At 54.8% G+C, this 53,178-nt stretch carries 46 protein-coding genes, 1 tRNA gene and 2 rRNA genes (1 of these 49 cut by a window edge); 24 read left to right on the top strand and 25 right to left on the bottom strand.

Translation table 11 applies throughout. From position 1 onward, the window contains the following. The first annotated feature begins 4 nt into the window (after positions 1-4). From rrf (WFK85_RS17320) to rrf (WFK85_RS17310), 3 genes are all read left to right on the top strand, one after another. Positions 5-120: ribosomal RNA gene (gene rrf, locus WFK85_RS17320) — 5S ribosomal RNA — on the top strand. Positions 121-134: 14 nt separating this feature from the next. Beyond that, positions 135-210: transfer RNA gene (locus WFK85_RS17315), tRNA-Thr, on the top strand. Positions 211-248: 38 nt separating this feature from the next. Next, positions 249-364: ribosomal RNA gene (rrf, locus tag WFK85_RS17310) — 5S ribosomal RNA — on the top strand. A gap of 99 nt (positions 365-463) precedes the next feature. Here rrf (WFK85_RS17310) and WFK85_RS17305 read toward each other — a convergent pair. The 16 genes from WFK85_RS17305 to acuI all read right to left on the bottom strand — a co-directional run bounded on the left by WFK85_RS17305 (position 464) and on the right by acuI (position 15,021). Next, positions 464-1,222, bottom strand: a complete 759-nt coding sequence (locus WFK85_RS17305; RefSeq protein ID WP_039298264.1) for an amino acid ABC transporter ATP-binding protein — start codon at positions 1,220-1,222, stop codon at positions 464-466. Positions 1,223-1,230: 8 nt separating this feature from the next. Continuing rightward, entirely contained in the window at positions 1,231-2,334 is a 1,104-nt protein-coding gene (locus tag WFK85_RS17300; RefSeq protein WP_336708942.1) for an amino acid ABC transporter permease, read from the bottom strand. Positions 2,335-2,343: 9 nt separating this feature from the next. Next, positions 2,344-3,525, bottom strand: coding sequence for an ABC transporter permease subunit (locus tag WFK85_RS17295; RefSeq protein WP_166994975.1), 1,182 nt, complete (start codon positions 3,523-3,525; stop codon positions 2,344-2,346). Positions 3,526-3,596: 71 nt separating this feature from the next. Beyond that, positions 3,597-4,622 carry an amino acid ABC transporter substrate-binding protein gene (locus tag WFK85_RS17290; RefSeq protein WP_336708943.1) on the bottom strand — a complete coding sequence of 342 codons (1,026 nt, stop codon included), beginning with the start codon at positions 4,620-4,622 and terminating at the stop codon, positions 3,597-3,599. Between the two features lie 297 nt (positions 4,623-4,919). Next, a complete protein-coding gene (locus WFK85_RS17285) occupies positions 4,920-5,141 on the bottom strand; it encodes a hypothetical protein (RefSeq protein ID WP_039288243.1) in 222 nt (73 codons plus the stop codon). Positions 5,142-5,432: 291 nt separating this feature from the next. Next, positions 5,433-5,729, bottom strand: a complete 297-nt coding sequence (gene fis / locus WFK85_RS17280; RefSeq protein ID WP_000462905.1) for a DNA-binding transcriptional regulator Fis — start codon at positions 5,727-5,729, stop codon at positions 5,433-5,435. A gap of 23 nt (positions 5,730-5,752) precedes the next feature. Then, positions 5,753-6,718, bottom strand: a complete 966-nt coding sequence (gene dusB, locus WFK85_RS17275; RefSeq protein WP_008454922.1) for a tRNA dihydrouridine synthase DusB — start codon at positions 6,716-6,718, stop codon at positions 5,753-5,755. Positions 6,719-7,089: 371 nt separating this feature from the next. Next, positions 7,090-7,974, bottom strand: coding sequence for a 50S ribosomal protein L11 methyltransferase (prmA, locus tag WFK85_RS17270; RefSeq protein ID WP_166994977.1), 885 nt, complete (start codon positions 7,972-7,974; stop codon positions 7,090-7,092). An 11-nt stretch (positions 7,975-7,985) separates the two neighbouring features. Beyond that, positions 7,986-9,440 carry a sodium/pantothenate symporter gene (gene panF / locus WFK85_RS17265; RefSeq protein ID WP_166994979.1) on the bottom strand — a complete coding sequence of 485 codons (1,455 nt, stop codon included), beginning with the start codon at positions 9,438-9,440 and terminating at the stop codon, positions 7,986-7,988. After that, the gene (locus WFK85_RS17260) at positions 9,430-9,672 is read right to left on the bottom strand and encodes a YhdT family protein (protein WP_008454917.1); all 243 of its coding nucleotides are present in this window, start codon (positions 9,670-9,672) and stop codon (positions 9,430-9,432) included. Before WFK85_RS17260 ends, panF begins: the two co-directional genes overlap by 11 nt. Before the next feature lie 113 nt (positions 9,673-9,785). After that, positions 9,786-11,132 (bottom strand): acetyl-CoA carboxylase biotin carboxylase subunit, encoded by a 1,347-nt coding sequence (gene accC, locus WFK85_RS17255; RefSeq protein ID WP_008454915.1) that lies wholly within the window; start codon positions 11,130-11,132, stop codon positions 9,786-9,788. Positions 11,133-11,142: 10 nt separating this feature from the next. Next, positions 11,143-11,622 carry an acetyl-CoA carboxylase biotin carboxyl carrier protein gene (gene accB / locus WFK85_RS17250; RefSeq protein WP_008454913.1) on the bottom strand — a complete coding sequence of 160 codons (480 nt, stop codon included), beginning with the start codon at positions 11,620-11,622 and terminating at the stop codon, positions 11,143-11,145. Positions 11,623-11,644: 22 nt separating this feature from the next. Beyond that, a complete protein-coding gene (aroQ, locus tag WFK85_RS17245) occupies positions 11,645-12,097 on the bottom strand; it encodes a type II 3-dehydroquinate dehydratase (RefSeq protein ID WP_008454912.1) in 453 nt (150 codons plus the stop codon). A 231-nt stretch (positions 12,098-12,328) separates the two neighbouring features. Then, positions 12,329-12,928, bottom strand: a complete 600-nt coding sequence (gene msrQ, locus WFK85_RS17240; protein ID WP_336708945.1) for a protein-methionine-sulfoxide reductase heme-binding subunit MsrQ — start codon at positions 12,926-12,928, stop codon at positions 12,329-12,331. Further along, positions 12,929-13,933 carry a protein-methionine-sulfoxide reductase catalytic subunit MsrP gene (msrP, locus tag WFK85_RS17235; RefSeq protein ID WP_336708946.1) on the bottom strand — a complete coding sequence of 335 codons (1,005 nt, stop codon included), beginning with the start codon at positions 13,931-13,933 and terminating at the stop codon, positions 12,929-12,931. Between the two features lie 113 nt (positions 13,934-14,046). Continuing rightward, positions 14,047-15,021, bottom strand: a complete 975-nt coding sequence (gene acuI, locus WFK85_RS17230; RefSeq protein ID WP_336708947.1) for an acrylyl-CoA reductase (NADPH) — start codon at positions 15,019-15,021, stop codon at positions 14,047-14,049. Between the two features lie 207 nt (positions 15,022-15,228). Here acuI and csrD point away from each other — a divergent pair, with 207 nt between their 5' ends. The 8 genes from csrD to tldD all read left to right on the top strand — a co-directional run bounded on the left by csrD (position 15,229) and on the right by tldD (position 27,663). Further along, positions 15,229-17,169 (top strand): RNase E specificity factor CsrD, encoded by a 1,941-nt coding sequence (gene csrD, locus WFK85_RS17225; protein WP_336708948.1) that lies wholly within the window; start codon positions 15,229-15,231, stop codon positions 17,167-17,169. Positions 17,170-17,475: 306 nt separating this feature from the next. After that, on the top strand, positions 17,476-18,519 hold the full coding sequence (gene mreB, locus WFK85_RS17220) for a rod shape-determining protein MreB (RefSeq protein ID WP_000913396.1): 1,044 nt from the start codon (positions 17,476-17,478) through the stop codon (positions 18,517-18,519). A 64-nt stretch (positions 18,520-18,583) separates the two neighbouring features. After that, complete coding sequence (gene mreC / locus WFK85_RS17215) at positions 18,584-19,570, top strand: rod shape-determining protein MreC (RefSeq protein ID WP_008454901.1); 987 nt, start codon at positions 18,584-18,586, stop codon at positions 19,568-19,570. Continuing rightward, entirely contained in the window at positions 19,570-20,058 is a 489-nt protein-coding gene (gene mreD, locus WFK85_RS17210) for a rod shape-determining protein MreD (RefSeq protein WP_008454899.1), read from the top strand. Before mreC ends, mreD begins: the two co-directional genes overlap by 1 nt. A gap of 9 nt (positions 20,059-20,067) precedes the next feature. Continuing rightward, a complete protein-coding gene (locus tag WFK85_RS17205; protein WP_336708949.1) occupies positions 20,068-20,661 on the top strand; it encodes a Maf family protein in 594 nt (197 codons plus the stop codon). Further along, positions 20,651-22,120, top strand: a complete 1,470-nt coding sequence (gene rng, locus WFK85_RS17200) for a ribonuclease G (protein WP_008454897.1) — start codon at positions 20,651-20,653, stop codon at positions 22,118-22,120. Before WFK85_RS17205 ends, rng begins: the two co-directional genes overlap by 11 nt. Before the next feature lie 198 nt (positions 22,121-22,318). Then, positions 22,319-26,131: an AsmA2 domain-containing protein YhdP gene (gene yhdP / locus WFK85_RS17195; RefSeq protein ID WP_336708950.1), complete on the top strand. Its 3,813-nt coding sequence runs from the start codon at positions 22,319-22,321 to the stop codon at positions 26,129-26,131. Positions 26,132-26,217: 86 nt separating this feature from the next. Further along, a complete protein-coding gene (gene tldD, locus WFK85_RS17190) occupies positions 26,218-27,663 on the top strand; it encodes a metalloprotease TldD (RefSeq protein ID WP_336708951.1) in 1,446 nt (481 codons plus the stop codon). A gap of 17 nt (positions 27,664-27,680) precedes the next feature. Here the strand turns inward: tldD and aaeR are convergent, their stop codons facing one another. After that, positions 27,681-28,628, bottom strand: a complete 948-nt coding sequence (aaeR, locus tag WFK85_RS17185) for an HTH-type transcriptional activator AaeR (protein WP_034807694.1) — start codon at positions 28,626-28,628, stop codon at positions 27,681-27,683. A gap of 177 nt (positions 28,629-28,805) precedes the next feature. On the opposite strand from aaeR, the gene aaeX reads away from it, so the two are divergent. The 5 genes from aaeX to WFK85_RS17160 all read left to right on the top strand — a co-directional run bounded on the left by aaeX (position 28,806) and on the right by WFK85_RS17160 (position 33,782). Then, positions 28,806-29,009 (top strand): p-hydroxybenzoic acid efflux pump operon protein AaeX, encoded by a 204-nt coding sequence (aaeX, locus tag WFK85_RS17180; protein ID WP_008454892.1) that lies wholly within the window; start codon positions 28,806-28,808, stop codon positions 29,007-29,009. A gap of 7 nt (positions 29,010-29,016) precedes the next feature. Beyond that, complete coding sequence (gene aaeA, locus WFK85_RS17175) at positions 29,017-29,949, top strand: p-hydroxybenzoic acid efflux pump subunit AaeA (protein ID WP_008454891.1); 933 nt, start codon at positions 29,017-29,019, stop codon at positions 29,947-29,949. A gap of 10 nt (positions 29,950-29,959) precedes the next feature. Further along, complete coding sequence (aaeB, locus tag WFK85_RS17170; RefSeq protein ID WP_166994992.1) at positions 29,960-31,921, top strand: p-hydroxybenzoic acid efflux pump subunit AaeB; 1,962 nt, start codon at positions 29,960-29,962, stop codon at positions 31,919-31,921. Between the two features lie 98 nt (positions 31,922-32,019). Continuing rightward, the gene (locus WFK85_RS17165; protein WP_008454889.1) at positions 32,020-33,474 is read left to right on the top strand and encodes an NAD-dependent succinate-semialdehyde dehydrogenase; all 1,455 of its coding nucleotides are present in this window, start codon (positions 32,020-32,022) and stop codon (positions 33,472-33,474) included. A 35-nt stretch (positions 33,475-33,509) separates the two neighbouring features. Beyond that, positions 33,510-33,782, top strand: coding sequence for a barstar family protein (locus tag WFK85_RS17160; protein ID WP_008454888.1), 273 nt, complete (start codon positions 33,510-33,512; stop codon positions 33,780-33,782). Between the two features lie 71 nt (positions 33,783-33,853). Here the strand turns inward: WFK85_RS17160 and yhcN (WFK85_RS17155) are convergent, their stop codons facing one another. The 3 genes from yhcN (WFK85_RS17155) to argR form a co-directional block, all read right to left on the bottom strand. Beyond that, positions 33,854-34,120: a peroxide/acid stress response protein YhcN gene (gene yhcN, locus WFK85_RS17155; RefSeq protein ID WP_166868822.1), complete on the bottom strand. Its 267-nt coding sequence runs from the start codon at positions 34,118-34,120 to the stop codon at positions 33,854-33,856. Positions 34,121-34,244: 124 nt separating this feature from the next. Further along, positions 34,245-34,508, bottom strand: coding sequence for a peroxide/acid stress response protein YhcN (yhcN, locus tag WFK85_RS17150; RefSeq protein WP_008454886.1), 264 nt, complete (start codon positions 34,506-34,508; stop codon positions 34,245-34,247). Positions 34,509-34,877: 369 nt separating this feature from the next. Beyond that, a complete protein-coding gene (argR, locus tag WFK85_RS17145; protein WP_008454885.1) occupies positions 34,878-35,348 on the bottom strand; it encodes a transcriptional regulator ArgR in 471 nt (156 codons plus the stop codon). Positions 35,349-35,836: 488 nt separating this feature from the next. Here argR and mdh point away from each other — a divergent pair, with 488 nt between their 5' ends. After that, positions 35,837-36,772: a malate dehydrogenase gene (gene mdh, locus WFK85_RS17140; protein ID WP_008454883.1), complete on the top strand. Its 936-nt coding sequence runs from the start codon at positions 35,837-35,839 to the stop codon at positions 36,770-36,772. A 56-nt stretch (positions 36,773-36,828) separates the two neighbouring features. Here the strand turns inward: mdh and degS are convergent, their stop codons facing one another. The 3 genes from degS to zapG all read right to left on the bottom strand — a co-directional run bounded on the left by degS (position 36,829) and on the right by zapG (position 39,928). Then, positions 36,829-37,896 (bottom strand): outer membrane-stress sensor serine endopeptidase DegS, encoded by a 1,068-nt coding sequence (gene degS / locus WFK85_RS17135; RefSeq protein ID WP_008454882.1) that lies wholly within the window; start codon positions 37,894-37,896, stop codon positions 36,829-36,831. Between the two features lie 88 nt (positions 37,897-37,984). Beyond that, positions 37,985-39,355, bottom strand: a complete 1,371-nt coding sequence (degQ, locus tag WFK85_RS17130) for a serine endoprotease DegQ (protein ID WP_166877728.1) — start codon at positions 39,353-39,355, stop codon at positions 37,985-37,987. Between the two features lie 174 nt (positions 39,356-39,529). Further along, complete coding sequence (gene zapG / locus WFK85_RS17125) at positions 39,530-39,928, bottom strand: Z-ring associated protein ZapG (RefSeq protein WP_008454880.1); 399 nt, start codon at positions 39,926-39,928, stop codon at positions 39,530-39,532. Between the two features lie 176 nt (positions 39,929-40,104). Between zapG and zapE the strand changes: the two genes are divergently transcribed. The 5 genes from zapE (at position 40,105) to sspB (ending at position 43,765) form a co-directional block, all read left to right on the top strand. Next, positions 40,105-41,229: a cell division protein ZapE gene (gene zapE / locus WFK85_RS17120; protein ID WP_336708952.1), complete on the top strand. Its 1,125-nt coding sequence runs from the start codon at positions 40,105-40,107 to the stop codon at positions 41,227-41,229. 227 nt (positions 41,230-41,456) lie between these two features. Beyond that, entirely contained in the window at positions 41,457-41,885 is a 429-nt protein-coding gene (rplM, locus tag WFK85_RS17115) for a 50S ribosomal protein L13 (RefSeq protein ID WP_008454874.1), read from the top strand. 15 nt (positions 41,886-41,900) lie between these two features. Further along, positions 41,901-42,293 (top strand): 30S ribosomal protein S9, encoded by a 393-nt coding sequence (gene rpsI, locus WFK85_RS17110; RefSeq protein ID WP_000829818.1) that lies wholly within the window; start codon positions 41,901-41,903, stop codon positions 42,291-42,293. 323 nt (positions 42,294-42,616) lie between these two features. Further along, entirely contained in the window at positions 42,617-43,258 is a 642-nt protein-coding gene (sspA, locus tag WFK85_RS17105; protein WP_008454872.1) for a stringent starvation protein SspA, read from the top strand. 3 nt (positions 43,259-43,261) lie between these two features. After that, complete coding sequence (sspB, locus tag WFK85_RS17100) at positions 43,262-43,765, top strand: ClpXP protease specificity-enhancing factor (protein WP_213715433.1); 504 nt, start codon at positions 43,262-43,264, stop codon at positions 43,763-43,765. An 80-nt stretch (positions 43,766-43,845) separates the two neighbouring features. Here sspB and WFK85_RS17095 read toward each other — a convergent pair whose 3' ends face one another. Beyond that, positions 43,846-45,264 (bottom strand): glutamate synthase small subunit, encoded by a 1,419-nt coding sequence (locus tag WFK85_RS17095; RefSeq protein ID WP_008454857.1) that lies wholly within the window; start codon positions 45,262-45,264, stop codon positions 43,846-43,848. 9 nt (positions 45,265-45,273) lie between these two features. Next, positions 45,274-49,734, bottom strand: a complete 4,461-nt coding sequence (gene gltB, locus WFK85_RS17090) for a glutamate synthase large subunit (RefSeq protein WP_336708953.1) — start codon at positions 49,732-49,734, stop codon at positions 45,274-45,276. 679 nt (positions 49,735-50,413) lie between these two features. Between gltB and WFK85_RS17085 the strand changes: the two genes are divergently transcribed. Then, complete coding sequence (locus tag WFK85_RS17085; RefSeq protein WP_034807687.1) at positions 50,414-51,346, top strand: TIGR01212 family radical SAM protein; 933 nt, start codon at positions 50,414-50,416, stop codon at positions 51,344-51,346. A 61-nt stretch (positions 51,347-51,407) separates the two neighbouring features. Further along, positions 51,408-53,178 carry the 5' portion of an aerobic respiration two-component sensor histidine kinase ArcB gene (gene arcB, locus WFK85_RS17080; RefSeq protein WP_336708954.1) on the top strand. The gene runs 572 nt beyond the window's last position, so only the first 1,771 of its 2,343 coding nucleotides appear in the window; the start codon lies at positions 51,408-51,410; the stop codon falls past the right edge of the window.

The raw sequence follows: 53,178 nt of genomic DNA, 5'->3' as shown, positions 1-53,178 counted from the left end.
TTTGCCTGGCGGCCGTAGCGCGGTGGTCCCACCTGACCCCATGCCGAACTCAGAAGTGAAACGCCGTAGCGCCGATGGTAGTGTGGGGTCTCCCCATGCGAGAGTAGGGAACTGCCAGGCATCAAATTAAGCGTGCTGATATGGCTCAGTTGGTAGAGCGCACCCTTGGTAAGGGTGAGGTCCCCAGTTCGACTCTGGGTATCAGCACCACTTTTTAGGTTAAAGTTCGGCACGTAGAAAAGAATTTGCCTGACGGCCGTAGCGCGGTGGTCCCACCTGACCCCATGCCGAACTCAGAAGTGAAACGCCGTAGCGCCAATGGTAGTGTGGGGTCTCCCCATGCGAGAGTAGGGAACTGTCAGGCATCAAATAAAGCATTAACCCCGACCGAAAGGCCGGGGTTTTTTGCTTTCAGAGATGTGCAAAACAGCATAAAAAAGGCCGCGTCCGCGGCCTTTGTCGTTTAATGGATAACCTGAGACAAGAAAGCTCGCGTTCTTTCCGATTTCGGATGGGCAAAAAACTCTTCAGGCGGTGCCTGCTCTACGATCTCTCCACGGTCCATAAAGATAACCCTGTCGGCAACGGTACGCGCAAACCCCATTTCGTGAGTCACGCACAGCATCGTCATCCCGGATTCGGCCAGGCCAATCATGGTATCCAGCACTTCCTTCACCATTTCCGGGTCAAGTGCAGACGTCGGTTCATCGAAGAGCATGATTTTAGGCTTCATGCATAACGAGCGAGCAATGGCCACACGCTGCTGCTGGCCACCGGATATTTGCCCCGGGAATTTATGCGCATGTTCAGCGATTCGTACTCGTTCGAGATAATGCATCGCCAGCGCTTCCGCTTCTTTCTTCGGCATCTTACGCACCCAAATCGGAGCCAGGGTGCAGTTCTGCAAGACCGTTAAATGTGGGAACAGGTTAAAGTGCTGAAAGACCATGCCGACTTCGGTACGGACTTTTTCTATATTGCGGAGATCGTCATTCAACTCTGTGCCGTCAACGACAATACGCCCCTGCTGATGCTCTTCAAGATGGTTAATACAGCGAATAGTCGTTGATTTCCCGGAGCCCGATGGCCCACACAGCACGATACGCTCACCCTGCTTCACATTGAGATTAATATCTTTTAAAACATGGAATTGCCCGTACCATTTGTTCACATTTTCCAATGTGATCATCGTGTCGGCAGCCTGCAGTGTCATTTTACTCATCATAATCCTTAGTGCGGCGTGCGGCCGGTGTGGAAGCGCTTCTCCAGATGCTGGCTATAGCGCGACATACTGAAACAGAAAATCCAATAGACGATAGCGGCAAAGACATAGCCTTCTGTCGACATCCCCAGCCAGGCCGGATCGACAGTGGCTTGCTGTACGCTACTAAACAGATCGAACAGGCCGATGATGATCACCAGACTGGTGTCTTTAAACAGCGCAATAATCGTGTTCACCAGCCCCGGGATCACCAACTTCAGGGCCTGAGGTAAAATCACCAATCCTTGCATTCTCCAGTAACCAAGCGCCAATGACTCTGCTGCCTCATATTGCCCTTTGGGCAGAGCCTGCAGCCCGCCACGAACCACCTCGGCCACATAGGCTGACTGGAATAAAATCACCCCGACCAATGCCCGAATCAGTTTATCGATGGTGGTGCCTTCCGGTAGAAACAGCGGCAGCATCACGGAAGACATGAACAGCACCGTGATCAGCGGTACACCTCGCCAAAATTCGATAAACATTATTGAAAGGATTCTCACAACCGGCATGCGCGATCGTCTGCCTAGTGCCAGCACAATACCCAGCGGCAGGGCGCCTGCGATGCCGACGGAAGCAATGATTAGCGTGAGGGTTAATCCGCCCCAAAGACGAGTCTCCACGCGGTCCAGCCCCAGGAATCCACCGTACATCAAGAGCCAAACGAGGAGCGGATAGGTCACGGCCCAGGCGGCGATATAGCGACCACGGTGAGGAAGCGACTTCCAGAACATTGCGGCTACGGAAAGTAACCCAATGATCAGTGCAAGGTTGATGCGCCAGCGCAATTCGTGAGGATAAAGTCCATACATAAACTGCCCGAAGCGGTCGTGGATAAAGACCCAACACGCCCCTCCCTGAGTACAGTCGGCTCTTGTCTCACCTACCCAATTCGCCTGGAAAACCGCCCAGTTCAGAAGCGGAGGGATAAGCGTCCACATCAGCCCGAGACAAAGCAGTGTGAGCAGAGTATTCAGCCAGCTGGAGAAGAGATTTTTACGCATCCAGCGCCAGATTCGTTCCGGGTGGTTAGCTGCCTGGCGGGCGTCGTGCGCCGTTAAAACTTTAGTCATCGACATTCCTTAACGCTCGACGAGGGCGATACGGCGGTTATAGACGTTCATCAGCAGCGAAATAACCAGGCTGATAAGCAAATAAACGGACATCGTGATAGCGATGGTTTCGATAGCCTGGCCCGTTTGGTTAAGCACGCTGCCGGCAAACAAAGACACCATATCCGGATAACCAATGGCTGCTGCCAGGGAAGAGTTTTTGACGATGTTCAAGTACTGGCTGGTCAACGGCGGAATGATGACTCTCAGCGCCTGGGGCACAATCACCTGGCGAAGCGTCACCTGCTTAGGCAGACCCAGGGACAAAGCCGCCTCATGCTGGCCAAAGGGGACGGACTGAATACCTGAGCGAATGATTTCCGCGATAAAGACCGAGGTGTAAACCGACAGCGCCAGCGTTAAAGCCGCCAGTTCAGGGATAAGTACAATCCCACCGCTGAAGTTGAAACCGTGCAGAGCTGGAATATCCCAGTGAAGGGCTGCCCCGAAGATCAAATGCGCCAGCAGCGGAAGCACAACGATCAACGCGATCGTCACGGGCCAGGTGCGACGAATCTGCCCGGTTCTCATTTGGTGCATTTTGTTATAGCGATATAGGCCAGCAGAAACGATCAGTGCGCACAGAATGGCAACCGCAAATGCCAGCAGACCTTCCCCCATAATCGGAGCCGGAAGAGACAGCCCGCGATTGCTCAGGTACATCAGGCCAAAGGCATCCAGAGCCTGGCGTGGGCCCGGCAGATTACGCAGCACGGCAAAGTACCAGAAGAAAATTTGCAGCAGTGGGGGGATGTTGCGAAACGTCTCTATATAAAAGGTAGAGAGTTTACGCACCAGCCAGTTATCAGAGAGGCGTGCCAGGCCCACAAAGAAGCCGATAAATGTCGCGAATACAATACAGAGAACAGACACCAGCAGGGTATTCAGCAGCCCAACAACAAAGACTTTGCCGTAGGTATCTCCCTGATCGTAGTCGACAAGATGCTGGACAATGCCGAACCCGGCGGCGCGATCGAGAAAGGCAAAACCGGAGGTAATACCGCGGCTGTCCAGGTTGGTAATGGTGTTGTGAATCAAATAAACCGCCACGCCAATAACCAAGGCGATGGCGATGATTTGATACAGCCAGGCGCGAACCGAGGGGTTAGAAAAAGATAAGTCGGCCTTCACGGCTGGGCGGTGATGACGCATAAGCAAACCTCAGTAACAGGAACATAAATCTGGGGCACCGCAATGGGCAGTGCCCTGTTCTGGTATGTCGCTTAGCGAACTGGTGGGGCGTACTGGATCCCGCCGTTGTTCCACAGGTTGTTCTGGCCGCGTTTGATTTTCAGCGGGCTTTGGGCACCGACGTTATTCTCGAAAATCTCAGCGTAGTTACCGACCTGCTTCACGATGTTGTAGGCCCACTTGTTGTCCAGCTTCAGGTCTTTGCCGAAATCACCCTCTTTCCCTAACAGGTGCGCCATATCCGGCGTGGTCGGGTTGGCGGCCATCTGGTCGACGTTTTTAGAATTAATGCCCATCTCTTCGGCATTCAGCATGGCGAACAGCGTCCAGCGCACGATGGAGAACCAGTCATCGTCCCCGCGGCGTACAACGGGTCCCAGGGGTTCTTTAGAGATGACTTCTGGCAGCACAAGCCATTCTGCCGGATTGCTGAGCTTGATGCGCAGGGCGTACAACTGAGACTGATCTGAGGCCAGAGTATCGCAGCGCCCGGACTCCAGCGCTTTGGCCGACTCGTCTGAACGGTCAAAGGTGACCGGCGTGTACTTCATCTTATTGGCTTTGAAGTAGTCGGCGACGTTCAGCTCGGTGTCGGTTCCGGCCTGAATACAAACCGTGGCACCGTCGAGCTCTTTCGCGCTTTTGAGGCCGGCTTTATTGTGGGTCAGGAAGCCGATACCGTCATAGTAAGTGACGCCGGTGAACACCATCCCCATGCCCGCGTCGCGGGAAGAAGTCCAGGTGGTGTTACGGGAAAGAATATCTACCTCGCCGGACTGCAGCGCCGTAAAGCGCTCTTTTGCTGTCAGAGGCGTGTATTTGACTTTAGAAGCATCGCCGAAGACTGCCGCCGCCACGCCACGGCAAACATCCACATCGATACCGGTAAACTTGCCGCTGCCGTCAGCGTAAGAAAAGCCCGGCAGACCATCGCTGATTCCACATTGCACGAAGCCTTTCTTTTTGACGGCATCCAGCGTGGTGCCTGCATGAGCCTGATTAGCCATCGCAAACAGCGTGCCGGTAGCGACCAGAGTGGCGATCATCATCTTCTTCATAAATGCATCCTGAGTGGCAAAATTATCATTATTGGCGAAATGGCATCCGGGAGGTGCCAGATCCGTATTCGTGGCAAATGCCCGAGTCATAGTCTTTAAAGCAAAGGGGATGCCAGGTTTTTGCGGGGGCGTCTTATGAAGAAGAAGGCAGGTAGCCATGAAGGTATGGGCAAGAAAATGCGCCGAAATAGTGCAGGCCTGCAACTAACGGCGCATTTCAGAGCAAAATGATTCAGGTGTTGCAGGAAGAAGAAACAAAAAAGCGCGAGAGCCTCGCGCTTTGGTCGAGGGGGGAACTTATTTGGTGAGTGCCACGATACCCAGGGCTACGCCTGCCACTGCAGCGGTACCGGCGGCAATCGCGCCAGCGGTTTCCCAGTTATCCTGAGTGGTGCCTTTCATACAGGTATTGGTGTGCACCAGGCGCCCCTGGTCATCATAGACCGGTACGCAAGGGGAATCGGTCGCACAGCCAGCCAGAAAAGTAGTGAGCAACGCGACAGCGATGAATTTAGTCATTTTGAACCTCGGTTTTACCAAACGCCGGAACAGGGATTGCTCTCGTAGGTGCCCATAAAGGTACGAAGCTTTCACGGATGCTGCACCGGTGTGAATGTGGCTATTTTACCACTGCGACTCAGACCACAGGATCGAGGAATAATTGCAAAGCGTGTGAAGTGTAAACAAAGTGAAGGAAAGGGCGATGCAGCGATGAATGATGAGGAAAAACGTCAGATTCGGGGTGTAGAAAAGAGAAAAGGCGCTTTCCCATGCCGAGTCGCGCCTTTTCACAACACTAACTGATTAGTATCAGTTCATGCCGTATTTTTTCAGTTTCTTACGCAGCGTACCGCGGTTGATACCCATCATCAGGGCAGCGCGGGTCTGGTTGCCGCGGGTGTATTGCATCACCATGTCCAACAGTGGCTGTTCAACTTCAGCCAGTACCAGCTCATACAGGTCATTCACATCCTGACCATTCAGTTGAGCAAAATAGTTCTTCAGTGCCTGTTTAACCGAGTCACGCAGGGGCTTTTGAGTTACCTGATCCTGAGAGTTAACGGTGGAAACGGTCAGTACGTCAGAATTTACGCGTTGTTCGAACATAGTTCTGTCAGCTCTTTATTTCATTACGCAAGATTTTCGAAGTATGCCTCCAACGCCTCCAGCTGTTCGCTGGTATCCTCAATGGCGTTGAATGTGCGCCGAAACTGGTCATCTGGAGCGTGCTCCTGGAGATACCAGGAGACGTGTTTACGAGCAATTCGGTAACCTTTTACATCGCCATAAAAGCTATGCAGTTCCCGAACGTGCGAGCAAAGTAAGCGCTTCACCTCTGCCAGAGGCAAGGGGGGCAGCAGCTCTCCAGTGTCCAGATAATGCTGGATTTCCCGAAAGATCCAGGGTCTTCCCTGAGCCGCACGGCCTATCATCAGGGCATCAGCCCCCGTATAGTCAAGTACAGCTCTGGCTTTAAGCGGGTCAGTAATGTCACCATTCGCGATAATCGGAATGGAAACTTTCTGCTTAACTGCCCGAATGCTGTCGTATTCAGCATCGCCCTGGAATAAACAGGCGCGTGTGCGTCCATGAATTGTCAGAGCCTGAATCCCACAGTCTTCAGCCAGTTGGGCAATCTCTACACAGTTACGGTGCGCGGGCTCCCAGCCGGTACGAATTTTCAACGTCACAGGAACATCCACTGCCTTCACTACCGTCGTCACGATGTCCTTTACCAGACTCGGGTACTGTAGAAGCGCTGAACCTGCCAGCTTACGATTCACCTTTTTTGCCGGACAACCCATATTGATATCAATAATCTGGGCGCCATTAGCCACGTTAATTCGCGCGGCTTCTGCCATCTCTTCCGGTACGCTGCCGGCAATTTGCACGGTGCGAATACCCGGTTCATCCACATGAACCATGCGTAAACGAGACTTATCGCTCGCCCAAACTTCTGGGTTAGAGGACATCATCTCGGAAACGGTTAACCCGGCTCCCATCTCGTAGCACAGCGTCCTGAATGGTCTGTCAGTGATGCCAGCCATAGGTGCTGCGATCAGGCGATTTCTGAGCTGGTGGTGTCCGATGCGCATGAGTTAAGAAATGACCATACTGTGCCTGCAAGGCGGCGTATATTACGCATTTTTCACACGAGATGAAAGGCCAAACTTTGAACAATCCTCTGTCACAGATCAATGAAGCGGCAACAAATGCGGCGAGAATACGTAATTCATTCAATTAATCAGATGGTTAGGATTTTTCGTTTATTTCATGCTGTTTTAAATTTTCCTGAAAGTTAGCAGAAATATGCTGTCCAACAGGCTATTTTTACCAGATAAACCGCTGTTTTTGTGGTCGGTTTTGGGGTTTTTATGCGAACAAGCTCTCATTTTTACATGTGGCTTGTTCACTAAAACTGGCTGAAAACGGCACACGGCGCGATGTCCGTATGCCGTTATTTTGATCAGCCTTGCTTGCGGCCGGTGATACGGCACCACTCTTCTTTTTCCGCAACCGGGTCAAGCGTGAACTTATCGACATAAGCTTCACACACCCCTTCGGCTTGGCTTGCCAGAACGCCGGAAAGGCCAAGTAAACCGCCCTCAACAGGCAGCACGCTGATTAACGGCGCTAACTCACGCAAAGGGCCTGCCAGGATGTTAGCGACCACCACGTCGGCGCTCATGACTTCTGGCTGATCTTTCGGCAGGTAAAGCTCAAGCCGGTCAGAAACACCGTTACGCTCAGCGTTATCGCGGCTCGCCTGAATTGCCTGCGGATCGATATCGATGCCGATAGCTTTTGCGGCCCCCAGTTTAAGAGCGGCAATCGCCAGGATCCCGGAGCCGCAACCAAAGTCGATCACAGTTTTGCCCGCCAGGTCCAGGCCGTCGAGCCATTCGAGGCACAGCGAGGTGGTTGGATGGGTTCCGGTGCCAAACGCCAGACCCGGGTCGAGCATCACGTTCACGGCAGTTGCATCCGGCACATCGCGCCAGCTTGGGCAGATCCACAGGCGGTTGCCGAAGCGCATTGGGTGGAAGTTGTCCATCCATTCGCGCTCCCAGTCTTTATCTTCCAGCTGTTCCACTTTGTGGTGGAAACCCTGGCCTAACAAAGGGCAGTGCTCGAGGATAGCGACAACTTCTTCCATGTCGGTTTCCGCGTCATACAGGCCGATAACGTCGGTATCGCCCCAAAGGCGAGTTTCACCCGGCAGCGGTTCAAAGACCGGCGTATCGTGGGTGTCCTGGAAGGTGACGGAAACCGCCCCGCTTTCAATCAGCGCATCGCCTAAGCTTTCAGCGTTGCCGCCGGTGGTGTTAATTTTCAGTTGGATCCATGGCATGGCGAAACTCTTTATTTATCAGTAGTGGAAACAAGAAGGGGCTCCGGAACGGCACGACCAAAACGGTTACCTATCAGGAACGCCAGCAAGCTGAACAGGAGCGAAGGCACAATCGGGTGGAAGCCCAGAAGCTGCAGGCCAAAACTGGCGAGCACCGCGTATAGTCCGCCGCCGACAATCATGCCGCTCAGCGCGCCTGCTGCGTTCGCTTTCTCCCAATAGAGGCCCAGCACCAGCGGCCACAGGAAAACGGCCTCAAGGCCCCCGAAGGCCAGCAGATTAAGCCAGATAATCATCTCAGGTGGTCGCCAGGCGGCCAGCATCATCAGAATGCCCAGCACCAGCGTCGTGGTGGTGGAAATACGCTTCAGACGGCGCTCCTGATGAATTTTAGTCGGACTTGCGCTAAGCCACAGGTCTTTCACGATCGTCGCGGAGGCCTGCAGCAAGTGGGCGTTCACGTTGGACATAATGGCGGCCATTGGCGCGGCCAGGAATAACCCAGCGGCCCAGGGCGGCAGAACCTGCATCATCAGCGTAGGGATAACCAGATCCGGCACCGTCAGGCCCGGGAGTACCGCTCTGCCCAGCGCGCCAGCAAGGTGCATGCCCAGCATCAGGATTGCGACCACAATGGTGCCTATGATGATGCCGCGGTGCACGGCTTTGCTGTCTTTATAAGAGATGCAGCGTACCGCCGTGTGGGGCAGGCCGATCACGCCAAAACAGACCAGTACCCAGAAGGAAGCCATAAACGTTGGCGTCAGAATGTCACCCGCGCCCTGAGGGCTGACGAGTTTCGGATCGATGTGTTCTAACGTTTGTACCGCGTTGCCCAGCCCGCCAGCGGCATGAACCACGCCGACCAGCAGCACGATGGTGCCTATGAGCATTACCATGCCCTGCATGGTGTCGTTGAGCACGCTGGCGCGGAAGCCGCCGAAGGACGTATAGAGCGCGATGGTGATCCCGAAAATCAGCAGGCCAGTTTCATACTTTATCCCTGCGGCGGTTTCCAGCAGACGCGCGCCACCGATGAACTGGACGGCAATCGCGCCAACAAACGCGACCAACAGGCTAATGCTGGCAATCCAGACGACGGCCCGATTCTGGTAGCGAGCCTGGAGCATGTCATTCAGCGTGATGGCGTTATAGCGGCGTGCCAGGATAGCGAATTTCTTCCCGAGGATCCCCAGAGAAAGCCAGATCGTTGGGATCTGAATCATGGCCAGCAGCACCCAGCCCAGGCCGAACTTATAGGCTGCACCCGGGCCGCCGATAAACGAACTGGCGCTGATGTAGGTGGTGGTGAGCGTCATGGCCAGGACGAAGCCGCCCATCGAACGACTGCCGAGGAAATATTCACTCAGGAAGGTGCCGGATGTGCGCTGGCGCATGGCATAAACGGAAAGACCAAAGACCGCGATCAGGTAGATAACCAGCACGGCAATCACTTCATTTTGCATGGTCATCCCCCAGAGGAATGTCGCGGAATAAGTATTTCACCATCAGCCAGCAAAGCAGGATAAAAAGTAGCGGCACCAGCAGGCAGGCCATCTCGAACCAGTGCGGCAAGCCGGTGATCCCCTGTGTATTGTCAGGTAAGTAAGCAGCCACTAACCATGCGGCAAGATAGAGCAAGGTCAGCCAGAGCGCCCAGCGCGCTTCTTTATGGGCCTGAACAAAACGGTTGTCCATTTTTGTCCCTTGAGTTCGCAGAAAGCGGGGATTGTAACGCATCCATCCTGTCGGAGGATAAAAAAAGAAAAAGGCCGGAAATCCGGCCTTTTGTCGACATGTTCAACGGAAACTTAGTGCTGAAGACCGAGTTTCTTCTCCAGATAGTGGATGTTGGTTCCACCGTGCTGGAAGTTTTCGTCGTTCATGATTTTGGTCTGCAGATCGATATTGGTTTTGATGCCATCGATAATCAGTTCTGCCAGGGCGTTTTTCATGCGGGCAATAGCCACTTCACGCGTTTCGCCGTAGCAGATGAGCTTCCCAATCATTGAATCGTAGTACGGCGGTACTGTGTAACCGGCGTAGATATGCGATTCCCAACGCACGCCAAAACCACCAGGCGCGTGGAAGCGCGTGATTTTGCCCGGGCTTGGCAGGAAGGTGTTCGGGTCTTCGGCGTTGATACGGCATTCCACCGCGTGGCCGGTAACGTGAACGTCTTCCTGTTTGATGGACAGCGGCTGACCGGCTGCGATACGCAGCTGCTCTTTGATCAGGTCAACGCCGGTGATCATTTCGGTAACCGGGTGTTCTACCTGAATACGGGTGTTCATTTCGATGAAATAGAACTCGCCGTTTTCGAACAGGAACTCAAAGGTACCTGCGCCGCGATAGTTAATGTCGATACAGGCTTTGGCGCAGCGGTCGCCGATGAATTTACGCAGCTCAGGCGTGATGCCCGGGGCAGGTGCTTCTTCAACGACTTTCTGGTGGCGGCGCTGCATGGAGCAGTCACGTTCAGCCAGATAGATAGCGTGCCCCTGGCCGTCGGCCAGAACCTGAATCTCGATATGGCGTGGGTTCTCGAGGTATTTCTCCATGTAAACCATGTCGTTGTTGAAAGCCGCTTTGGCTTCCGCACGGGTCATGTTGATGGATTGCTCGAGCTCCGCGTCGCTGCGCACTACGCGCATACCACGACCGCCGCCGCCGCCGGAGGCTTTGATAATCACCGGGTAGCCGATGCGTTTTGCATGGGCACGGTTTTTATCCATGTCGCCGTCCAGTGGGCCGTCAGAACCTGGTACCGTCGGTACGCCCGCTTTTTTCATCGCGGTGATCGCGGAAACTTTGTCGCCCATCAGGCGGATAGTTTCAGCTTTCGGGCCGATGAAGATAAAGCCGGAACGCTCAACCTGCTCGGCAAAGTTGGCGTTTTCTGACAGGAAGCCGTAACCCGGGTGAATCGCTACCGCGCCGGTGATTTCCGCCGCAGAGATGATTGCCGGGATGTTCAGGTAGCTTTTTACGGACGGAGCCGGGCCGATACAGACCGTCTCATCCGCCAGTAATACGTGTTTCAGATCGCGGTCCGCACTTGAGTGCACAGCGACAGTCTTGATGCCCAGTTCTTTACAGGCACGAAGAATACGCAGTGCAATCTCGCCGCGGTTGGCGATGACAATTTTATCCAGCATGTTCGCCTCGTTACTCGATGACGACCAGCGGCTCGTCAAATTCTACCGGCTGACCATTCTCAATCAGAATTGCTTTCACCACACCGGCTTTATCTGATTCGATCTGGTTCATCATTTTCATTGCTTCAACGATGCACAGGGTGTCGCCCACGTTAACTTTCTGGCCCACTTCCACAAACGCTTTGGCATCCGGGCTAGGGGTACGGTAGAAGGTACCGACCATTGGGGAACGTACGATGTGACCACTGACTTCAGCAGCAGCAGGGGCTTCCATTGCTGGGGTTGCGGCTGGTGCAACGGCCTGAGCCAGACCCGGCTGTGGCTGCGGCTGGTACATTGGCGCAGCGTAAGCCTGTTGCATCATTGGGAAACCAGCGTTTGCCGGGGAGCGGCTGATGCGTACAGACTCTTCGCCTTCAGAAATTTCCAGTTCAGCGATGCCTGATTCTTCAACCAGCTCGATCAGTTTTTTAATCTTACGAATATCCATGAGTGGGTTCCGTACTCTTTGTTTAGATGGATTTTGACAGGCGTTTTACCGCCGTCTGTAAAGCATATGAATAGCCGTCAGCGCCTAATCCGCAGATCACGCCGATGGCCTTATCTGATAGATAGGAATGATGGCGGAACGGTTCACGCGCGTGCACATTGCTGAGGTGAATCTCGATAAACGGGATATCCACCGCCAGTAACGCATCGCGCAGCGCGACGCTGGTATGCGTGAACGCGGCCGGATTAATCAGGATAAAGTCGACAGTGTCTTTGGCCTGATGAATTCGGTCAATCAACGCATATTCGGCGTTAGATTGCAGGTGACTGAGCGTCACGCCAAGGCTGGTTGCCTCCGCCTCAAGCGTGTTAACAATTTCTGCTAACGTCTGGTGGCCGTACTTCTCCGGCTCCCGCGTGCCCAGCATGTTTAGATTAGGGCCATTCAAAAGCAAAATGTGAAATTCACCCGACATCGTGCTGCCATCTCCTGCGATTAGTAGGCAATTTACAAAATATACCTAAGTTTTCCGGTTGTCACCTTTTCGAACCGAAAATGGTCGTCAGAAAAAACCGAAGTCGCACATTATAACGATTTCGTAGCATTTGGCAGCTAAATACTGGTCTTATCAGGGAAGATGATCAACCGATATCCAGTTAAGGATACCGATCGATGTTTATTCTGCGGAGAAGCACACGCTTTTTGGCTAGCGCCACCACTGGCGAAACTTCTTGTAGCGAAGTGCAAGAAGAATGATCGCGCCCAGCGCATAAAGCAAGGGTTGAGGGGACAAAATCTTAACCGACCAGAGGAAATGAATCGGTGCGAGGATCGCGACCAGATAGACGAAGTTATGCAATTTCTGCCAGCGGGCACCCAAAAAACGCTGCGCTCGCTGGGTCGACGTCACGGCCAGGGTCAGCAGGATAATCCAGCAAATGATACCCAGCGTAAGATAAGGGCGGGAAACCAGTTCCTGGCCAAGCAGGCCAAGATTGCTGATCCCTAGCTCAAGCAGGGAATAGCTGGTGAGGTGCAGCGTCGCCCAGACGAAGCACCATACGCCCAACAGGCGGCGGGTACGAATCAATAGCGGCTGTTTAGCGTAACGCGCGAGTGGCGTGACAAGTAACGTCGCCAGCAGCAGTTTGAGCGCCATTCTGCCGGTAAAATGCTGAATGTCTTTTGCCGGGTCGGCGCTAAAAAGTCCCTGGCTTGCCGCGTAAAACAGCCAGACGAAGGGCAGGAAAGCGGCCAGATGAAGCCCCACTTTCAGCCAGGTAATCTGTTTTACCGTCAGGCGCACTCAGAAGTTCTCCTTCAGGTTCAGGCCGCGATACAGCGAGGCGACCTGGTCTGCGTAGCCGTTGAACAGCAGGGTGGGTTGGCGCTTAACGTCCAGCACGCCGCCCGAGCCAATAAAGCGTTCTGAAGCCTGTGACCAGCGAGGGTGATCAACGTGCGGGTTTACGTTGGCGTAGAAACCATATTCATTCGGTGCGGCAAGGTTCCATGTCGTAGGCGGCAGCTCGCGCACCAGTTTTATGCTGACAATCGATTTAATGCCTTTAAAACCATATTTCCACGGCACCGTAAGGCGAATCGGTGCGCCGTTTTGCGGCGGCAGAGCTTTACCATAAACGCCCACGGTTAACAGCGTGAGCGGATGCATCGCTTCATCCAGCCGCAATCCTTCTACATAAGGGTATTGCAGCCCGCCCCCGATAAACCGGTCCTTTTGGCCCGGCATCTGCTCCGGGTCATAAAGCGTTTCAAAGGCAACGTATTTTGCGTTGCTGGTGGGCTCAACCATATCGAGCAGCTTGTGAAGCGGGAAGCCAATCCAGGGGACGGCCATCGACCATGCCTCAACGCAGCGCATACGGTAAATGCGCTCTTCCAGCGGGAAGCGCTTATAAAGGTCATCGTGATCGAGCGTCATGGGTTTAGCCACTTCGCCGCTGATTTTAATCTGCCAGGGATCGGTTTTCAGCCCGCCGGCGTTAGCGGCAGGGTCGGCCTTATCCAGGCCAAATTCATAGAAGTTGTTGTAGCCCGTGACTTTGTCTTCCGGGGTCAGGGCCAGTTTGGCCTGGTACTCTTCTGGCTTAGTGAACGTCAGCGGTTTGCCGGCAGGTGCCGGGGGGCGATCGTGACCTTTGAACCAGGACAGAATATCGGCGTTGGCTGTCTGAGGGAGTGACAGGGCGGCCGCGCTGATGCCCAGCGCTTTCAGTACCTGGCGGCGCTTCATCATAAACACGGATTCTGGCGTAACGTCGGCTTCGGTGAGCCGGGTGACCTTTTTCATGACGTTCTCCTCGTAGCGATAGCCTAAGCATGACCGAGAGAAAGCGTTCCGGCGAATATGTCACGAAAAATTGAAATTTGAGGAGCGACAGGGCGTCGCTCCTCGGGCAAGGTTTAACGCACTTTTACCAGGGTTCTGCCCTGAGCGGCGTTGTTAATGATATCGCTGGCGTACTTTGGCGCTTCTGCCAGGCCGATTTCGGTCGTTGCTTGCTGGTAGAAGGCATCCGGCAAGTCTTTCACGAGGCGTGCCCAGGCGGCCGCGCGGCGATCCGGCGGCGTCATGACGGAATCCACACCCTGCAGGCGAACATTACGCAGAATAAACGGCATGACGGTGGTTGGTAGCGCGAAGCCACCGGCTAAGCCACAGGCCGCCACGCAGCCGCCGTAGTTCATTTGCGCCAGAACTTTCGCCAGCACTTTATCGCCGACGGTATCAATGGCGCCGGCCCAGAGCTGTTTTTCCAGCGGACGGGTTTCGGCGAACTCATCGCGGCCAAGAATACGGTCGACACCGAGGCTGCGAAGGTAATCATGCGTACTTTCGCGGCCGGATACGGCGGCCACCTTATAGCCCAGTTTGTGCAGCAGCGCGATGGCAGTGCTGCCTACGCCGCCGCTTGCGCCAGTGACGACGATTTCGCCGCTTTCTGGCGTCACACCTGCGTCTTCAAGTGCCATCACGCAGAGCATCGCGGTAAAACCGGCCGTGCCGATAATCATCGCCTTGCGCGCATCTAAACCTTCGGGCATTGCAACCAGCCAGTCACCTTTTACCCGTGCGGCTTCTGCCAGGCCACCCCAGTGGTTTTCTCCAACGCCCCAGCCGGTGAGCAGCACCGCCTGGCCCGGCTGAAAACGAGTGTCCTCACTGGTGAGCACTTTGCCAGCAAAGTCGATGCCCGGCACCATCGGGAAATTACGGATGATTTTGCCTTTGCCGGTGATGGCCAGCGCGTCTTTGTAATTCAGGCTGGAGTAATCAATCTCCACGGTGACGTTGCCTTCTGGCAACGCGTCGTGGTCGATCGTTTTTACCGCGGCCAGGGTTTGGCCTTCGGACTGTTCCAGGATTAATGCCTGCATGGGCGTTCCTCGGTCGGTAGCAATGGGAAAAAAATCTTAGCAGACTATACTCCGATACTGATGTGAAGAGCCGACCTGACGCAATAAATGCTCAGAAATTCCCGAGGGGTTTCGTTTGCCTGAGGTCGGCCTTTGCTATTTAATGCTTCCTCGTTTGGGGCCCATGATGAGTGTGGTTAATTTTCACTAACCGGAGTTAACACAGGGATGCGATTAACGACGAAACTTTCAGCCTTTATTACCCTTTTAACCGGGCTTGCGATTTTCGTTACGCTCTTTGGGTGCCTGCTAAGTTTCTATAACTCTGTTCACGACAAAACTCAGCAGCGCATTATGGCGGTTGCCACGATCGTTGATAACCAACTGGTCTCACGCTCGCCCCAGGATCTGGTGGATCACTTTAGCGAGCTGATGATACCGGTGGATATCACCGAAATTCGCCTGATGGCGGATAAAACTTACCTCTTCCAGCACGTTTTACCCGAAGGCTATCGCCCGGCAGGGACGCAATATACCTACCGCACTATTAACGTCGCGTTGATGAAGCACCCAGGTATGACGCTGCAGCTGACTTATCTCGACCCGATTGCTGTCTACTATCACGCCATGTTTACCACGACGCCATTAACTGCGGCGGTCGCTTTTATGCTGGTGGTGCTCTTCCTGGCCGGGCGCTGGCTGAGACGACAGCTTTCCGGGCAAGAGCTGCTGGAAATCAGAGCCGGAAAAATCATTAGCGGGGAGCGAGGGGCAGAAGTGCGTGGTTCCGTGCATGAATGGCCGCCGCTGGTGAGCAGCGCAATGGATGCCCTACTTTCGGACCTGCAAAGCGCCAGCGAGCAGCGAAGCCGCGTGGATACCCTCATCAGGGCATTTGCCGCCCAGGACATTAAAACCGGCCTCAATAACCGTTTGTTCTTTGATAACCAACTGGCCACGCTGCTGGAAGGCCAGGAGCAAGTCGGTGCTCACGGCGTGGTGATGATGATTCGCCTGCCTGATTTCGAGCTATTAAAAGAGACCTGGGGCAACGGCCCGGTTGAAGAATACTTATTCACTTTGGTTAACCTGCTCTCGACCTTTGTGATGCGCTACCCTGGCGCGTTATTAGCCCGCTATTTCCGCAGTGATTTTGCGGTATTGCTGCCGCACCGTACGCTGAAAGAAGCGGATGGTATTGCCAGCCAACTGCTGAATTCCGTGGATGCGCTGCCGTCAACCCGTATGGTTGATCGTAGCGATATGCTGCACATTGGCATTTGCGCATGGCGCAGCGGGCAAACAAAAGAGCAGGTTATGGAGCATGCGGAAATCGCGACCCGCAACGCCGCTTTCCAGGGGGCCAACAGCTGGTCCGTATACGACGATAAGCTCCCGGAACAGGGTCGGGGCAACGTGAAATGGCGCACTTTGCTTGAGCAGGTCCTCAAGCAGGGCGGCCCGCGCTTTTACCAGAAACCCGCGGTTGATAAACATGGGGTGGTTCACCACCGTGAAATCATGTGCCGTATCTTCGACGGTGAGCAGGAGGTGTTGTCGGCTGAATACATGCCGATGGTCAGGCAATTTGGTTTATCCGAACAATATGATCGGCAGATCGTGTCCAGGCTGTTGCCGCTGCTAAACTTCTGGCCGGAAGAAACCCTTGCCATTCAAATTACCGTTGACTCGCTGATCCGCGCCCCATTCCAGCGCTGGCTGCGTGATTCGCTGATGCAGTGCGAAAAATCGAAGCGCGCACGGATTATTTTTGAACTTGCTGAGGCAGATGTCTGTCAACACATCAGCCGATTGCAACATGTTGTAAGGTTAATCACTGCATTAGGGGCAAGGGTTGTGATTATCCAGGCGGGATTAACGGTCGTCAGCACAACTTATATAAAAGAGCTGGATGTGGAGTTAATCAAGCTGCATCCGGGTCTGGTCAGAAACATCGGCAAGCGTACCGAAAACCAGCTTTTTGTGAAGAGCCTGGTTGAAGCCTGTAACGGGACGCGAATCCATGTTTTTGCCACAGGAGTGAGGACCCGCGGCGAGTGGCAGACGCTGATTGATAACGGGGTTGCGGGGGCGCAGGGCGATTTTATCGCCGCATCTCAGCCGCTTGACAGTAATGTGAAAAAATATTCACAAAGATACTCGGTTTAACCTGCCGTTTGCCATTATTTCACGTAGAATAACGCGCGCTGCATCTCAAGGGGGCTAGTCAGCCTGCCAGCCAGATTGTCGCAGCCGTTATGAACCGGTTTGCTGCTGTTAGCTGTTCGTTTATTCTACCGCGTTTGCCGCATTTCTGAACGCCATGTAGGAAGACGTTTCAAAAGTGTTACAGCCGTAGTGAACTGCACTATTTTTCACCGTTGCAGAACATTTTTGCGCCTTGTCGCTGTAGCGTGTGGTTGGTAAAGTAAGCGGATTTTGTATCCGCCCCAGCTTTCAGGATTATCCCTTAGTATGTTGAAAAAATTTCGTGGCATGTTTTCCAATGACCTGTCCATTGACCTGGGTACTGCGAATACCCTGATTTATGTGAAAGGACAAGGCATCGTACTGAATGAGCCCTCCGTTGTGGCCATTCGCCAGGACCGCGCCGGCTCGCCAAAAAGCGTTGCGGCCGTAGGCCATGATGCTAAACAGATGCTGGGCCGTACCCCGGGCAACATCGCGGCTATTCGTCCGATGAAAGACGGCGTTATCGCTGACTTCTTCGTGACTGAGAAAATGCTGCAGCACTTTATCAAACAGGTTCACAGCAACAGTTTCATGCGCCCAAGCCCGCGCGTGCTGGTGTGTGTGCCGGTAGGTGCTACCCAGGTTGAACGCCGTGCTATTCGTGAATCCGCACAGGGTGCAGGCGCACGTGAAGTGTTCCTGATTGAAGAACCTATGGCTGCGGCAATTGGCGCAGGCTTGCCGGTATCTGAAGCAACCGGCTCCATGGTTGTGGATATCGGTGGCGGTACCACCGAAGTGGCCGTTATCTCCCTGAACGGCGTGGTTTACTCCTCTTCCGTACGTATCGGCGGTGACCGCTTCGATGAAGCTATCATTAACTATGTGCGCCGTAACTACGGTTCACTGATTGGTGAAGCGACCGCGGAACGTATCAAACACGAAATCGGTTCTGCCTACCCGGGCGATGAAGTGCGTGAGATCGAAGTTCGCGGCCGTAACCTGGCTGAAGGTGTGCCACGCGGCTTCACCCTGAACTCTAACGAAATCCTCGAAGCATTGCAGGAGCCACTGACCGGTATTGTTAGCGCGGTGATGGTTGCGTTGGAACAGTGCCCGCCAGAGCTGGCATCCGATATCTCCGAGCGCGGTATGGTTCTGACCGGCGGTGGCGCATTGCTGCGTAACCTCGATCGCCTGCTGATGGAAGAGACGGGTATCCCGGTAGTAGTTGCAGAAGATCCACTGACCTGTGTTGCCCGCGGCGGCGGCAAGGCACTGGAAATGATCGACATGCACGGCGGCGACTTGTTTAGCGAAGAGTAACAGCCACAGGCCAGGGGGAGCTTTGCGCTGCCCCTGCTTGCTGGTTTGGGAATACGCATAGCCTATGAAGCCAATTTTTAGCCGTGGCCCGTCGCTACAGATTCGCCTTATTTTGGCGGTGCTGGTGGCGCTTGGTGTCATTATCGCCGACAGTCGCCTCGGTATGTTCAGCCAGATTCGAACATACATGGATACAGCCGTCAGTCCTTTCTATTTTGTCTCTAATGGTCCCCGTGAATTACTCGACAGCGTGTCTCAAACGCTGGCCTCGCGCGACCAGCTTGAACTTGAAAATCGGGTTCTGCGTCAGGAGTTAATCCTGAAAAACAGTGAATTGCTGATGCTGGGTCAATACCGGCAGGAGAACGCGCGCCTGCGCGAGCTGCTCGGTTCCCCGCTGCGTCAGGATGAACAAAAAATGGTGACCCAGGTCATCTCCACCGTTAACGATCCGTACAGCGATCAGGTGGTGATCGACAAGGGCAGCGTGAACGGCGTGTACGAAGGTCAGCCGGTTATTAGTGATAAAGGCGTTGTCGGCCAGGTTGTCGCAGTCGCGAAGCTGACCAGCCGGGTGCTGCTGATTTGCGATGCCACTCACGCGCTGCCTATTCAGGTACTGCGTAACGATATCCGCGTGATTGCCGCCGGTAACGGCTGCACGGACGATCTGCAGCTGGAGCATCTGCCGGCCAATACCGATATTCGTGTCGGCGATGTGCTGGTGACTTCTGGTCTTGGCGGCCGCTTCCCTGAAGGCTACCCGGTTGGCGTTGTATCATCCGTTAAGCTGGATACCCAGCGCGCCTATACCGTGATTCAGGCTCGTCCTACCGCCGGTCTGCAGCGTCTGCGTTATCTGTTGCTGCTTTGGGGCGCGGATAAAAACGGCTCGTCGCCAATGCCGCCAGAGGAAGTCCACCGCGTGGCCAATGAGCGCCTGATGCAGATGATGCCTCAGGTTCTGCCGCCGCCGGGTTCAATGGGCCCTCCTGCGCCGGTCCCAGCGCCAGCAACCGGTATCACACAGCCTGCTACGGGAGCACAGTAGTGGGAAGTTATCGCAGCCAGGGCCGTTGGGTTATCTGGCTTTCATTTTTGATTGCCCTGCTACTGCAGGTCATGCCCTGGCCGGATGACCTCAAGTTTTACCGGCCGGATTGGGTATTGTTGATTCTGCTTTACTGGATTTTAGCCCTGCCGCACCGCGTTAACGTCGGGACGGGTTTTATTGTGGGCGCCATACTGGATTTGATTAGCGGCTCCACGCTCGGCGTGCGTGCTCTATCATTGAGTATTGTGGCTTACCTGGTGGCGCTGAAATACCAGCTTTTCCGTAACCTCGCCCTTTGGCAGCAGGCGCTGGTTGTCATGCTGCTCTCGCTGGTCACAGACATCATTGTTTTCTGGTCAGAATTTTTAGTGATCAACGTCTCTTTCAGACCGGAAGTGTTCTGGAGTAGTGTAGTTAACGGTATCCTGTGGCCCTGGATTTTCCTGTTAATGCGCAAAGTTCGCCAGCAATTCGCTGTGCAATAAAAGGTAAACATGACTACGTTGTATCTGGCATCCGGTTCGCCTCGCCGTCAGGAGCTTCTGATCCTGCTGGGCGTTTCTTTCGAGCGCCTCGTGCCTGGCATTGAAGAACAGCGGCAGCCGCACGAAAGCGCGGAACAGTATGTTCGCCGTCTGGCGCGCGAAAAAGCGCAGGCCGGGGTGGAGATGGCCGCCGAAGATTTGCCTGTACTGGGTGCGGATACAATCGTTATCTTCAACGGCGAAGTGCTGGAAAAACCACGGGATACAGAGCATGCCGCACAGATGCTACGTTTGCTCTCCGGCAATCAGCATCAGGTGATGACGGCAGTTGCTATTGCCGACGCCAGTCAGGTGCTGGAAGCGTTGGTGGTGACCGATGTGACGTTCCGCCGCTTATCCGAACAGGATATTGCCGATTATATTGCCAGCGGTGAACCTATGGACAAAGCCGGAGCTTACGGCATTCAGGGGCTTGGTGGCTGTTTCGTTAAAAGGATTAATGGCAGTTATCATGCAGTGGTGGGATTACCGCTGGTGGAAACTGGTGAGTTGCTGAGCAATTTTCACGCGCTGCGTGACGGACGAGGAAAAGATGACGGCTGAACTATTAGTCAACGTTACCCCATCAGAGACGCGGGTGGCCTATATTGACGGTGGCATACTGCAAGAAATTCATATTGAGCGCGAAGCGCGCCGCGGAATAGTAGGGAATATCTACAAAGGTCGCGTTAGCCGGGTGTTGCCTGGAATGCAGGCGGCGTTTGTAGATATTGGCCTGGACAAGGCGGCATTCCTTCATGCTTCTGACATTATGCCGCACACCGAGTGCGTCGCCGGTGAGGAGCAAAAGAACTTTAGCGTGCGCGACATCGCCGAACTGGTTCGCCAGGGGCAGGATTTAATGGTGCAGGTGGTCAAAGATCCGCTGGGCACCAAAGGCGCTCGCCTGACCACCGACATCACGCTTCCTTCCCGTTACCTCGTTTTCATGCCCGGCGCTTCTCACGTGGGTGTTTCCCAACGTATCGAAAGCGAAGCCGAGCGCGACCGCCTGAAGCGTATCGTGAATGAGTATTGCGATGAGCAAGGTGGTTTCATTATTCGTACCGCTGCGGAAGGCGTGTGTGAAGAAGATTTAGCCTCTGATGCGGCTTACCTGAAGCGCGTATGGACCAAGGTCAGCGAGCGTAAAAAACGCAATCAAACCCGCTACCAGATGTACGGTGAACTGGCGCTGGCCCAGCGCGTATTGCGTGATTTTGCCGACGCGGCGTTGGACAGAATTCGCGTTGATTCCCGCCTGACTTACGAAATGCTGCTGGAATTTACCGCCGAGTACATGCCGGAGATGACCAGCAAAATCGAGCATTACAGCGGCCGCCAGCCGATTTTCGATCTCTACGACGTTGAGAATGAAATCCAGCGTGCGCTGGAGCGTAAGGTGGAACTGAAGTCTGGCGGCTATCTGGTGATTGACCAGACCGAAGCGATGACCACGGTGGATATTAATACCGGCGCGTTCGTGGGCCATCGCAATCTCGACGACACAATTTTTAATACAAATATCGAAGCGACTCAGGCCATCGCGCGCCAGCTCCGGCTGCGTAATCTGGGCGGCATTATCATCATCGACTTCATCGATATGAGTAATGAAGATCACCGCCGCCGCGTGCTGCATTCTCTCGAGCAGGCGCTGAGCAAAGATCGCGTGAAGACCAGCATTAACGGCTTCTCCCAGCTCGGCCTGGTCGAGATGACTCGCAAGCGCACGCGCGAAAGCGTAGAGCATGTGCTGTGCAACGAATGCCCGACCTGCCACGGTCGCGGCACCGTAAAGACGGTGGAAACGGTTTGCTACGAAATTATGCGTGAAATCGTTCGTGTGCATCATGCCTACGATTCCGACCGTTTCCTGGTCTATGCTTCTCCTGCGGTGGGCGAGGCGTTGAAAAGCGAAGAGTCTCACGCGCTGGCTGAAGTAGAAATCTTTGTGGGTAAACAGGTCAAAGTTCAGATTGAACCGCTCTACAATCAGGAGCAGTTCGACGTCGTGATGATGTAAATTCGCATTGCAGACGACTGACAAACCTCTGATGATAGAAGAAATACCAGACGTTTAGTCAAAAAAAACAGGAAAATCAATTCGTTGATTTTCGGCTGATAATCACAAAGAGGGAAAAACCACGCTTTTTCCCTCTTTGTCAGCAACCTCAAATGTGCGGATGTGCATTTTGCCCGTAAGGCTGACAAGGAGAGAAAGGTGAGGCGACTGCCCGGCATTCTGCTGCTCACAGGCGTAACGTTGGTTGTTATCGTCGCGCTACTGGTGAGTGGCCTGCGGCTCGTTTTGCCGCACCTGGATGCCTGGCGGCCCGCGCTGCTGGATAAAATTGAAGCCGCCACAGGTTTGCCGGTGGAAGTCAGTAAGTTACAGGCAAGCTGGGAGAATTTTGGCCCCACGCTTGATGTTCGCGACGTTAAGGCCGGCCTCAAAGACGGCGGCACGCTGAGTATCAAACGCGTTACGCTGGCGCTGGATGTCTGGCAAAGCCTGCTGCACGCTCGCTGGCAGTTTCGTGACCTGACCTTCTATCAACTGCAAATGCGTACCAACACGCCGCTCAGCCAGAACGGTGGAGATGGTACGCTGGAAGCGGACAAAATCAGCGATCTTTTCCTTCGTCAGTTCGATCACTTCGATCTTCGCGACAGCTCCCTTAGCTTCCTGACGCTCTCCGGCCAGCGGGCCGAACTTTCTATTCCTCAACTGACCTGGCTTAACGGTAAAAACCGCCACCGCGCAGAAGGCCAGGTCAGCCTGTCCAGCTTTAACGGCCAGCACGGCGTGGCCAACGTTCGTATGGATCTGCGGGATGAAAACGGGATTCTGAACAACGGCAAGGTCTGGCTGCAGGCAGATGACGTCGACGTGAAGCCCTGGCTGGGCCGCTGGATGGAAGACAATGTCGACCTGAAAAGCGCCCGTTTTAGCCTCGAAGCCTGGATGGATGTGAAAGAAGGGGATATCAGCGGCGGCAGCATCTGGCTGAAAAAAGGCGGGGCAAGCTGGCCGGGTTCCGGCAGCGTGACGCACTCGCTTTCGGTCGATAATCTTACCGCTCAGGTCAGCCGGGAGAAATCCAGCTGGCAGATCTCCGTCCCTTCTACCAATATCACGCTGGATGACCAGGCGTGGCCGAAAGGCTCGCTCTCTGTGGCCTGGGTAGCCCCGCAGGATGTAGGCGGGAAACAAAGCCAGCGCAGCGATGAACTTCGCGTACGCGCCAGCAATATGGAACTGGACAGGTTTAATGGCCTGTTGCCGATTGCCGCCAAAATTTCGCCGCAGCTGGGGGATATCTGGACTTCGCTGCAGCCTCAGGGCCACATTGACGTGCTGGCGCTGGACATTCCGCTCCAGCAAACCGAGCTGACTCGTCTGCAGGCCCGGTGGAAAGATGTGAGCTGGAAGCAGTGGAAACTGTTGCCTGGCGCGGAGCACTTCTCAGGATCGGTGACCGGCAGCGTCGCAAACGGGCAGCTTAATGCCGAAATAACCGACGCAAAAATGCCTTATGAAACCGTCTTCCGCGCGCCGCTTGAGATTGAGAAAGGCGTAGCGACGCTTGCCTGGCAGAAAAACGCAGACGGCTTCCAGCTAGACGGCAAGAATATCGACGTTAAGGCTCGCTCCGTTTGGGCGCGTGGCGATTTCCGCTACTTCCAGCCCGCCAGCGGCGATCCGTGGCTGGGCATTTTGGCGGGCATTAGCACCGATAACGGTGCGGACGCCTGGCGCTACTTCCCGGAAAACCTGATGGGCAAAGAGCTGACGGATTATCTCAGCTCGGCGATTCAGGGTGGCCAGGCCGATAACGCCACGCTGGTGTACGGCGGCAACCCACATCTTTTCCCCTACGAGCACAATGAAGGCCAGTTTGAGGTGTACGTCCCGCTTCGTAACGCAAAATTTGCTTTCCAGCCGGACTGGCCTGCGCTGGAAAACCTCGATATCACGCTAGATTTCATCAATAACGGGCTGTGGATGAACAGCAAGTCGGTCAAGCTGGGCGGTGTAACGGCCACTAACTTGACGGCAAACATCCCCGATTATGCCAAAGAAAAGCTGCTGATAGATGCCGACATCAATGGCCCGGGCAATGCGGTAGGGCCTTATTTCAAAGATACGCCGCTGGAGGATTCCCTGGCTGCCGCGCTGGATGAACTCCAGATTGGCGGCGATGTGAATGCCCGCTTACATCTGGATATTCCTCTCACTGGTGAAATGACAACGGCCAAAGGCGATGTGCGGCTGAACAACAACACGCTGCTGATCAAACCGCTGAACAGTACGCTGCATAATCTGAGCGGCAAATTCAGCTTTACCAACGGTGACCTGCAGAGTGAAGCGATGAGCGCGAGCTGGTTTAATCAGCCGGTGAGCCTGAACTTCAACACCAAAACTGGCGATAAAGACTATCAGATTGGCGTCAACCTGAGCGGCGACTGGCAGCCCAATAAAACCGGTGTGTTGCCGAAGCAGGTCAACGACGCGCTCAGCGGAAACATCGCGTGGAAAGGCGACGTGGGTATTACGCTGCCTTATCACGGCAGCGCCAGTTACAAGGTCGATCTGGCGGGCGATCTGAAGAATGTGAGCAGTCACTTACCTGCGCCTGTAGATAAAAAATCCGGGGCAGCGCTGCCGCTGAATATCGCCGTTAAGGGCGATTTAAAGAGCTTCGATCTCACGGGCAATGCAGGCGCGCTCAATCACTTCTCCAGCCGCTGGCTGCTGAATAAGAAACTCACCCTCGACCGGGCTATTTGGGCGACGGACAGTAAAACTGTGCCGCCTCTGCCAGAGCAACCGGGCGTGGAGCTCGATCTCCCTGCAATGGACGGCGCTCAGTGGCTGGCGCTCTTCAGTGAAGGCGCGGCGGACAGCGTTGGGGGATCTGCCGTCTTCCCGTCCGCAGTGACACTGCGGACCCCGGCATTAACGCTGGCGGGCCAGCAATGGCATAACCTGAGCCTGGTTTCTCGCCCGGAGATGAACGGCACGCAGGTTGAGGCCCAGGGGCGTGAAATTAATGCCTCGCTGAACATGAAGAACAACGCGCTCTGGCAGGCCAGCGTTAAGTATCTTTATTTCAACCCGAACTGGAGCGTTCTCCCGAGTGGTGCAAACGGAACGAAGACGCAGCAGGTCCCGGAAAGCGGCGATACGCTTAGCTTCCGTGGCTGGCCAAATGTGCAGTTGCGCTGCGCGGAGTGCTGGCTGTGGGGACAGAAATATGGCCGTATCGATGGGGATGTGACCATTAATGGCGACACGCTGCAGCTGGCCAATGGGCTGATTGATACCGGCTTTGCTCGCCTCACCGCCGACGGTGAATGGGTGAATAAGCCCGGCAGCGAACGTACTTCCCTGAAAGGCAAGCTGAAGGGCGAGAAGCTCGACGCGGCCGCGAACTTCTTTGGCGTGAAAACGCCGCTGCAGGGCTCTTCTTTCGACGTTGATTATGACCTGCACTGGCGGGCGGTACCCTGGAAGCCGGATGAAGCTTCGCTGAACGGTATTCTGCATACCAGGCTGGGGAAAGGGCAAATTACCGACGTCAGCACGGGCCATGCGGGCCAACTTCTGCGCCTGGTCAGCTTTGACGCGCTGCTTCGCAAACTCCGTTTCGATTTTAGCGATACCTTTGGCAGCGGATTCTACTACGACTCGATTCGCAGCACCGCCTGGATAAAAGATGGCGTATTGCATACTGACGACACGCTGGTTGACGGGCTTGAGGCGGATATCGCGATGAAAGGCTCGGTGGACTTAGTCCGTCGTGAGCTAAATATGGAAGCGGTTGTTGCCCCTGAAATCTCCGCGACGGTAGGCGTGGCTACCGCTTTTGCGGTTAACCCAATAGTCGGCGCCGCGGTGTTTGCCGCCAGTAAAGTGCTTGGCCCGCTGTGGAGCAAAATCTCGGTGCTGCGCTACAGCATTACCGGCCCGGTAGATAAACCGAAAATTGATGAAGTGCTGCGGCAGCCGCGCACCAGCGAAGCTCACTGATTTGACGTTAGCGGTTAATTGCCGCAAGCTCCATAAATAAACCATTCCTCGCCAAACGGGCGATAAGCAATAAGAGTAGCGAAACGATGAGTCTTAACCTGGTAAGTGAGCAGTTGCTGTCTGCGAATGGCTTAACCCATCAAGATCTGTTTTCCATTCTCGGGCAGCTGTCCGAGCGCCGTCTCGACTACGGCGATCTCTATTTCCAGTCCAGCTATCATGAATCCTGGGTGCTGGAAGACCGCATTATTAAAGACGGTTCATGGAATATCGATCAGGGCGTTGGCGTTCGTGCGGTTAGCGGTGAGAAAACCGGGTTTGCCTATGCCGATCAAATTACTTTGCAAGCGCTGGAGCAAAGCGCTCATGCGGCCCGCAGCATCGTTCGTGAGCAGGGCGACGGACGCGCCCGTACGCTGGGTAACGTTCCGCATAGTGCGCTTTATACCAGCGCCGATCCGCTGCTAAGCATGACGCGTGAAGAGAAGCTCGACATCCTGAGACGCGTGGACAGCGTTGCGCGCGCCGCGGATGCCCGGGTGCAGGAAGTTAGCGCCAGCCTGACCGGCGTGTATGAATTGATCCTGGTTGCGGCCACGGACGGGACGCTGGCGGCTGATGTTCGCCCTCTGGTACGCCTGTCGGTTAGCGTTCAGGTTGAGGAAGACGGCAAGCGCGAGCGCGGTGCAAGCGGCGGCGGCGGTCGTTTTGGCTATGAGTATTTCCTGGAAAGCGTGAACGGCGAAGTGCGGGCTGATGCCTGGGCGAAAGAAGCCGTGCGCATGGCGATGGTTAATTTGTCCGCCGTTGCTGCTCCGGCGGGAATGCTTCCGGTGGTACTGGGCGCAGGCTGGCCAGGCGTGCTGCTGCACGAAGCGGTCGGGCACGGTCTGGAAGGCGACTTTAACCGTCGCGGGACTTCGGTCTTCAGCGGCCAGATGGGCCAGCTGGTGGCCTCCGAACTCTGTACCGTGGTGGATGATGGCACGATGGCTAACCGCCGTGGTTCCGTCTCTATTGATGACGAAGGCGTGCCGGGTCATTACAACGTGCTGATCGAAAACGGCATTCTTAAAGGCTATATGCAGGACAAGCTCAATGCCCGCCTGATGGGCGTGGCGCCTACCGGGAACGGTCGCCGTGAGTCCTATGCCCACCTGCCGATGCCGCGCATGACCAACACCTACATGCTGGCCGGGAAATCCACGCCGCAGGAGATTATCGAGTCCGTGGATTACGGCATCTTCGCGCCAAACTTCGGCGGTGGTCAGGTAGACATCACCTCCGGCAAGTTTGTGTTCTCCACCTCGGAAGCCTACCTGATTGAAAAAGGGAAGGTGACCAGGGCAGTGAAAGGCGCCACGCTGATTGGGTCCGGCATCGAAACCATGCAGCAAATTTCGATGGTTGGGAACGATCTGGCGCTGGATAACGGCGTCGGCGTCTGCGGTAAAGAAGGCCAAAGCCTGCCGGTTGGCGTCGGCCAGCCAACCCTGAAGGTTGATAACCTGACCGTGGGCGGCACTGCCTGAGTTAATATGAGGCCGGACTAGCTCCGGCCCGTTTGTTTTGCCTTCCCGTTCCTGCCCTGCACGCCCTGATAAAGCTCCGCTACCTTCACAAAATAGTTCGTCAGATAGTTAATACATACCTGCACCTTCAGCGGCAGTTTGTCTTTTTCGGTATACAGCGCGTACACCGGACGGGGATCGGACTGATAGCGAGGGAACAGGATCTCCAGCTGTCCGCTATTGATCTCGTCGATCACCCACATCAGCGGCGCATAGCCAATACCTGCCCCGGCTTTCAGCCACCGGCTGAGCGTCATTGGATCGTTGGTGACAAAGCGGCCCTGCGGCAACAGGCGGGTCGAGATCCCTTCGGGCGCAATCAGCTCAAATTCGTTATCCGGCCGGATGCTGTATTCCAGCCATGAATGGTTAGCCAAATCAGCCGGTTTTTCAGGTGTGCCGTGAATGTGCAGATAGCTTTTGGCGGCACAAACCACCATTGGCATTGACCCCAGCCTGCGGGAAAACAGGCTCGAATCCTGCAAAGCGCCGACGCGAATGACCAAATCAAGACCATCGGCAATCAGGTCAGGTGCCGGTATGCCGGTGACCAGGTTGACGGTCAGGCCGGGATGTTCACGCAGCATTTCGGCGGTCATGTCGGCGAGAACATTCTGTGCCATAGTTGAAGAGCTACCGATGCGCAGCGTGCCGATAGGCGTGTTGTTAAAGGCGTAAAGCTGCTCGTGGACTTCCTGTGCTTCGTGCAGCATTTTGCGGCAGCCTTGATAATAAATTTTACCGGCTTCGGTCAGGCCAATGCTGCGGGTGCTGCGGTTAAGCAGCTTAACCTGTAGCTCATCTTCCAGCTTGGACACGATCTGGCTGATGGAAGAGACGCTCATTTGTAGCTGCCTTGCGGCAGCGGTGTAGGAGCCAAGTTCAACGACTTTGGCAAACACCGACATACGTTTCAGTCGTTCCATTGTTCACTCTGAGTGAAAAGTGATTTAGATCACACATTATAGATAACAGGGTAACAGTTACGTTAATATATTATTATTAACATAACTCATACCGCACGCTCGCCCGCCTTTTCTGGCCTCTCCGTCGCGGTTTGTCGTCGAGTTATGTATCGCCTGCATTATCTTATCAAGGTCAAAATGAGTCTATTTCCGGTTATCGTAATATTCGGTCTTTCCTTTCCGCCGATATTCTTCGAATTAATTCTGTCGCTCGCCGCGTTCTGGCTGGCGCGTCGGCTGCTGACCCCAACCGGCATTTATGATTTTGTCTGGCACCCTGCATTATTCAATACAGCGCTCTATTGCTGCCTTTTTTATCTGATTTCGCGTTTGTTCGTTTGAGGTTGATGTGAAAATACTAACAAGAAACATAACCCGTACCGCTATCACGCTTTTGCTGGTGCTGCTGGCCTTCATCGCTATCTTCCGTGCGTGGGTGTTTTACACCGAATCCCCATGGACACGAGACGCGCGTTTCACCGCTGACGTTGTTGCCATTGCGCCGGACGTGTCCGGGCTTATCACCAGCGTGAACGTTCAGGACAACCAACTGGTGAAAAAAGACCAGGTGCTGTTCACCATCGACCAGCCGCGCTACCAGAAAGCGCTCGAGCAGGCCGAAGCAGACGTGGCTTATTACCAGGCGCTGTCCTCTGAAAAACGTCGTGAAGCCGGACGGCGTAACTCCCTTGGCATTCAGGCCATGTCGCGCGAAGAGATTGATCAGTCCAACAACTCGCTGCAAACCGTTCTTCATCAACTAGATAAAGCCCAGGCGACGCGCGATCTGGCCAAACTAGACCTGCAGCGCACGGTCATTCGTGCCCCAGCGGACGGCTGGGTAACCAACCTTAACGTGCACACCGGGGAATTTATTAACCGCGGCGCGGCGTCCGTCGCGCTGGTGAAACAGAATTCGTTCTACATTCTGGCCTACATGGAAGAAACCAAACTGGAAGGAATTCGTCCGGGCTATCGCGTACAGATCACGCCGCTTGGCAGTAACCGCGTGCTGCGCGGCAGCGTCGACAGCATCTCTGCCGGAGTGACAAACGCCAGCAGTACCAGCGATTCAAAAGGCATGGCAACGGTCGACTCCAACCTTGAGTGGGTGCGCCTTGCTCAGCGTGTGCCGGTCAGAATCCGCCTTGATGAACAGATGGGGAATCTGTATCCCGCCGGGACAACGGCCACCGTCGTTGTGACGGGAGAAAAAGACCGCAAAGCGGAGAATGACTCAGCCTTTATTAAGCTGATGCATCGTCTGCGCGAGTTCGGTTAAGCAGGCCGCTATGTATAACATTTCCAGGCTGCACGTCCGCTTTGCGATAAAGCTCGCTTTCGCCATTGTTCTGGCGGTGTTTGTCGGTTTTCACTTTGAGCTGGAAACGCCGCGCTGGGCGGTGCTGACCGCCGCGATTGTGGCCGCCGGGCCAGCCTTTGCCGCTGGAGGAGAGCCTTATTCCGGGGCCATACGCTACCGCGGGATGCTGCGCATTATCGGGACATTTATTGGCTGTGCGGCCGCGCTGGTCATCATTATCACGCTGATCCGTGCCCCGGTTGTCATGCTGCTGGTGTGCTGTATCTGGGCCGGATTCTGTACCTGGATCTCCTCGCTTGTTCGCGTCGAAAACTCCTACGCCTGGGGCCTCGCGGGCTACACTGCGCTGATTATTGTGGTCACTATTCAGGTTGCTCCGCTGACTACGCCGCAGTTTGCCGTTGAACGCTGTAGCGAAATCGTTATCGGGATTGTGTGTGCCATCGTCGCCGACCTGCTGTTTTCTCCGCGTTCCATCAAGCAGGAGATTGACCGGGAACTGGATAACCTGCTGGTGGACCAATACCGCCTGATGCAGCTTTGTATTGCCCACGGCGACAAAGAAGAGGTGGATAAAGCCTGGAGCGGGCTGGTGCGTAAAGTCACCGCGCTGAACGGCATGCGTGCCAACCTGAATATGGAATCCGCCCGCTGGGCGAAGGCCAACCGACGCCTGAAAGCGATCAACACCCTTTCGCTGACGCTGATCACCCAGGCCTGTGAAACTTTCCTGATTCAAAACACCCGGCCCGAATACGTCACGCCAGAATTCCGCCAGCTTTTTGCCGTCGAAGTGGAAACCGCCGACGACGTTTATAAGCGGATGAAATTGCTGCGCCGAGCGATATCTGCGATGGGCGAAAAGGCCACACCGATAACCATCGGATCCTGGGTTTCCGCCTCGACCCGCTATCTGTTGCTGAAGCGCGGGTTTATCAGTAATAGCCGCGTGAGCGCGATTGAAGAAGAAGTGCTGAACGGTGAAGCAGTGGTGAAGGTGGAATCCGCCGAGGGCCATCACGCGATGATTAACTTCTGGCGCACGACGATTTCCTGCGTGCTTGGAAGCCTGTTCTGGCTCTGGACCGGCTGGACATCCGGCAGCGGCGCGATGGTGATGATTGCGGTGGTGACGGCGCTGGCAATGCGCCTGCCTAACCCGCGCATGGTTTCGCTCGACTTCCTGTATGGCATGCTGGTGGCGCTGCCGCTCGGCGCGTTCTACTTCCTTGTGGTGCTGCCGTCCACGCAGCAGAGTATGCTGCTGCTGTGTATCAGCCTTGCCCTGCTGGGCTTCTTTATGGGCATTGAGGTGCAGAAGCGGCGGCTGGGTTCTATGGGGGCGCTGGCCGGGACGATAAATATTATCGTGCTGGATAACCCGATGACTTTCCATTTCAGCAGCTTCCTCGACAGCGCGCTGGGGCAGATCGTCGGTTGTTTCCTGGCCATGATGGTGATCCTGCTGATCCGAGATAATTCGAAAGAGCGCACGGGCCGCACGCTACTGAACCAGTTTGTCTCCGCTGCGGTATCGGCGCTGACGACCAATAATGCCCGGCGGAAAGAGAACCACCTTCCGGCGCTGTATCAGCAGCTGTTTTTACTGTTGAACATGTTTCCTGGCGACATAGATCGTTATCGCCTTGCGTTGACGCTAATCATCGCGCATCAACGCCTGCGCGATGCGCCTATCCCGGTCAATGACGATCTCTCTGCCTTCCACCGGCAGTTGCGTAAAACGGCGGATAAGGTGATTTCTGCCAGCAGTGATGATAAGCGAGAGCGCTATTACGAAAGCCTTTTAGGCGAGCTGGAAATCTATCAAGAGAAACTTCGCCTGTGGGAAGCGCCGCGGCAGGTCACCGAGCCGGTGAAGCGGCTGGCGGACATTTTACATCGCTACCGGCATACGCTGATTAACGCCTGAGCCCAACCTTAACCTGAAGAGCCGACGCCTGCGTCGGCTTTTTTCTATCTATACTTAACTGCGGTCCATGGGATGAACACTTATGAACAGGAGCTATTATGACGAATCAGACACTCCCGCAAAGTGAGCTCTTTAAAACCGGCTATCTGGTCGCAGGCAAGTGGCATTCGCTCGAAGACACTTTTGATGTGCTGAATCCTGCTACGGGAGAAATAGTGGCCAGAGTGGCAAGAGCCGGCAAACGAGAAACCGAAGCCGCGATTGAGGCCGCCAGCAAAGCTTTCCCCGCCTGGCGGGCGAAAACCGCCAAACAGCGATCTGAAATTCTCTACCGTTGGTTTGAACTGATGCTGGCGAACAAAAGCTGGCTCGCCCGGTTAATGACCCTTGAGCAGGGGAAACCGCTCAAAGAGGCTGAGGGTGAAGTGGATTACGCCGCCAGCTTCATTCAGTGGTTTGCTGAACAGGGCAAACGCGCCAACGGCGAGATTATTCCTCCGGTTAAGCCCGGTTCTCGCATTCTGGCCACGCGTGAACCCGTCGGCGTAGTCGCGGCAATCACGCCGTGGAATTTCCCCATGGCGATGCTGACCCGCAAGCTCGGGCCTGCTCTGGCCGCTGGCTGTACCGGAGTGATAAAGCCCGCGAATAACACGCCTCTTTCCGCTTTTGCTTTGCTGGAACTGGCGAAGCAGGCCGGCGTGCCGGACGGCGTATTGAATGCCGTGGCCGGGAAAACCCAGGAAATTAGCGATGCCATTATGGCCAGCCATCAGGTGCGCAAAATCTCCTTCACGGGTTCAACGGCGGTGGGCAAAACGCTGATGCGCAATGCCGCAGAAACGATGAAAAAAGTGTCGATGGAGCTGGGGGGAAATGCGCCTTATATCGTGTTTGATGACGCGGATATTGACGCGGCGGTAAAAGGTGCCATTGCTAACAAATTCCGTAATGCTGGCCAGGTTTGCGTCAGCGTTAACCGTTTCTTCATCCAGCAAAATGTGTACGACAGTTTTGTGAATAAGCTTGCTGCAGAGGTTGGGAAGCTGAAAGTAGGCAACGGCCTGGAAGAGGGCGTGATTGTCGGGCCGCTGATTGAGCAATCTGCGGTGGAAAAAGTACGAGAGCATGTTGATGACGCGCTGGCGAAAGGTGGGAAAGCGCTTGTCGGCGGCAAGCCCCATGCGCTGGGCGGCAATTTCTGGCAGCCCACCGTTATCATCAACGCTAACGATGATATGAAACTGGCCAGGGAAGAGACGTTTGGCCCCCTTGCGGCCTGCTTCCGCTTTGAAACGGAAGAAGAGGTCATCGAAAGAGCCAACAATACGCCATTTGGGCTGGCGGCCTATTTCTATACCCAGAATTTACAGCGCGTTTTCCGCGTCTCTCAGGCTCTGGAAAGTGGCATGGTTGGGATCAATGAATGTGCTGTTTCTACGGAACTGGGGCCCTTCGGCGGCGTGAAAGAGTCGGGGTTAGGGCGTGAAGGCTCCGTGCTGGGGCTGGACGAGTTCCTTGAAGTGAAAACGCTACATATCGGCGGGCTTTAGCTCAGCGCTTGCTTAAAAGAGTCGGGGCGGCAGCGATGAAAAAATTTACTTTTGATTTTAACCACATCGAGGACAACCTGGCTTTCTATCGCCAGTTTGCGGAGCAACTCGCGCTACGCAAAGAGCAGGTTCACGACCTGGATAGCCTGTGGGACGTGGTCACGGCGTCAATGTTACCGCTGCCCGTGGAGATCGAATTTGCGCATTTGCCGGAGAGCAAGCGGCGCAGGTTCGGGGCGCTCATTCTGCTTTTTGACGAGGCAGAAGAAGAACTGGAAGGCCAGCTCCGCTTTAACATTCACGGCTAGCGTTTGATCAGCGGCCATAAAAAAGCCCCCGGGGAGCGGGGGCAAAGTCGTAGGACAAGTACGACGAGGGTTTATTTGTACAGCTCTGCAGTTGCGTGCCAGTTATCGCCGCTACGGGCTTCAATCACGCGGTAAGCAGAGGCACCTTGTTCTGTGGCTTTCTGGGACAATTCCTGACGCATATCCATTGGTGCGCTGCCGACCTGGCTTACAGAAATGGAACCCATGGATTGCAGGCCTTGAGCTTGTTCGCTGTTGATCTGGTGTGCGGCAGCGTTAGCGCCTAAAGAGATAACGGACAGCAGGCTCAGTGCGGCGATAGTTAATTTGGTTTTCATAGTCTTTACTCCTGAAGGTTTAACGTGGCGGCCGGAAGGGCTTAATCGCGATTTTTCTACTTGGGGCCGCCGAGGCTTAACGTTTCTACTCAACTCTATTCAACTGGCTTAGGGCTAAGAACGCTTATTTGTACAGTTCTGCCGTTGCGTGCCAGTGTCCACCGGTGCGTGCTTCGATCACGCGATAAGCGGAAGCGCCGTTTTGCTCTGCTTTCTGGTTCAGCATCTCGTGCATATCCATCGGAGAACTGCCGATGTCATCAACGGAAACGGTACCCAGTGACTGGCGATTCTGCGCTTGCTGAGCGTCGATAGAGTCAGCGGCGAAAACGCCGAATGACAGAGCGGAGAGCAGGCTGGCGGTAACTAAAGTGGCTTTCATGTTCATGGTTTTTTCCTCGTCGTATTCTTTTGGTTGGGTCATCGTTCTGTGACCCTCATCACGAAATCAAGTATACACTAGTTACGTGAAAAATTAATACCCTGCTAATTGTTGCCTATGCAACTTTAAATTAACGAAATGATTTTTTATTCCTGATAGTTATTAAAAAGACGTTTTTATCACGGCTTTTTTGTTAAATATAAGTAAAATCATAGATATGGGTAAATTTGACTATTTGTGCGGTTACACGCAGAACAATGCCCTGTGGAATGGTATTGAAGCAATTCCATACGCTGGATTGAGGTTTATTTACGGAAGATTACCGACTGAGAGGCCCGCCGCATCATGACGGCGGGCTGAGAAGAGGGGGAGTGATTACAGCTCTTGTTCGAACAGCACCAGGATGGCTTCGTAGAGCTCTTTCACCGTGAAGTTATTGGCTGGCGTGGTGAAAATAGTGTCGTCCCCGGCAATGGTGCCCAGAATACCTTCCGCTTTTCCCAGTGAGTCCAGCAGGCGAGCAATGAGCTGTGCGGCGCCAGGGCTGGTATGGATCACTACGACGGCGTCGTTATAGTCGATATCCAGAACCAGGTTTTTTAGCGGGCTGGAGGTCGTCGGGACGCCCAGCTCGGCAGGCAGGCAGTAGACCATTTCCATTTTTGCATTACGCGTTCTTACCGCGCCGAATTTAGTCAGCATGCGGGACACTTTGGATTGGTTGATGTTTTCGAAGCCGTCGTTTTGTAACGCCTGAACTATCTCGCCCTGTGAGCTGAATTTCTCTTCTTTAAGTAATGCTTTGAAAGCCTTTACTAATTCTTCTTGTTTTGAGGAGTTACGCATAAATAACCTATCCTGGGTAAAAGAGATAACATTATTATGCATTTAAATGAATTTTTATGCAAATTGTTCATCTTCCTTCAGGTGCCTGATTTTACGGCGGCCTGAATAGCGTGGGAGAATCATCCGGCGGAGATCAGCCTGAAATAATGTTATGAAAGCGGGCGATTTTATCAAATTTCGTTATCGGCGAACATGCCTGTGTCACGACTCGCAAATAAGCTTCAAAGTAAATTAAATGTTATCAAAATGATGTTGTTTTGGTGTGCGCGGAGGGGTAATGTAACCGCCGTTGATGTAACCACATCAGGTCGTGACCGGGCGCTATGGCGTCGTTCCTCCCGGCGAGTAAATGCAGCAGCAACGCGGTCGGTGATTGCTTTATATCGCAATCTGGCGGCGGGAAGATTGTAATTATCTCCTCTCTGGATTATGGTCGCCACCGCATGGAGTTACGGCACGATTTTGCTAACCATAATAAGGAGTTTAGGATGAAAGTTGCAGTCCTCGGCGCAGCTGGCGGTATCGGCCAGGCGCTTGCCCTTCTACTTAAGACCCAACTGCCTTCAGGCTCAGAACTCTCTCTGTATGACATTGCGCCAGTAACCCCAGGGGTTGCGGTGGATCTGAGTCATATCCCGACTGACGTGAAAATCAAAGGTTTCTCCGGCGAAGATGCTACCCCTGCGCTGGTGGGTGCAGATGTGGTGCTGATCTCCGCAGGTGTTGCACGTAAACCAGGTATGGATCGTTCCGACCTGTTCAACGTGAACGCGGGTATTGTGAAAAACCTGATCGAGCAAGTGGCGAAAACCGCCCCTAAAGCTTGCATCGGTATTATTACCAACCCGGTAAACACCACCGTGGCGATTGCCGCAGAAGTGCTGAAAAAAGCGGGCGTTTACGATAAGAACAAACTGTTCGGCGTCACTACGCTGGATATCATCCGCTCCAACACCTTTGTTGCCGAGCTGAAAGGCAAGCAGCCAACGGATATCGAAGTCCCGGTGATTGGCGGCCACTCTGGCGTAACCATTCTGCCGCTGCTGTCCCAGATCCCTGGCGTGAGCTTCACCGAGCAGGAAGTCGCTGACCTGACCAAACGTATCCAGAACGCGGGTACTGAAGTGGTTGAAGCGAAAGCCGGTGGCGGGTCCGCAACGCTGTCTATGGGCCAGGCTGCGGCTCGTTTCGGTCTGTCTCTGGTTCGCGCTTTGAAAGGCGAAAGCAACGTTGTGGAGTGCGCTTACGTTGAAGGCGACGGCGAGCACGCACGTTTCTTCTCCCAGCCGCTGCTGCTGGGTAAAAATGGTATCGTTGAGCGTAAAGCTATCGGCACCCTCAGCGCATTTGAGAAAAACGCGATGGAAGGCATGCTGGATACCCTGAAGAAAGATATCCAACTGGGCGAAGAATTCGTTAAGTAATCGACCCTGGATAAAAAAAACCGGAACTCAGGTTCCGGTTTTTTTATGTCTGCCGTTTAGCTTCCGGCGGGGTATTCCTGCACGGTGACCTGCAGCGTGAGTTTCTTGTCTTCACGCATGACCTCGACCGGAATCACCGAGCCCGGGCGAATTTCCGCCACCTGGTCCATGGTTTCCAGCGCCGAGATAGCCGGTTTGTGGTTAACCGAGATAATCACGTCGTTAACCTGAATACCAGCCTGAGCTGCCGGGCCGTCCGGGGATACAGCATTAACGATAATCCCTTGCAGCTGATCGATGCCGGTGGAAGGGCCATGCAGCGGGGTGATTTCTCTGCCGCCAATGCCGATGTAGCCTCGAATAACCCGGCCATCGCGGATGAGCTTATCCATTATTTTGGTCGCCAGTTGGGTTGGTATCGCAAAACCAATCCCTTCCGGCGTTTCGCCGTCATTGCTCTTGTCAAACGACAGGGTGTTGATGCCCATCAGTTCCCCGAGCGAATTCACCAGCGCCCCGCCGGAGTTACCGCGGTTAATTGAGGCGTCAGTTTGCAGGAACGACTGTCGGCCCGAAGGGCTCAGGCCGATGCGGCCGGTCGCGCTGATAATGCCCTGCGTGACCGTCTGCCCCAGGTTGTAAGGGTTACCGATGGCCATGACCACATCGCCAATATGGGGCTGGCGCTTGCCGTTAATAGGAATGATCGGCAGGTTGGTGGCGTTGATTTTCAGCACAGCCAGGTCGGTCAGGCTATCGGACCCAATAAGCAGGGCTTCAAACACTCGCCCGTCCTGGAGCGCAACGATGATTTGCTCGGCATCGTTGATCACGTGTTTATTGGTAATGATGTAGCCGCGTCCGTCCATGATAACGCCGGAGCCGAGCGTCTTGATTTGAAGCTGGTTTTGGCCGTTATTGCCGACGCTGCGATTGTATACGTTCACTACCGCCGGGGCAGCGCGGCGCACGGCCGGATTAAAGCTCATCGGCGTTTCGTCGGTGCTGTCATATTGTGCAGGCGCAAGTGGGCCCACGGCTTTGCGTAACGACGGCATCGCGAGCAGCAGCAGCCCCGCAACAATCAGCCCAATGATCACCGAACGTAAGATCTTTAGAAACATGAGTTTGAGTTAATAAGTGAGAGATCGACCGCAGAATAGCATGAGTTGGACGGACATCGTACAGACGATGTCCGTTTCTCTGCTTCCGTTAACGCAACAGCAAATAGAGGCTCTGTTCGCCGCGAACAACATGCAGCGCAATGACCGCAGGCTTGGTTTCCAGCACTTTGCGCATTTCGGCGATGGTATGAATTCGCTCACGGTTAATGCCGACGATGATATCGTCTTTGTGCAGACCAACCTGAGCCGCAGGCGTGCCTTTATCCACGTTATCCAGACGAATGCCCTTGCCGCCGTCCTTCAGTTGCCCATCGCTTAGCGTGGCGCCCTGCAGCGCCGGCAGGATCATTTCTGCGCTTGCGGAAGAGGCGGTGCTCTTGTCCAGCGTCACGCTCACTTCCAGTGGTTTGCCGTCGCGCAGCAAGCCCAGTTTCACCACGGTGCCGGGCTCGGTTGTGGCAATTTTCGCTCGCAATTCGGCGAAACTGCTCAGCGGGTTACCGTTCAGGCTGGTGATGATATCCCCGGCTTTAACGCCCGCTTTTGCCGACCCTGACTGAGGCAGAACTTCACTGACAAAGGCACCACGCTGGGTGGAAAGGTTAAACGCTTTGGCGATGTCGGCGTTCATCTCCATGCCTTTGATTCCCAGCAGGCCACGTTTGATTTCACCAAATTCCATCAGCTGCTTGGCGAGGGTTTGGGCCATATTGCTCGGGATAGCAAAACCAATCCCTACGCTGCCGCCCGCGGGAGCAAGAATCGCAGTGTTGATGCCAATCAGTTCGCCGTTCAGGTTGAGCAGCGCGCCGCCGGAGTTACCCCGGTTGATTGAAGCATCTGTTTGAATAAAGTTTTCCAGTCCTTCAAGGTTCAGGCCGCTGCGGCCCAGAGCGGAAACGATGCCGGAAGTCGCTGTTTGACCGAGGCCAAATGGGTTACCCACCGCAACCGCAAAATCACCCACTTTGAGCTTGTCAGAGTCGGCCACTTTGATTTCGGTAAGCCCGGTCGCGTTTTGCAACTGAAGTAGCGCGATGTCGCTCTGATCGTCCCCGCCAATCAGTTTGGCATCAAATTCACGCCCGTCATTCAGCTGCACGCTGATTTTCTGTGCCTGATTAATCACATGATTGTTGGTCAGGACATAGCCTTTTGCGGCGTTGATGATGACGCCGGAACCCAAGCCTTCAAACTGCTGAGGTGTGTCGGAGGGGGCTTCATCGCCGTAGAATTTTTTGAACTCTTCCGGCACTTTCTGGCTGGACGCTGAGGCGGTGCCTTCAACCTGTACGCTGACGACCGCCGGTAAGACTTTTTCCAGCATCGGCGCAAGGCTTGGCAAAGCCGGCTGGCCTGGAACCTGGGAAGGCAGTGACGCGCTTGCCAGAGGGGATACGCCGAGCGTCAGAGCGACGCTTAACGCTAATGCATTCAACAGCCGTGTTTGTTTCTTCATTGGATGCTGGCTCTCGTCACCTGGAAAAAGGAATGCCCACTCACGCAATTGATGTTATTGAAAGATCAATCGACTCACAATGGCGTAATAAGAAAGCACAAGATAATTAAATGATAGCTGGGTCAGGAAAGGATGGGGCACCTGAACTGTGCCCCGGAAAAGCTAAAACAGGGATTAATCGCGTTTTGCACCGGCGCGAAGCAGGCCGGAAGCACCGTCTGAATAATCGCGCGGCATCTGAACCGGCGCCTGATCGTTCCCGGCTTCAGACTCGGCAAGACGGTTACGGAACGGATTGGCTTCCGCTGTCATCTCCGGCAGCAGGCTGCTGGAGCTTTTTGCCATGTGCTGATACAGCTGGCGATAATCGTGCGCCATGTTATCCAGCAGCTCGGCGCTGCGGGCAAAATGGCTGACTAACTCTTCGCGGTACTCTTCAAGCTCCGCTTTGTTTTTTTCCAGCTCATACTGCAGAGCTTGCTGTTGGCGCAGCTTACGATTGCCGAAACGCATGGCTACGGCGCCGATAATAAGGCCCACTACTAACCCAATAAGCGCATATTCCCAAGTCATGAACTTCTCCCGTTATCTTGTGATTCCGTAGGGTAATGTAGCCACTATAACCGTTAACCTAAGAGAAGTGGAATCCTGACGCTGCATCGCTTAGGGTAGAACGGCCTTTTTTTGGACAACCGGTTCGAAAAAGGCAGTGAACGGCTATCCGATTATAAAGGGAAGATAATAATACCATGCAAAATCTCTCTCCTGCATCGCGCTACCAGCAGGCCCTGGCAGAAGGCAGTTTTCAACCTGATGATGTGCAGCGCGAAGCGATTATGCGCCTGGACGCTATCTGGCAAGCATTGTCCGTTGCACCTACGCCCGCGCCTGCCGGTGGGTTGCTGACTAAGTTCGGCAAGCTGTTCGGTAAAAAAGAGGTTCAGGCCGGGCAGGAGCCAGCCCGGGGTTTGTATATGTGGGGAGGCGTGGGGCGAGGTAAAACCTGGCTGATGGATATGTTTTTTCAGAGTTTGCCGGGAGAGCGCAAACTCAGGCTCCACTTTCACCGCTTTATGCTTCGGGTTCACGAAGAGCTGGCGCAGCAGCAGGGCCACACGGATCCGCTGGAAATTATTGCTGACGGCTTTAAGGCCGAAACGGATGTGCTGTGCTTCGACGAATTTTTTGTCTCTGATATCACCGATGCCATGCTGCTGGGTACATTAATGAAAGCGCTTTTTGCGCGAGGCATCACGCTGGTGGCCACGTCGAACATCCCGCCGGATGATTTGTACCGCAATGGGCTGCAGCGCGCGCGGTTCTTACCCGCCATCGAAGCAATCAAACGCTATTGCGACGTGATGAACGTGGATGCCGGGATTGATTACCGCCTGAGAACGCTGACTCAGGCGCACCTTTGGCTGTCACCGCTGAATGCAGACTCCGCGCTGCAAATGGAAAAGCTTTATGTCGCTCTGGCCGGGGCAAAGCGCGAAGGGGCGCCGGTACTGGAAATCAACCATCGGCCAATGGTGACGATGGGGGCCGCAAACCAGACGCTGGCTATCGATTTCAACACGCTATGCGTGGACGCGCGCAGCCAACATGATTACATCGCGCTTTCGCGCCAGTTCCACACCGTTCTGCTGTTTAATGTAACGGTGATGACAACGTTGATGGAGAGTGAGGCACGCCGTTTTATCGCTATGGTGGACGAATTCTATGAGCGCCACGTCAAGCTGGTGGTGTCTGCTGAGACCGAGCTATTCAATATTTATCAAGGGGAAAGGCTTAAGTTTGAGTTCCAGCGTTGTCTTTCCAGGCTGCAGGAAATGCAAAGTGAAGAGTATTTACGCCGGCCTCATCTGCCGTGACGATGAATATGTGATATCAACGACAAATTGTGGTCGATCTTTGAGGTCGACTTCTCTATAATCTTGCGACCCCACGTTACAACCAAAGTTTTTTTCCCAAAACTTTTGTCGTGCCGGCATAGGCTATTCGAAGGGGTAGGTTTGCTGGACAATGTCGCGTGAACCTCGACTGATTTTAAACGTTTGGGTGTTCACCAACGTGTAACTATATATTGGGTAAGCTTTTAATGAAAACTTTTACAGCTAAACCAGAAACTGTACAGCGCGACTGGTATGTCGTTGATGCTGAAGGTAAGACCTTAGGTCGTCTGGCTACTGAACTGGCTCGCCGTCTGCGCGGTAAGCACAAAGCGGAATACACTCCGCACGTTGATACTGGTGATTACATCATCGTTCTGAACGCTGACAAAGTTGCTGTAACCGGCAACAAGCGTACTGACAAAGTGTACTACCACCACACCGGCCACATCGGTGGTATCAAACAAGCGACCTTTGAAGAGATGATTGCCCGCCGTCCTGAGCGTGTGATTGAAATCGCGGTTAAAGGCATGCTGCCAAAGGGCCCGCTGGGTCGTGCAATGTTCCGTAAACTTAAAGTTTACGCGGGCACCGAGCACAACCACGCGGCACAGCAACCGCAAGTTCTGGACATTTAATCGGGATTATAGGCAATGGCTGAAAATCAATACTACGGCACTGGTCGCCGCAAAAGTTCCGCAGCTCGCGTGTTTATCAAACCGGGCAACGGCAAAATCGTTATCAACCAACGTTCTCTGGAACAGTACTTCGGTCGTGAAACTGCCCGCATGGTAGTTCGTCAGCCGCTGGAACTGGTCGACATGGTTGAGAAACTGGATCTGTACATCACCGTTAAAGGTGGTGGTATCTCTGGTCAGGCTGGTGCGATCCGTCACGGTATCACCCGCGCTCTGATGGAGTACGATGAGTCCCTGCGTTCCGAGCTGCGTAAAGCTGGCTTCGTTACCCGTGATGCTCGTCAGGTTGAACGTAAGAAAGTCGGTCTGCGTAAAGCACGTCGTCGTCCTCAGTTCTCCAAACGTTAATTGTTCTCTGCCTGTTCAGGCAGCAAGACAGTTGGCAAAAAGCCCGGTCCTGGTACCGGGTTTTTTTATGCCTGTAATTTATATTATTGCTTCTAACATTTTGAAATTATTTGCCTTTCAGGCAAATTCGATATACGACCACCACAAAACCAGTAAAATCTGGTAAACTATCATCCAATTTTCTGCCCAAATGTCGGCATCCAGTTGTTTTCGCCCTGATAAGGCGTCAGCGATGTTTCGGCGAAGCATTGGGTAATAACGGTCAGGTTAGTCGCCGCTTGCGGCTATTAGCAGTAATTTTCTGGATAAACTTGGAGGTTTTCATGGCTGTCGCTGCCAACAAACGTTCGGTGATGACGCTGTTTTCCGGTCCTACTGACATCTACAGCCACCAGGTCCGTATCGTCCTGGCTGAGAAAGGTGTTAGCGTTGAAATTGAGCATGTGGAAACGGATAACCTGCCTCAGGATCTGATTGACCTCAACCCCAATCACAGCGTACCGACCCTGGTTGACCGCGAGCTGACGCTGTGGGAATCCCGCATCATCATGGAATACCTTGATGAGCGTTTCCCGCACCCACCTTTGATGCCGGTTTATCCGGTTGCGCGTGGTGAAAGCCGTCTGTACATGCACCGCATTGAGAAAGACTGGTATTCGTTGATGAACGTGGTGATGAACGGCTCAGCGCAGGAAGCGGAAGCCGCTCGTAAGCAGCTGCGTGAAGAGCTGTTGAGTATCGCCCCGGTCTTTACCCAGAAGCCTTTCTTCCTGAGCGACGAGTTCAGCCTGGTCGACTGCTATCTGGCTCCGCTGCTGTGGCGCTTGCCGCAGATGGGCATTGAGCTGACAGGTGCGGGCTCCAAAGAGATGAAAGGGTACATGACCCGCGTCTTCGAGCGTGACTCCTTCCTGGCCTCTTTGACCGAACCTGAGCGCGAAATGCGTCTGCAGACCCGAGGCTAATTGATGGATATGTCGCAGCTGTCGCCGCGCCGTCCTTATCTGCTGCGGGCCTTTTATGAGTGGCTGCTGGATAACCAGCTCACGCCGCATCTGGTGGTAGATATCACACTACCGGGCGTACAGGTTCCGATGGAGTATGCGCGTGACGGGCAAATTGTGCTGAACATCGCCCCGCGAGCCGTAGGGAATCTGGAGCTGGCCAATGACGAAGTGCGCTTTAACGCGCGTTTCGGCGGCGTACCTCGCCAGGTTAACGTACCTATGGCTGCCGTGCTGGCTATCTATGCACGTGAAAATGGCGCGGGCACCATGTTTGAGCCGGAAGCGGGCTATGATGAAGACGCTGAAAGCCACAACGATGACCAGCCCGTTATCGGTGAGACTGAAACAGTTATGCAGGTTATTGACGGCGATCGCCCGGATCACGGCGATGATGACAATAACCCGGATGACGATCCGCCGCCGCCGCCTCGCGGTGGTCGCCCCGCACTGCGCGTGGTGAAATAACAAAAAGCCAGTCGAAAGACTGGCTTTTTTTATGGAGGATTCGGCGCAATCTGGCAGCCTGAGCCGCCAGATTTTAACGCTTATACTTCGAGGAAGTTCAGGATCCCGTCTGCGGCTTTGCGCCCTTCAGCAATAGCGGTGACCACCAGATCGGAACCACGAACCGCATCGCCACCGGCGAAGATTTTCGGGTTGCTGGTCTGGAAAGCGTTCTCGCTAGCTTCTGGTGCGAGAATGCGCCCCTGGCTGTCCAGCTCAACGCTGTGCTGCTCCAGCCAGGTCATGCTGTGAGGGCGGAAACCGAAGGCCATTACCACCGCATCGGCAGGCAATACGTGCTCGGAGCCGGCGACGATCTCCGGGCGACGACGGCCATTCGCATCCGGCGCACCCAGCTCGGTACGGGCCACTTTCACACCGCACACCCGGCCATTTGCGTTAATTTCCACGCCCAGCGGCTGCAGATTGAACTGGAACTCCACGCCTTCTTCGCGCGCGTTTTTCACTTCGCGTTTAGAGCCCGGCATATTTTCTTCGTCACGACGGTAGGCACAGGTCACGTGGGTTGCACCCTGGCGCACTGAAGTACGCACGCAGTCCATAGCGGTGTCCCCGCCGCCCAGCACGACAACGCGTTTACCTTCCATGCTGACATACGGCTCTTCAGCTGTTTCGCCGAAGCCCATGATCTGCTTGGTATTGGCGATGAGGAACGGCAGGGCGTCATACACGCCAGGCGCGTCTTCATTTTCGAGACCACCGCGCATCGACTGATAGGTGCCGACGCCCAGGAACACGGAATCGTATTCGCTCAGCAGCTCGTCCATCTGCACATCGCGGCCCACTTCGGTATTGAGTTTGAATTCAATCCCCATCCCGCTGAAGATTTCGCGACGCTTGGTCATCACCTCTTTTTCCAGCTTAAAGGCTGGAATACCGAAGGTCAGCAGACCGCCGATTTCTGGGTGTCGGTCGTAAACCACCGCCTTCACGCCGTTACGTGCCAGAACGTCGGCACAGGCAAGCCCGGCAGGGCCTGCCCCGATGATAGCCACGCGCTTACCGGTTTGCTTCACGCCGGTCAGGTCCGGCTTCCAGCCCATCTCAATCGCTTTATCGTTGATATAGCGCTCGATGTTACCGATAGTCACCGCCCCGAACTCGTCGTTCAGCGTGCAGGAGCCTTCGCAAAGGCGGTCCTGCGGGCAAACGCGGCCGCAGACTTCCGGCAGGCTGTTGGTCTGGTGAGACAGCTCGGCTGCCTCAATAATGCGCCCCTCATTGGCCAGTTTCAGCCAGTTCGGAATGTAGTTATGAACCGGGCACTTCCACTCACAGTACGGGTTGCCGCAGGAGAGGCAGCGGTCGGCCTGAGCCTTGGCCTGCCCCTCAGAGAACGGCTCGTAGATTTCCACAAATTCAATTTTGCGGATCTTCAGCGGCTTCTTCGGCGGATCAACGCGCTGCAAGTCGATAAATTGATAAACGTTTTGACTCATCGTGACCTCTTACTGCGCCTGCACCCGCAGCTCAGCTGCGGAACGACTGCGGTGACCCAACAATGCTTTAACATCACTGGACTTCGGTTTAACCAGGGTGAATTTCGAGGCGAATGCCGGCCAGTTGGCCAGGATTTCTTCGCCGCGCTGGGAGCCGGTCAGCTGAACGTGTTCGGTAATCATGCCTCGCAGGTGCTCTTCATGAATCGCCAGCTCTTCCACATTCAGTAATTCAACCAGTTCCGGGTTCACGCGTTTGCGGAATTCACCGTCTTCGTCCAGTACGTAGGCGAAGCCGCCCGTCATACCAGCCCCGAAGTTAACCCCCGTTTTGCCCAGAATACAGACGATACCGCCGGTCATGTATTCACAGCCGTTATCGCCGATGCCTTCAACCACGGTAATCGCCCCGGAGTTACGCACCGCGAAACGCTCGCCTGCACGGCCTGCGGCATACATCTTCCCGCCGGTGGCGCCATACAGGCAGGTGTTGCCGATAATGGTCGCTTCGTGGCTACGGAAGGCTGAGCCTACCGGTGGACGCAGAGAAATCAGCCCGCCCGCCATACCTTTACCGACATAGTCGTTGGCATCGCCGGTCAGGTGCAGCTCAACGCCGCCCGCGTTCCAGACGCCGAAGCTCTGGCCTGCGGTACCGTTAAAGTGCGCCTTGATTGGGTCAGACGCCAGGCCTTGATCGCCATGTTGCTGGGCAATGTAGCCGGAGAGAGAAGCTCCAATCGAACGGTCGGTGTTGCGAATATCAAACCAGAACGTTTTACTCTGCTTGTCGTCCACATACGCCTGTGCCTGGTTCAGCAGCTGTGCGTTAAGGTCGCCCTTATCGAACGGCGGGTTATGCTCGGTGCAGTACACCGCTTTGCCCGGCATCGGTTCAGCCGTTTTCAGCAGGGCAGAGAGATCCAGCTTCTGCTGCTTCGCCGTAAACCCGTCCAGCTCTTTCAGCAGGTCGGTACGGCCAATCAAATCAACCAGACGTTTCACGCCCAGCAGCGCCATCAGTTCTCGGGTTTCGCGGGCGATGAATTCAAAGTAGTTGGTCACTTTGAACGGCAGGCCGTGGTAATGGTTTTTACGCAGTTTGTCATCCTGAGTTGCCACGCCGGTAGCGCAGTTGTTCAGGTGACAAATTCGTAGATATTTACAGCCCAGCGCAACCATTGGCCCGGTACCGAAACCGAAGCTTTCTGCCCCAAGAATTGCTGCCTTGATGATGTCGAGGCCGGTTTTCAGGCCACCGTCCACCTGCAGACGAATCTTATGGCGCAGGCCGTTAGCCACCAGTGCCTGCTGGGTTTCCACCAGACCAAGTTCCCACGGGCAGCCCGCGTATTTCACGGATGACAGTGGACTTGCCCCAGTGCCGCCGTCGTAGCCAGCAATAGTAATCAGGTCCGCATAGGCTTTGGCTACGCCCGTTGCGATGGTGCCGACGCCCGGTTCGGAAACCAGCTTCACGGAAATCATCGCCTTCGGGTTAACCTGCTTCAGGTCGAAAATCAGCTGCGCCAGATCCTCGATAGAGTAAATATCGTGGTGAGGCGGAGGGGAAATCAGCGTCACGCCCGGCACGGAGTAGCGCAGCTTGGCGATATAAGGCGTCACTTTATCGCCCGGCAGCTGACCGCCTTCGCCCGGCTTCGCGCCTTGCGCAACTTTAATCTGGATAACGTCGGCGTTGACCAGGTAGGCAGGCGTCACCCCGAAGCGGCCGGAAGCAACCTGCTTGATACGGGACACTTTATTGGTGCCGTAGCGCGCCGGATCTTCGCCGCCTTCGCCGGAGTTAGAGTTCCCGCCGATGCTGTTCATCGCTTCAGCCAGGGATTCGTGTGCTTCCGGGCTCAGAGCGCCGATGGACATTGCCGCGGTATCGAAGCGTTTGAACAGCTCGGTCGCTGGCTCAACGTCTTCAATTTTGACGGACTCGTCCTGCGGATTCAGCGCAAGCATATCGCGCAGCGTGGCGACCGGGCGCTCGTTAACCAGTTTCGCGTATTGCTGATAGTCGCTGTATTCGCCGCTCTGCACCGCTTTTTGCAGCGTCTGTACCACGTCCGGGTTATAGGCGTGGTATTCCCCGCCATGAACGAACTTCAGCTGGCCACCCTGATCCAACGGCTTACGTACCAGCCAGGCGCGTTTGGACAGGTTCAGCAGATCCTGCTGGAAGTCGCCGAAGCCTGCCCCGCCGATGCGGCTGACCGCACCCTGGAAGCAAAGCTCGGACACTTCTTTATGCAGACCCACCGCTTCGAACAGCTTAGAGCAACGGTAAGAGGCGATAGTCGAGATGCCCATTTTGGACATGATCTTGTACAGCCCTTTGTTGATGCCGTTGCGGTAGTTCTGCATCACGGTGCGGTAGTTTTTATCGATGGCGCCGTTGTCGACCAGCTTCGCCAGGGTTTCATAGGCGAGATATGGGTAGATAGCGGTCGCACCGAAGCCCAGCAGCACGGCGAAGTGGTGCGGATCGCGGGCGCTGGCGGTTTCAACAATGATGTTGGCATCGCAGCGCAGGCTCTTCTCAACGAGGCGAGTCTGGATGGCGCCCACGGCCATTGGAGCCGGAACCGGCAGGCGATTTTTGGCAATATTACGGTCGGACAGCACCAGCAAGACAGTGCCGTTGCGAACCATGCGTTCAGCTTCGTCGCACAGCGCCATCACGGTTTCTTGCAGCGACTTCTCGGTCACGTCATAGGTGATGTCGAGCGTATCGGCGCGATAGTGTTCCTCTTCCAGCGTGGTGAGCTGCTGGAAATCAGACCACAGCAGAATCGGTGATTTGAAGCTCAGGCGGTGTGCCTGGCCTTCTGCCTCGCAGAAGACGTTCATTTCCCGGCCAATGCTGGTGGCCAGGGACATGACGTGCGCTTCACGCAGCGGATCGATTGGCGGGTTTGTCACCTGCGCAAACTGCTGACGGAAGTAGTCGTAAATAATGCGTGGCTGGCTGGAAAGCACGGCAAATGGGGTGTCATCACCCATTGAGCCGACGGCTTCCTGGCCATTCTCGCCCAGCACGCGGATCACTGAATCCAGCTCTTCGCTGCTGTAGTTAAACTGTTTCTGATAGCTGGCAAGCGTATCGTCGTCCAGCTCCCGCGAGCCCACTTTTTCGTCCGGCAGATCTTCAAACGGCACCAGGCGGCGAACGTTGTTCTCCATCCACTCTTTATACGGATGGCGGCTTTTCAGCTCGGCATCGGTTTCAGCGGAGTGCAGAATGCGCCCGACGCGGGTGTCGATAACCATCAGCTCGCCCGGGCCAACGCGCCCTTTCTCAACCACTTCATCCGGCTGGTAGTCCCAGATCCCGACTTCAGAGGCGCAGGTGATGAGCTTGTCCTTGGTGATCACGTAGCGTGCCGGACGCAGGCCGTTACGGTCCAGGTTACAGGCGGCGAAACGCCCGTCGGACATTACGATACCGGCCGGGCCATCCCACGGCTCCATATGCATGGAGTTAAAGTCGAAGAAGGCGCGCAGCTCAGGATCCATGTTCGGGTTGTTCTGCCATGCCGGTGGAACCAGCAGACGCATGGCGCGCACGATATCCATCCCGCCGGCCAGCAGCAGCTCAAGCATGTTATCCATGGAGCTGGAGTCGGAGCCGGTTTCGTTCACGAACGGCGCAGCGTCGTGCAGATCGGGGATCAGCGGCGTCTGGAATTTATAGGTACGGGCGCGCGCCCACTGGCGGTTACCGGTAATGGTGTTGATTTCGCCGTTGTGCGCCAGATAGCGGAACGGCTGAGCCAGCGGCCAGCGTGGCACGGTGTTGGTGGAGAAGCGTTGGTGGAACAGACAAATAGCCGATTCCAGGCGCAGGTCCGCCAGGTCCAGGTAGAAGCGCGGCAGGTCAGCCGGCATACACAGACCTTTATAAATGTTCACCAGGTTGGACAGACTGCAGATATAGAAGTCTTTATCTTCCTGGATGCGTTTTTCGATACGGCGACGGGCGATAAACAGGCGACGTTCCATATCGCGAGGGCGCCAGCCCGCCGGGGCGTTAACGAAAATTTGTTCAATACGTGGCAGAGAGGAGAGGGCGATTTCACCGAGCACGTCTTTGTTCACCGGTACTTCACGCCAGCCAACAATAGACAGAGTTTCGTTTTGCAGCTCTTCTTCAACAATGCGGCGGCTGGCGCGGGCAAGCGCGTCATCCTGGTTCAAGAAAATCATGCCAACGGCATAGTTCTTGGCCAAACGCCAATGGCGTTCTTCTGCAACAATGCGGAAGAAACGATCGGGTTTTTGCAGCAGCAGGCCACAGCCGTCGCCGGTTTTACCGTCGGCAAGGATGGCACCACGGTGCTGCATACGGGCTAGCGCGTGAATAGCGGTACGCACTACCTTGTGGCTAGGTTCGCCTTCTATGTGGGCGATCAGGCCGAAACCACAGTTATCCTTCTCAAGGGATTTATCGTACAACATATCAGTGAACCTCCCCAGGCTCTACGTTACTCCCAACCGTTTGCGCGTGGACGCAGCAAGGGCATGGCGACGGGGTTTGCGCATCATACGCTTGCCTCGCGTGTCGCCCTCTTAATGTCCAACGCATCCGGTGTCACAAGTGTTGAGGACTTGCTTTAGAGGGAATCTCAATTACTGCATAAATATGATGGGCACAGAACCCATCCAGAAAGCTTCCAGCGGATTTCCAACTTATCGGGAAAGAGCACACAGGTCAAATGGCATTCTTATTTATACGGAATCGTGCTAAGAGTGGCTTAATAAAATGAATTTAATGGTTTTTTTTGCTTTTTTGGCTGTGAGGGGGCGACGGTGAACGCCGAGTGTTATGTGATCGTCCTCACTATCCGAAAGGCCGTGAAACTCCAGACCATGCTGGCATGAATGATATTGCCAGCATGATATGCTGATTAACCCTCGCAGAGTGCAGCATGACACTGTTTTTCACCGTTCGTCATATTCTTTAAATAAAGGGCGGCGTCATAAGGAAAAGTAATCAAGTGCTATGTGAATAGAGTTGCACTTATTTTGGGTTTATATGCAATAGATAAGGCTGCGCCGAAGCGATTGATCCAGGTCATCGCCGGTGCGAGAAGAAAATGGCAGGCTAGGTCCCTTTTTCGGGACGGCCCATCAGATTATGCAGTTACAGAAATTAGTCAATATGTTTGGCGGCGATCTCTCTCGTCGCTATGGGCAAAAAGTCCATAAACTCACGCTGCATGGTGGTTTCAGTTGCCCCAATCGCGATGGGACTATCGGGCGAGGCGGCTGTACTTTTTGCAACGTGGCCTCTTTCGCTGACGAAACGCAGCAGCACAATTCCATCGCTGAGCAGCTCGCACACCAGGCCAGCCGGGTGAACCGCGCTCAGCGTTATCTGGCCTATTTCCAGGCCTATACCAGCACCTGGGCTGAAGTGCAGGTGTTGCGGTCGATGTACCAGCAGGCGGTGAGCCAGACCAGCATCGTGGGGTTGTGCGTCGGTACCCGGCCTGACTGCGTGCCCGACAGCGTGCTGGATTTGCTAAGCGATTATCATGCACAGGGCTATGAGGTATGGCTGGAGCTGGGGTTACAGACGGCGAATGACAAAACGCTGCACCGTATCAACCGGGGGCACGATTTTGCCTGTTATCAGGAAACTACCCGCCGGGCCCGAGCGAGAGGTTTAAAAGTTTGCAGCCATCTGATTGTCGGTTTACCGGGTGAAGGCCAGCAGCAATGTATGGACACGCTGGAGAAAGTGGTTGAAACCGGTGTGGACGGCCTGAAGCTGCATCCTTTGCATATTGTTGACGGCAGCATAATGGCCAAAAGCTGGCGGGCTGGTCGCCTTGAGGGGATCGCGCTGGATGAGTATGTCGTCACCGCGGGAGAAATGATTCGCCATACACCGCTTGATGTCGTGTTCCATCGTATTTCGGCTAATGCCCGGCGCCCAACCTTGCTTGCGCCTTTATGGTGTGAGAACCGCTGGGCCGCGATGGTGGATATCGACAGGTATTTGCTGACGCACGGGGCGCAGGGGTCAGCGCTGGGTACGCCGTGGGATCTCTCAGTTCTTTCGTAAATCCTGAGCCCGGTTCCTTTTTGCGGTATATTTAGCGCATCCAAGGCGAAGGAATCGTTCCATGAAGCAAATTCGGTTATTGGCGCAGTATTACGTTGATCTTATGGTGAAGCTGGGGCTGGTGCGCTTCTCCCTGCTGCTGGCCTCGGCGCTGGTCGTGCTGGCGATGGTGGTGCAAATGGCCGTCACCATGCTGCTGAGCGGCCAGGTTGAAAGTATCGACGTTGTCCGCTCTATCTTCTTTGGTTTATTGATTACGCCCTGGGCGGTTTATTTCCTGTCGGTTGTGGTTGAACAGCTTGAGGAGTCCAGGCAGCGGCTGTCGAAGCTGGTGGAAAAGCTGGAGGAGATGCGCGAGCGCGATCTTATTCTGAACGTGCAGTTGAAGGACAATATCGCCCAGCTAAACCAGGAAATTGCCGACCGTGTCAAAGCGGAAGCCGAGCGCCAGACCATGCTGGAGCAGCTTAAAGTTGAGATGCAGGAGCGTGAAGAGACGCAAATCCGGCTTGAGCAACAATCCTCTTTCCTGCGCTCTTTCCTGGATGCTTCGCCCGATCTGGTCTTCTATCGCAACGAAGACCGGGAGTTTTCAGGCTGCAACCGGGCGATGGAGCTGCTGACCGGCAAGAGCGAGAAACAGCTTATCCATCTCAAGCCGCAGGATGTGTACTCTGCCGAAGCCGCTGAGAAAGTGCTGGAAACAGACGAAAAAGTGTTTCGTCATAATGTCTCTCTGACCTATGAGCAGTGGCTGGATTATCCGGATGGCCGCAAAGCCTGCTTTGAAATTCGTAAGGTGCCTTATTACGATCGCGTTGGTAAACGCCACGGGCTGATGGGCTTTGGCCGCGATATTACCGAGCGTAAACGCTATCAGGACGCGCTGGAGCGTGCGAGCCGGGACAAGACCACCTTTATCTCCACTATCAGCCACGAGCTGCGTACGCCGCTGAACGGCATTGTCGGCCTGAGTCGCATCCTGCTGGACACCGATCTCACCGCCGAGCAGACAAATTATCTGAAAACGATCCACGTGTCGGCTATCACGCTGGGAAATATTTTCAACGATATCATCGATATGGATAAGCTCGAGCGCCGCAAAGTGCAGCTCGATAACCAGCCGGTGGATTTCACCAGCTTCCTTGCCGATCTGGAAAACCTCTCTGGCCTGCAGGCTCAGCAGAAAGGGCTGTCATTTGTGATGGACCCAGCGCTGCCGCTGCCGCACAAGGTGGTGACGGACGGGACGCGTCTGCGCCAGATCCTCTGGAACCTGATCAGCAATGCCGTGAAGTTCACGCCGAAAGGGGGATTAGTCACGGTACGCGTTCGTTACGAAGAAGAGAGCTGCCTGCGCTTTGAGGTTCAGGACTCCGGGATTGGCATTCCGGTGGACGAGCAGGACAAAATCTTTGCGATGTACTATCAGGTTAAAGACAGTCACGGCGGCAAGCCCGCGACAGGAACGGGGATTGGGCTGGCGGTTTCTCGCCGTCTGGCAAAAAGCATGGGCGGGGATATTACCGTGACCAGCAAGCCGGGTGAAGGTTCGCTGTTCACGCTGACCGTTCAGGCTCCGAGCGTGGCCGAGGAAGTGGAAGACACGCTGGAAGATGACGATATGCCGCTGCCTGCCCTGCATGTGCTGCTGGTGGAGGATATTGAGCTTAACGTCATCGTTGCGCGTTCGGTACTCGAGAAGCTCGGCAACAGCGTTGATGTGGCCATGACCGGGAAAGACGCGCTCGAGATGTTTATGCCGGGCGAATATGACCTGGTGCTGCTGGATATCCAGTTGCCGGATATGACCGGGCTGGATATCTCTCGTG

Source organism: Cedecea sp. VD22 (assembly GCF_037150195.1).
Taxonomy (GTDB): Bacteria; Pseudomonadota; Gammaproteobacteria; order Enterobacterales; family Enterobacteriaceae; genus Cedecea.
Note: the sequence above shows the minus strand (reverse complement) of the source record. Positions and strands in the feature narration are given on the sequence as shown.

Excerpts from the sequence above, each read along its gene's own strand:
- WFK85_RS17305 (WP_039298264.1), bottom strand. The coding sequence starts at position 1,222 with ATGAGTAAAATGACACTGCAGGCTGCCGACACGATGATCACATTGGAA.
- WFK85_RS17300 (WP_336708942.1), bottom strand. The coding sequence starts at position 2,334 with ATGACTAAAGTTTTAACGGCGCACGACGCCCGCCAGGCAGCTAACCAC.
- WFK85_RS17295 (WP_166994975.1), bottom strand. The coding sequence starts at position 3,525 with ATGCGTCATCACCGCCCAGCCGTGAAGGCCGACTTATCTTTTTCTAAC.
- WFK85_RS17290 (WP_336708943.1), bottom strand. The coding sequence starts at position 4,622 with ATGAAGAAGATGATGATCGCCACTCTGGTCGCTACCGGCACGCTGTTT.
- WFK85_RS17285 (WP_039288243.1), bottom strand. The coding sequence starts at position 5,141 with ATGACTAAATTCATCGCTGTCGCGTTGCTCACTACTTTTCTGGCTGGC.
- fis (WP_000462905.1), bottom strand. The coding sequence starts at position 5,729 with ATGTTCGAACAACGCGTAAATTCTGACGTACTGACCGTTTCCACCGTT.
- dusB (WP_008454922.1), bottom strand. The coding sequence starts at position 6,718 with ATGCGCATCGGACACCACCAGCTCAGAAATCGCCTGATCGCAGCACCT.
- prmA (WP_166994977.1), bottom strand. The coding sequence starts at position 7,974 with ATGCCATGGATCCAACTGAAAATTAACACCACCGGCGGCAACGCTGAA.
- panF (WP_166994979.1), bottom strand. The coding sequence starts at position 9,440 with ATGCAAAATGAAGTGATTGCCGTGCTGGTTATCTACCTGATCGCGGTC.
- WFK85_RS17260 (WP_008454917.1), bottom strand. The coding sequence starts at position 9,672 with ATGGACAACCGTTTTGTTCAGGCCCATAAAGAAGCGCGCTGGGCGCTC.
- accC (WP_008454915.1), bottom strand. The coding sequence starts at position 11,132 with ATGCTGGATAAAATTGTCATCGCCAACCGCGGCGAGATTGCACTGCGT.
- accB (WP_008454913.1), bottom strand. The coding sequence starts at position 11,622 with ATGGATATTCGTAAGATTAAAAAACTGATCGAGCTGGTTGAAGAATCA.
- aroQ (WP_008454912.1), bottom strand. The coding sequence starts at position 12,097 with ATGTCGGGTGAATTTCACATTTTGCTTTTGAATGGCCCTAATCTAAAC.
- msrP (WP_336708946.1), bottom strand. The coding sequence starts at position 13,933 with ATGAAAAAGGTCACCCGGCTCACCGAAGCCGACGTTACGCCAGAATCC.
- acuI (WP_336708947.1), bottom strand. The coding sequence starts at position 15,021 with ATGCAGGCATTAATCCTGGAACAGTCCGAAGGCCAAACCCTGGCCGCG.
- csrD (WP_336708948.1), top strand. The coding sequence starts at position 15,229 with ATGCGATTAACGACGAAACTTTCAGCCTTTATTACCCTTTTAACCGGG.
- mreB (WP_000913396.1), top strand. The coding sequence starts at position 17,476 with ATGTTGAAAAAATTTCGTGGCATGTTTTCCAATGACCTGTCCATTGAC.
- mreC (WP_008454901.1), top strand. The coding sequence starts at position 18,584 with ATGAAGCCAATTTTTAGCCGTGGCCCGTCGCTACAGATTCGCCTTATT.
- WFK85_RS17205 (WP_336708949.1), top strand. The coding sequence starts at position 20,068 with ATGACTACGTTGTATCTGGCATCCGGTTCGCCTCGCCGTCAGGAGCTT.
- rng (WP_008454897.1), top strand. The coding sequence starts at position 20,651 with ATGACGGCTGAACTATTAGTCAACGTTACCCCATCAGAGACGCGGGTG.
- tldD (WP_336708951.1), top strand. The coding sequence starts at position 26,218 with ATGAGTCTTAACCTGGTAAGTGAGCAGTTGCTGTCTGCGAATGGCTTA.
- aaeR (WP_034807694.1), bottom strand. The coding sequence starts at position 28,628 with ATGGAACGACTGAAACGTATGTCGGTGTTTGCCAAAGTCGTTGAACTT.
- aaeX (WP_008454892.1), top strand. The coding sequence starts at position 28,806 with ATGAGTCTATTTCCGGTTATCGTAATATTCGGTCTTTCCTTTCCGCCG.
- aaeB (WP_166994992.1), top strand. The coding sequence starts at position 29,960 with ATGTATAACATTTCCAGGCTGCACGTCCGCTTTGCGATAAAGCTCGCT.
- WFK85_RS17165 (WP_008454889.1), top strand. The coding sequence starts at position 32,020 with ATGACGAATCAGACACTCCCGCAAAGTGAGCTCTTTAAAACCGGCTAT.
- WFK85_RS17160 (WP_008454888.1), top strand. The coding sequence starts at position 33,510 with ATGAAAAAATTTACTTTTGATTTTAACCACATCGAGGACAACCTGGCT.
- yhcN (WP_166868822.1), bottom strand. The coding sequence starts at position 34,120 with ATGAAAACCAAATTAACTATCGCCGCACTGAGCCTGCTGTCCGTTATC.
- yhcN (WP_008454886.1), bottom strand. The coding sequence starts at position 34,508 with ATGAACATGAAAGCCACTTTAGTTACCGCCAGCCTGCTCTCCGCTCTG.
- argR (WP_008454885.1), bottom strand. The coding sequence starts at position 35,348 with ATGCGTAACTCCTCAAAACAAGAAGAATTAGTAAAGGCTTTCAAAGCA.
- mdh (WP_008454883.1), top strand. The coding sequence starts at position 35,837 with ATGAAAGTTGCAGTCCTCGGCGCAGCTGGCGGTATCGGCCAGGCGCTT.
- degS (WP_008454882.1), bottom strand. The coding sequence starts at position 37,896 with ATGTTTCTAAAGATCTTACGTTCGGTGATCATTGGGCTGATTGTTGCG.
- degQ (WP_166877728.1), bottom strand. The coding sequence starts at position 39,355 with ATGAAGAAACAAACACGGCTGTTGAATGCATTAGCGTTAAGCGTCGCT.
- zapG (WP_008454880.1), bottom strand. The coding sequence starts at position 39,928 with ATGACTTGGGAATATGCGCTTATTGGGTTAGTAGTGGGCCTTATTATC.
- zapE (WP_336708952.1), top strand. The coding sequence starts at position 40,105 with ATGCAAAATCTCTCTCCTGCATCGCGCTACCAGCAGGCCCTGGCAGAA.
- rplM (WP_008454874.1), top strand. The coding sequence starts at position 41,457 with ATGAAAACTTTTACAGCTAAACCAGAAACTGTACAGCGCGACTGGTAT.
- rpsI (WP_000829818.1), top strand. The coding sequence starts at position 41,901 with ATGGCTGAAAATCAATACTACGGCACTGGTCGCCGCAAAAGTTCCGCA.
- sspA (WP_008454872.1), top strand. The coding sequence starts at position 42,617 with ATGGCTGTCGCTGCCAACAAACGTTCGGTGATGACGCTGTTTTCCGGT.
- sspB (WP_213715433.1), top strand. The coding sequence starts at position 43,262 with ATGGATATGTCGCAGCTGTCGCCGCGCCGTCCTTATCTGCTGCGGGCC.
- WFK85_RS17095 (WP_008454857.1), bottom strand. The coding sequence starts at position 45,264 with ATGAGTCAAAACGTTTATCAATTTATCGACTTGCAGCGCGTTGATCCG.
- gltB (WP_336708953.1), bottom strand. The coding sequence starts at position 49,734 with ATGTTGTACGATAAATCCCTTGAGAAGGATAACTGTGGTTTCGGCCTG.
- WFK85_RS17085 (WP_034807687.1), top strand. The coding sequence starts at position 50,414 with ATGCAGTTACAGAAATTAGTCAATATGTTTGGCGGCGATCTCTCTCGT.